This window comes from Kistimonas scapharcae, from assembly GCF_039540975.1.
GTDB lineage: Bacteria > Pseudomonadota > Gammaproteobacteria > Pseudomonadales > Endozoicomonadaceae > Kistimonas > Kistimonas scapharcae.
In genome coordinates this window covers 1-57,671 of the sequence record NZ_BAABFL010000478.1, presented here as the reverse complement: position 1 = coordinate 57,671, position 57,671 = coordinate 1, and the positions used below count along the sequence as shown (strand labels likewise).

Below are 57,671 nucleotides of genomic sequence, written 5' to 3'. Positions count from 1 at the left end.
AGCGTCTTGCCGGTGTCCCGTTTTGACAGCTCTTTGGCAAGTTTAACCCGTTGTGCTTCACCGCCAGAAAGTGTTGTCGCATTCTGGCCCAATCGGATATACGACAACCCGACATCCATGAGTGTTTGCAGTTTACGCTTGAGTGCAGGAATGGCGTCAAAGAACACCAGAGCATCCTCGACGGTCATATCCAGCACTTCATCAATGCTCTTACCTTTGTATTGGATATCCAGGGTTTCACGGTTATAACGTTTGCCTTTACAGACGTCGCAGGGAACGTAAATATCCGGCAGGAAGTGCATTTCAACCTTGATGACACCATCACCCTGGCACGCTTCGCAGCGCCCGCCTTTAACATTAAAGCTGAATCGACCAGGCTTGTAGCCCCGGGAGCGCGCTTCCTGGGTGCCGGCAAAAAGCTCCCGGATAGGCGTGAATATACCCGTATAGGTGGCCGGGTTAGAGCGGGGAGTCCGACCTATGGGACTCTGGTCAATATCAATGCACTTATCGAAGTGATCTAAACCAGTGATTTTTCGATAAGGCGACGGAGAGAGTGTTGTTGCTCCATTAAGCTGATGGGCGCAAATGGGGTACAGCGTGCTGTTAATCAATGTCGATTTACCCGAACCGGATACACCGGTAATACACGTCATCAGACCAACAGGGATCTCCAGATTGACATTTTTCAAGTTGTTGCCCGTGCAACCTGACAGGCTTAACAGTTTCTTTTTATCCACAGGCTGTCGTTTGGCTGGAATGGCAATTTCCAGTACGCCTGAAAGATACTGGCCAGTCAGAGACTGAGGGGATGCAATGACCTCGTCTGGTGTCCCCTGTGCAACAACGCCACCGCCATGAACACCTGCACCGGGACCAATATCGATGACATGATCGGCTGAGCGAATTGCATCCTCATCGTGCTCCACAACAATAACGGTATTGCCCAGATCACGCAGACGAGTCAGGGTTTTCAACAGTCTGTCGTTGTCACGTTGGTGAAGACCAATAGAGGGTTCGTCCAGGATATACATGACGCCTACCAGACCGGCACCAATCTGGCTGGCCAGTCGGATACGCTGGGCTTCACCACCGGACAGGGTTTCTGCACTGCGATCGAGGGTCAGGTAATTGAGGCCAACATTCACCAGAAAGCTCAGGCGATCCGAAATCTCTTTGAGAATTTTGGCCGCAATTTCACCACGACGCCCCGGTAAGCTCAATGTCTGGAAGTAGGCCAGGGACTTTTCAACAGGCAGCCTTGTAATGTCGGGCAGTGTGTTATCTTCGATAAAAACATTCCGAGCTTCTTCCCTGAGGCGGGTGCCTTTACACTTCGGACAAGCCTGTGTGGCCAGGAATTTGGATAGCTCATCGCGAACGGATTGCGAATCTGTATCCCGGTAACGTCGTTCAAAATTAGGGATGATACCCTCGAACCGATGTCGTTTACGGTATATGTCGCCCCGATCATTGATGTAGCTGAAATCGATCTCTTCATGCCCTGATCCATGCAGAATGATGTCTTGATGTGCCGCAGAAAGCTCATCGAATGGCGTATCAATATCGAAACCACAATGGGTCGCCAGCGATTTCAGCATGTGGAAATAGTAGACGCTGCGTCGGTCCCACCCGCGGATTGCACCTTCCGCCAGGGTCAGTTCCGGATGCTGAATGATTCTGTCCGGATCAAAAAACTGCCGAACCCCCAGACCGTCACAACTTGGGCAGGCTCCGGCTGGGTTGTTGAAAGAAAACAATCGAGGCTCAAGTTCATTGAGACTGTAACCGCACTCTGGGCAGGCATATTTGGCAGAGAAAACAATGTCGTCCTGGTCACTATCCATGAAGCTGACGGCAACCAGCCCATCAGTCAGACCCAGCGCGGTTTCAAAGGACTCTGCAATACGCAGCTGCAGGTCTGCACGAACCTTGAAACGGTCTACGACAACTTCAATCGTGTGCTTGCGCTTTTTGTCCAGGGCCGGTGGCGTATCCAGATCAGCCACGATGCCGTCTATGCGGGCGCGAATAAAACCCTGACTTTTCAGTTCACTGAAAATGTGCAGGTGTTCGCCTTTCCGCTCCCGCACAACAGGCGCAAGGATCATGAGTTTCTCACCCTCTGGCAAGGCCAGTACCTGATCAACCATCTGGCTGACGGTTTGTGCTTCCAGTGGATGATGGTGTTTGGGGCAACGAGGAATACCTGTGCGGGCAAACAGAAGGCGAAGATAGTCGTAAACTTCCGTAATCGTACCAACCGTTGAACGCGGGTTATGGCTGGTTGATTTCTGCTCAATGGAGATTGCGGGTGACAAGCCTTCGATATGATCCACATCCGGCTTTTCCATCATAGAAAGAAACTGTCGTGCGTAGGTCGACAGGGATTCCACATAGCGACGCTGCCCTTCCGCATAGAGGGTGTCAAACGCCAGTGAGGATTTCCCGGAACCGGACAACCCGGTGATAACAATCAGTTTATCGCGGGGAATATCCAGATTGATATTCTTGAGGTTGTGGGTTCTTGCACCACGGACAGTTATCTGGTCCACAAGCCAACTCCTTACAGAGAACCCGCTATTATAAAGAAGCGCTACAGTCTGGTCATGCAGGTTTTAATGTGGACGGCTTGCGTACACTGCTCCTATAGTGTTGAGAATGGCAAATAAACACGGACGATAACATGCGCCCAGGAGGCGTTGATCCTTCCAGTCAGCGATCCAATCGCTCACATCAGACGCAACCGACGAATTCGCGGTGGGCTCGTTGGCGCCAAGGGCTGAGTCGTTTAATTAGCGTTCGAAATCCGATTACATATTTAAGAGAACGGTTTCGTACAGGCAATGCGCAGCGAAGGTTGTCTGAGCGTACGGTTAGATCGGAACCCCTGAATCACTTTTTGGCAACAAGACGAGTCAGTCCAGGTAAGTGGAAGAGTTCTGTGAGCCTGGGGGCATTAAATGAAATCAGGATTCGTAATCTGTTAGTTGCGATAGAACTGATTAATGAAAACCGGTTTATGTCGCCTCCGCTCTTAGCTCTGCGCGATACTCTGGAAATTGAACTGCAACGTCTGCTAACGGCTAGTGAACAAGATTTGGCACATGAACCCGTGACGGATAAAAGCTTGATTCGTGAAGTGAAAGCGCATCCACAGCGTTTGAGAAAGCGCCTTGTTAAAGCGGGGTATCCCCCACAAGACTTGAAAGCCTTAATGAAAAGCAAAATCATCAGGGGCTTAAATCAAAAAAAGTGGCAAGCGGTAAAAGGAACCATTGAAAATCGATCGCTTGGCATACTGGAGAGTCAGCAGACGCCTGCTGCTGAAATGCGTTCTTCCGTATCGAATGAAAGGGATTTTTTTCCGGTCAGTTATCAAGGGGGAGGTATTTCCTCATTAACCATAACGTCTGCAGACCATGCCGTGAATCTATGGACATCCAGTTTGCGAAGTCGTGATACCGGGCATGTGCTCTATCAGGGCGTTCGGCACGGCATTCACTCCGCCTATGGAATGGAAGGCGATGAACGAAAAATCGCCAATCTACAACGTGCGAAGGAATCATTATTAGCTGCGCTGAGTCTCCGTCCGGATCTATTGCAGCAGGCTTTTGCGCATCCTGAAAAGTCAGTACACCTCGATTTGGTGTCTTCATCGTTAGTGACGCCTGACTTGGTACGATCTGGACTGGATAATGAAAAGAGAATGCTGGCTGATCAGATAGAAGCATTCAGCCAACTGACGGGGAAGCAGCCAATCAAGCTGGATATTATGGGGCCGGATGGAAGCCCTCTGGCGATTAGACTGACAACACGGATGTTGTGTTTCAACTTTGGTGTTAATTATTTCGCTATTGGTCCTTCGGTGCCTGATGTGTTGGTGGGGTGGGACGTATCCGATGCTCTGAACAGAAAAAGCCTTGAGAGTTTGATTGGTGATCCTGAAGAGAAAACGGATATCCCCGGCGGATGGGTTATGGAGTATATCAATAGTCAGGCGGCCAAACTTGAGGCGCTGGAAAGCAGGCTTGCAATGGCAACTCCTCAGGAGTTTGAGACCATATCAGATCGCATTGTTGCGCTACGAAGAGAATTTAGGCTCGTCAGGCAGCTTGAGCGGCAGATCAGAACGATTTTTCAGAAAGGACTGCACCATAAAGACGGTGGGGAAGCCTATAAAATGCCTTCCCGTATCCTGCTGCTCACCCATCTTTTGAAGGGCATTCCGTTGTCGAACTGCAAGAGTGGTAAAGACCGTACGGGAATGCTGGACGCAGAGGTGAAGTTTCTGGCGGCACGCTGTGAGCTGCGTGGTGAAGTCCCTGAACCGGGTGCTCCTCTGACACCAGAAGAACAGGAATTATGGCATTCCATACTGCTTAATAGCGGGAATCTGGAGATTCAGGAATATAATACCGGTTTGCAGGGATATAAGACGGAAGATATCAAATCCATCGATAAACGCATTGGTAATGAGTCTGTTCGGCGTGAGGTGCGAGGCGCTTCGGGGGCTGCTGCCTCGTAAGACTGTACTTGCTATAAGGTGTCTTCCAACTGATACAATGCAGCTGTTTCGCCGACTAAAGAATGATAAGTAGTTTGTATGAATCAACTGGAAGTAAGAGCCTCACTGTCATTATCCGCTGTGTTCGCCCTGCGTATGCTAGGGTTGTTCATGTTGCTTCCGGTATTGGCTGTTTATGCCGATACGATTGAGGGCAGCACGCCTGCATTAATCGGACTGGCGATTGGCGCCTATGGTATTACCCAGGCGCTGTTACAAATTCCTGCTGGATTGTTGTCGGATCGAATCGGTAGAAAGCCCGTTATTATCATCGGGCTTGCTATCTTCTTTCTGGGCAGCCTGTTGGCGGCCTTCTCTGATTCCATCGTTGGCATTATCGCGGGGCGTTTCCTGCAGGGTGCGGGGGCGGTTGCTGCTGCGATTACTGCACTGCTGTCTGATCTCACTCGTGAACAGAACCGGACCAAGGCCATGGCCATGGTTGGCATGAGTATTGGGCTTTCATTTTGTGTGGCGATGGTGCTGGGGCCGCTGATTACAAGACTGACAGGTATCGACGGGCTGTTCATGGTCACTGCTGTTGCTGCCCTGGCTGCGATGGGGATTGTTGCATGGGGAGTGCCGACTCCCGCCATTCAGAAGTTTAATCGTGAAACCGCGACCATTACCGGGCAGCTTAGCGCCACGTTGAAAGATCAGCAGTTGCTCCGTTTGGATGTGGGGATTTTCATCCTTCACTTTGTTCTGATGGGGCTGTTTATTACTGTCCCGCTGGATCTGCAGAATCTTGCAGGCCTGCCGCGTGAAGAGCACTGGTGGGTCTACCTGTTGACGATGGTTCTGTCGTTTGTTGCGATGGTGCCGTTTATTGTGATCGGCGAACGGAAGCAGTGCCTGAAACAGGTCATGGTCGGTGCGGTTGCTTTATTGCTTGTTGCCCAAGTTATTGCCTGGTCAGAGCGAGACAGTTTGATCGGTTTGATTGTGAGTGTTTTCCTCTTTTTTGCTGCCTTTAACTTCCTTGAAGCCACATTGCCCTCGCTGGTGAGTCGCCAGGCACCGGCGGGAAATCGCGGTACGGCAATGGGCGCCTATTCGACCTGCCAGTTTCTGGGCGCAGGTTTGGGCGGGGCACTGAGTGGGGTTGCCTATCAGTCTTATGGGCATATAGGTGTGCTGGTGGTTTGTGGTTCTGCGACAGCTGTTTGGTGGTTGTTGGTGATGACCATGCGTCAGCCTCGCTATGTCACCAGCCTGGTCATGGAATTGTTTCCAGTTGTACCCACTGAAGTCATCCGTGTCCATGAACAGATCGCTTCTGTTTCAGGGGTAAAGGAAGTGACCGTCATTGTGGAAGAGCAAACCGCTTATCTGAAGGTCGATAAGCGGCATCTGGACCAGCAACGCCTGCGGCAATTTGGCGAGTGGTGATTGATTGCACAAAGGTGTGGATCGTCGGATAAATCCCCTTTTTTGAGCCGGACCATGCACTGAGAAGTATGTCGCCCTGGAGACTGATTCGCGTCAACATGACCCGGTGATGATCATCATAGACTGCGTCAATATTAAGATTGAATCAGGATTGCTTTGGCGTGAAACGGCTTTTTTCCTCAGATTTTCCGGCAGCCGCTCAAACGTTGGCTGCCGCTTTCCTGCATTATGAGTTATTCGCTGAATATGGGCAGGCTATCCCTGACTTGAGGGAGTCGCTGGAGCAGGATTTTCTCCATTATCTTAAGGCATTACCGGAAACCGCTGAGATCTATGCGGATTCTGATGCAATCGGTGGTGTGGCAGTCTGGTTGCCACCTGCTGTATCTCCCATGTTGCCCCAGCTGACTTTTATGCATACCTATGCGCTGGAGGCGCAGTACCGTAGTCGTATGCAGGCCTTTTCCCTCTTCTGCCAGGCTGTGCGTTTCCATCATATGCCCTGGCCACATTGGTACCTCAACCTGCTTGCTGTTTATCCCGACGCGCAAGGACGCGGTATTGGCAAACAGTTGCTGAGTGAAAAACTGCGAGACCTGGATAGACGACAGCAGCCTTGCTATCTGGAGACGCAACGAGAGCGAAACGCGCATCTGTACCAGTCAATGGGATTCCGTGTGGTAGAGCAGTGTTTTGCACCAGGAGGCAAACTGCCGTTCTGGGGAATGCTCCGTACACCGGGTCTGGTAGTATAAAAACACTGCCAGCTGACAAATAATCCCTAAAAATGGTTGTTTTTGTTTGTCTTGAATGCAATCTGTTTGATTTTTATCAAAGATGAACAGTGGGCTTGCTCGTCATAATCCGCGCAATTTATTTCCTTCTATACGTGGCGGTTAACCGATCAGTTCAAAGGACTGGTTGGTTGAAACCATTGCATGCGTTCCTGTGCGGAGAAAATCATGTTTAAGCGCTGGCAGTCGATCTGGAGTCTGGTTCTGGGCAGTTGTATGGCCGTGTTGATCGCAGGCTGCAGCGACAGCGGTGAAACGGCTGCAGATGGTCAGGAAAAGGGTAAAGACCCGGTTCGTGTCGCTTATGTGCTGAATGGTGCACTGGGTGATCAGTCATTCTATGACTCCGGTCAGGCAGGTATCAATCGTCTGGTAGCGGATTACGGCATTGAGACCATCACGATTGAAAACAACTTTGACGCAGCCAAATACCCACAGTCGTTGGAATCTGCCGTCAAATGGCGTGCTGACGTGATCTATGTGATTTCCTATGGCTATGAAGAACTGGTACGTCAGTATGCGGATCGTTATCCGGATATTACCTTTGTAAACATTGATACTGTCGTGGAAAACAGCAAGGGTACGATTACCAGCATCAACTTCTCTGAGGAAGAAGGTTCCTTCATGGCGGGTGTCGCAGCGGCATTAATGACGTCTGATCCGTCCATCAAGGGCATAAACGAGGAGAAAAAAGTCGGAACAGTCAGCGGTATGAATGACGTGGTCGTTAATGCTTTCCTGCATGGTTTCCGTCAGGGTGTTGCTTACATTGATGACACGATTGAATATAAAAATATCTATGTTGGCAGCTGGTCTGACCCCGTCAAAGGCAAGCAGGCGACCAAGCAACTTTATTCACAGGGTGTTGATGTCGTGTTCCAGGTGGCGGCTTTGACCGGTACGGGTGTGCTTGAAGCCGCAGCGGAAAGTGGTCTCTATGCCATCGGTGTGGATTCCAACCAGAACGGCATCAAACCAGGTCATATCCCAACGTCGATGCTCAAAAATGTAGGCAACGCAATCTACGACACATTTGCTGCTATGGAAAACGGTACCTTTGAAAAGGGAGCGGTGATTTATTCCGGGCTGGCGCAGGATGGCGTGGGTTTGGCGATTGATGAACACAGCCGTGCGATTATGCCAGCCGCGATGTTGGAGCAGCTTGAGACTGTCAAGGCTAAAGTCGTTGCCGGCGAGATTGTGGTAGAGCCTTACAAGGGCGCCTGATTGTTTTCACCTATGGCCTCCCTCTGCGGAGGCCGCTGTTATACCCGGTCTGTCAGGAGCCCCTGATGTCTGATCCCCTTATTGAACTGAAACACCTGGTTAAGGTGTATCCGCCAGCGACACTGGCGTTGAATGACGTCTCCGTCACGATCAATGCCGGTGAAATCCATTCTGTGATAGGCGAGAACGGTGCGGGCAAATCCACGCTGATGAAAGTGTTATACGGCATAAACAGCATCAACGGAGGAGAAATGTGGTACCGCGGTCAGCAGGTCGCTTTTCGCAACCCCATGGAAGCAGTTGCTGCGGGTATTGGGATGGTGCATCAGGAATTCATGCTGGTGCCGTCCTACAGCATTTATGAAAACGTGGTGTTGGGAATGGAATCGGTCAAGCGTTCTGGCCGCTGGTCTGCCGGTATTCTGAATCGGCAGAAGGATATTGAGGCTGTTCAGGCCATCGCTGACCAGTATGCACTGAATCTGCGTGTGACCGATAAGGTGGAAGATCTGTCCGTTGCTGCCCAGCAGAAAGTAGAAATTCTGAAACTGCTTTATCGGGACGTAGACGTCTTGATCATGGATGAGCCCACCGCCGTCCTCACGCCACAGGAAATCCGTCAGCTGTTCGAGCGACTCAAGGCCCTGCGGGATTATGGTAAAACCGTCGTGTTTATCAGTCATAAGCTCGACGAGGTGCTGGCGCTTTCCGATACGATCACGGTCATGCGTAAGGGGCAGCATATTCGGACCTTCCGGAATACACCGGGACTGACCAAGGCTGATCTGGCCCGTGCCATGGTTGGGCGTGACGTGGTCTTTGCGATCGACAAGGCACCGGCAGCACCCGGTAATACCGTCTTTGAAATGGAACTGGTGGAAGCGCGGGATTCGCAGGAAAAATTACGCCTCCATGAGATCAGCCTGCAGGTGCGTGCCGGTGAAATAGTCGGGTTGGCCGGTGTAGAAGGTAATGGTCAGTTTGAGCTGGTTCAGGTAATGACAGGGCAGGCGGTTGTCGCTGCTGGCCGTATTTACCTGTCAGGTCAGGATATTACTGATTGTGATATTCGCTCTCGCCGTCGACTGATGTCGTACGTGCCGCAGGATCGCAAAATATCCGGCAGCTCACTGAAATCCAGCCTTATTGATAATGCGGTAATGACCCATCACTACAGCAATCCTTCACTTGGGAATGGCAAGAAGGGATTACTGTCACGGAGCCGGTGTCGTGAATTTACCCAACAACTGATGCAACACTTCGGTGTCGTGGCTGCAGGGCCGGAGACGGCGATTGGTGATCTTTCAGGCGGTAACCAGCAGAAGATCATCGTCGGGCGGGAATTTGAATTAGATAACCGCTTCATCATTCTTGATCAGCCAACACGCGGACTGGATGTGGGTTCCATTGAATACATTCAGCAGCGCATAGTGGAAAAGCGGGATGCGGGTGCAGGTTGTTTCCTGATTTCTGCCGATCTGGATGAGTTGTTCAGCCTGAGTGACCGGATACTGGTTATTTATGAGGGAAGTATTGTGGCGGATCTCAACCCGGCTGACGTCACGCGGGAGCAGGTTGGGGAGTACATGTTGGGCTCCAGGGAGAAAGCCGCATGAAAAAAGACCTGTTAATCGCCCTGGCTGGTGTGCTCTGTGCCTTTTTGGCAGGTATGGCCATTCTGGCTGCACAGGGCTATGACGCACCGCGTGGCTTCATGGCGCTGATTGAATACAGCCTGATGTCGGAAATGTCGTTGGGTGGCACCCTGCAACGTGCGGCGCCGCTGATACTGACGGGATTGTCGGCCACTGCTGCCTTTGGCAGCAACGCTGTCAACCTGGGGCAGTTGGGGCAGGTGCTGATGGGCGCCATGGCGGTGACCACGGTTGGATTGGTCGTGGATCTGCCGGCGCCATTGATGCTGCCGTTGTTGTTAGCCACAGCTGCTATCGCTGGTGGACTGTGGTGTGGTATCGCAGCCTGGCTGCGCAATCGATTTAACATGAATGAGTTCATCTCAACCCTGATGCTCAACTTCCTGGCGGAGTACTTTACCCTGTGGATGGTGCGCGGCCCCGTCAAGATGGCCAATGCCAATACCCCGATGTCGCCGCCGATTGCCGATGGTGGCCATCTACCGGCGTTGGGTAGTATCAGCAGTTCGATTCTTGTCGCACTGGTCGCTTTGGGAGGCATTTATATCCTCTGGAACCGGTCACGTGCCGGCTATGAAATGCGGATGATGGGATTGAACCCGGTCTTTACCCGGATCGGTGGTTGCCATAATCGGGAGAATTTCACCCGTGCCATGATGATTTCTGGTGCTTTGGCCGGTCTGGCAGGCGGGTTGCTGATTATGGGTGGCATTCAGCATCAGTTCCTGATCGGTATTGGTGGTACTTATGGCTGGGATGGCGTCATGCTGGCGATTATCGCCAACTGTCAGGTACTGGCGACATCTTTGTACGCGCTGTTGTTTGCTGTCCTTCAAAATGGCGCACTGGGCATGGAGCTGGAAACCCGGGTGCCGTCTGAATTCATCATGGTCTTCCAGGCCATTATCGTGTTGTTTGTTGTTGCGTCGCGGGAGGTTTCACGGCGATTGGTGAACCAGTTGATCGCCCGTCGTGTCGCCAGTGATGCGCTGGCCACCACCCGGCAGCCGGCTGAGGAGAGGGTTCATGGATCTGTTTCTTGAGTTGTTCCGCGCAACCCTGCCTGCTGCGGTGCCGATTCTGCTGGCGGCACTGGGTGGTTTGTATACCCATCACGCCAATGTTTTCAATATCGCCATGGAAGGGATGATGTTGATAGGTGCTTTTTGTGCCGTAGCGGGCAGTTACGTGACCGGGTCCTGGATGGGCGGTTTGTTGTTCGGTATGGCAGGCGGTTTGCTGGCGGCGTCCGTGACAGCCTTTTTTGCCGTGAAAATGAAAACGGATGAATTTGTCACTGGTATCGCCATGAACTTGTTGGCAGCAGGCGGCACAACCTATCTTCTACGACAGCTGTTTCATGTAAAAGGTGCGTTTGTGTCTCCGCGCATCGAGGGTTTGCCCGTCTGGAATATCCCGCTGGTGCAGGATATCCCGGTTATTGGCGATATCGTGAGCGGTCACCCCTTTCTGTTATATATGACATTTGTCGTTGTTTTCCTGGTGCATTTCCACCTGTTCCATACCCGCTTCGGTCTAAGACTGCGGGCGGCAGGTGAAGAAAGCCGGGCTGTGGATGCCGTGGGTATCAGTTCCGACCGGCTCAAGATCCAGTCGCTGCTGTTGTCCGGAGCTCTCTGTGGTCTGGCAGGTGTGTTCCTGTCACTGGGCTATGTTCGCCTTTTTGCTGAAGATATGTCGAACGGACGGGGCTGGATATCCCTGGCCGTGATCATCCTGACCCGTGGACGTCCCATCGGTATCCTGGTCATGTCCCTGCTGTTCGGTTTTACGGATGGTCTTGGATTCGCGTTGCAGGATTCCATCATTCCTTCTGAATTTACCCAGATGGTGCCGTATATCGTGACCTTGCTGGCGCTGTACTGGTATTCCCGGGAAAAACAGAAACGAAACGGAAAACAAGTAAATACCAGCCAGCAGGCCGGTATGGATAAAGAGGCAGTTGCAGTATGAAAGCCTGGGAACAAGACCGGGATATTCGTCTGAATGCGGTACCCAAGCCGTTTGAGGAAAAACCTTCCGACTGGTCGTTTGTGGACGGCATTCTGAAGGCTCGCCGCAACATGATGGCCAAGTTCTGGAAAAGTGAAGTACCCGGTTCCAATGCGCCGGAAATCCCCTTCATGGAAATGATTCAGGCCTGGCACAACAGGGGCTACGATGTCAGTGAAGCGGAACAATGGCTCTCCGTCGGCCGTGATGCCCGTGAACAGAATGATCACGGAACCATGGAAGTGCTGGGGGCGAGAATCCAGCAGGCCCTTGCTAATGCCCCTAAAGATGAAAGCAGTGTGTACTGGCAATATCAGGCACCGGAAACGTTTGAGGCGATCCGCGCGGCTTGCCCGGCAGTGGATAAGCTGGATGGTGATACGGCTGGCCATTGCCTGAGTGAGAAAGTTTATGGCGGCTGGCTGGGTCAGATTGCCGGTGGTGCTTATGGCACAGCGCTGGAAGGTTTTTCGGGCGAACAGCTGAATGCGTTTTATGGGGATCGGTTGAACGGCTATGTCCGGGAACCGGAAACCATGAATGATGATGTGACCTATGAACTGTGTGTCCTTGAAGCGGCACGGAAGAATGCGAATTTTTCCAGCCAGGATATCGCGGAAGAGTGGCTGCGTTATATTCCCTATGGCTGGTCTGCTGAGCACTTTGCGCTGGAGAACCTGCGCCGTGGCATTATGCCGCCGCAGTCAGGAACCTGTTTGAATTTTTACTCGGAATGGATTGGTGCCCAGATGCGCACCATGGTTCACGGCATGCTTGCGCCCGGCAAACCCTGGCGGGCTGCTGAGCTGGCGTATCGCGACAGTGTGATCTCCCATGAGAAAAACGGTGTATATGGCGGAATCCATGCAGCGGTTCTGACCTCACTGGCGTTTATCATGGATGATGCCCGTGCCGTTGTGCGGGCTTCCCGCGGTTATATTCCCGATAACACGTTATTTGCGCATCTGTTTGACCGGACCGTCGAATTGTCTGAGCAATATGGCGATCATCGGGAAGTCTGGCAGTCCATGAAGCAGAATGAACTGCGAACTTACAACTGGATTCATACGTTCCCGAATATGGTAGCGGTTGTGCTTTCGCTGTGGTTCTGCGACAACAACTTTACCCGCGCCATGCGGATCCTGGGGGATTGCGGTGAAGATGTGGATTGCAATGCCGGTGAAGTGGGAACCGTGCTGGGTGTGATGAACCCAGCCTGTGTGACACCAGAGTGGGCAGAACCGTTGGCCGACCAGCTGGAAACCTACGTGCCGGGTTATGAGAAAGTCCGGATTTCTGAGTTGGCGCGTCAGACGGTTGCACTGATTTCTTGATGTTTAATTATCCGCTAAGAGAGCCATGTGTCTGAGGGGCATGGCTTTTTTTATCATCTGATGGTCAGGGGTACTGCTCTTCGCATTGGCAAACAGAGTGTGCGCCATACACGGTGGTCCACCAGTGCCCTGTCCAGTTCCCATCCTCTGCATTACAGCGTGAAGGGCATTTAGCCTCTGCATCCGAATCACTCCAGATCGGCGCGGTATTTTCTGTGACAAAGACATCCAGAGGCGTGCACTGACACACAGAATGTTTGCCATAGACGATAGTCCACCACTGCCCATTCCACTTGCCATGCTCTGCGCCACAGCGGCCGGGGCACTCGGACAGGGCGTGTGTATCGCTCCAGATCGGATCCTTGTTTTTGGTGACAAAGGTTTCTGAACCGCCGCCCCCAGACGATGGCGTTGGTGTTGGCACCGGTGTTGGGGCTGGATACGGTGTAGGAACAGGAGCCTGCACGGGTTTTTGCGATGGTGTCGGTTTGGGAGCTGGAACCGGTGGAGGTGCTGGAGTGGGTGCTGGAACTGGCGCAGGCACGGGTGCTGGCGCTGGGGTCGGTGTTGGAACTGGCACCGGCACCGGCACCGGCACCGGAGCCGGCGCTGGTGGTGCAGTGGCAATGACGATATCTCCCGCCGTCGCTATGGGGGGCAGGTTTGACTGGGTTACAGGCAGGTTGGACACATCCGTAATACAATTATTAGCGCCGCAATCATTCCAGCGAATGGCGCCATCAATAAGATTACCGTGCAAAGTAAAGACCTGCTGCTCGGATTTATCCGGAAAAACGTCCTTTCTGATATAAACGTTGATTCTGAATTCTGTCGGTCCTGTTCGGATGGCTTCCAGGCGCTCCACGACCTTCATATTTTTACTGCTGTAGACGCGGTTCAGATTGGAGGGCAACGTCCGACGGGTGGAAACATGGGCTTCTACGGCCTGTCTGACCTCATAGGCCAGCTGGCTGGCCTCCATGACTTTCGCTCGGGTCGTGTATTTCTGGTAGGTAGTGACAGCAAACGCCGAGACCACGCCCATCACGAAGAGCACGATCATGGCTTCGACAAGACTGATCCCCTGGATTGAATGCTGTCCTTTATTCACGCTGGTACTGGCTTCTGATGGTGTTTATGGCCTATGCCATGAGAAACTGCCCCTAATATGTTGAGTTTAGGCGTATTTAACGTGCGGGAGCGCTTGAGGGATGTCGGGAAATGTAAAATGTTCAATAAAATCAAAAGGTTATAGGGTTTGTCCGTTGTTTTTCTGGTAACTCATTGTTTTTAAAAATATTTATTTTTTCATAGGACGGGGCGGTGAACCCGTATCGGGAGAATGGGTCAGATAAGTAGGGCTAAACGGGTAATACTATGATTTCCCAATTGGAAAATGCGCTGAGTTTGGGATAATAAACAGTTACCCTATGACTCTGGGCGGACGATGGCATGGGTTCACGGGCTGTGGCAGGTCAGGTACGAGGTGTCGGCGTTTTGACGATCCGGGGTAGACTGAAGTGAATGGTCTGGCCCAGAGAACTGGTTATTGATTCTTGAATGGTGGGAGAGTTACATGGCTCGTGGTGTTAACAAGGTTATCCTGATAGGCAATCTCGGTGGCGATCCGGAAGTCCGCTACACGCCCAATGGCAGTGCGGTCTGCAACCTGAGTCTGGCGACCAGTGAATCCTGGAAGGATCGCCAGACCGGCCAGCCGGTCGAGCGGACCGAGTGGCACCGGATCGTGGTATTTGGCAAGCTGGCGGAGATTGCAGGACAGTTCCTGCGCAAAGGCTCCAAAGTGTATATCGAAGGCAAGCTGCAGACCCGCAAGTGGCAGGATCAGCAGGGACAGGACCGTTACACGACTGAGATCGTGGTGGATATCAATGGTCAGCTACAGATGCTGGACGGCCGTCAGGACGGCATGGGCGGTGGTGACTACCAGCAGCAGAGTGCGCCTCGTCAGCAGCAGTCTTACCAGCAGCCTCAACAGCAGCAGGGCGGGTTTAGTGGCCAGCCTCAGCAGCAGGCGCCGCAACAGGCTCCCCAGGCGCAGCCACAGTCAGCACCGGCCGGCGGCTTTGATGATTTTGATGATGATATTCCGTTCTAAAAAATCTGGGTTTTAAATAACCACATAAGAAAAGGGCTTCGGCCCTTTTTTGTTTGGTATCAAGCAGGTTTATTCGGTTTCCCGTTACGGGTTATTGCTGACAGTCGATTGGCTGGGGATTGATATAAGTCAACAGTCTGCGTTCAAGGTTTTTTTAAACTTTAAACTCTCTTTTGTCTTCTGAATTCCCCATATTTTTATGAACAGCATCGAACCCTCTTACTTTGAGGCGCGTTCGCCTCTCGCTATGGCCGAGCTGGCGCAAAACGTCGCGATTGGTAAGGCTGAGAAAGCGTTATACAAGACCTTCGTTTTGGCGATCATGGCCGGTGTCTTTATCTCCCTGGCCGGTATGTTTTACACCATCGTCTCCACCGGTTCCCATGGCCCGAATGCATTGCCTTACGGTATCTCAAAGCTGATTGGCGGCATCTCATTCAGCATGGGTTTGATGCTGGTGGTCATGTGTGGCGCTGAGCTGTTTACCAGCAGCACCATGATCTCCATTCCCTGTGCATCTGGCCGCGTGCCGTTTTCTGCCATGGTCCGCAACTGGTGCGTGGTTTACCTGGGTAACTTCGTCGGCTCCATCGTTATGGTGTCGATGATTATTTATACCGGCCAGTGGCTGGGCGCCCATGGCCAGGTCGGTGCGTCTGCCATGTACATTGCCGATGCCAAGATGGGACACAGTTTTGGTCAGGCACTGGTGCTGGGCATTATGTGTAACATCATGGTCTGCCTGAGTGTCTGGATGAGCTACAGCGCCCGTAGCGCCAGTGGCAAGATGCTGGCCATGATCTTGCCCGTTGCCGCGTTTATTGCCGCAGGTTTCGAGCACTCCATCGCCAACATGTATCTGCTGCCGATGGGTTGGATGGTGCACAACCTGGGCGATGCCGCTTTCTGGCAGGGTATTGGCATGACACCAGCGGATTTCCCGCATATCACACTGCACAATATGATCTTCAACAACATCATTCCTGCCACCATCGGCAACATTATTGGCGGCGGTATCCTGGTCGGTTTGAGCAACTGGTTTGTATTCCTCAGAAAACACTGAGCCTGATACGTTGCGTTGATGCTGTTTGAAAACCGGCCATAGTGGCCGGTTTGCTTATTCATCTTTCCGGCTTATACACAGGTTCTCTTTTCATCACTGGATGTGATTTGTCTACTGGCGCGGCTGCCCGTTACACTGGTTTTTCACGAAAAAGAAAAATAAAACAGGAGTACGGGTATGCATGGCCTGATGATGGACCAGCCATTATTGATCAGCATGATCATGAAGTATGCCGAACAGGCGTTTCCGGAGTCGGAAGTGGTGTCGGTTACCCATGACCATCCTGAGCACCGCTATACCTATCGTGATGCGTTTCGCAGGGCCCGCAAGTTGGCCAATGCCCTTGATCGTCTGGGCATGCAACAAGGGGACCGGATAGCCACACTGGCGTGGAACGACTTCCGCCATTTTGAGCTCTATTACGGTGTCTCCTGTTCTGGGGCCGTTTTACATACCATTAATCCCCGGCTCTTTACGGATCAACTGGCTTATATCATCAATCATGCAGAAGACCGTTGGGTCTTTACCGATCCGCTGTTTATTCCACTGCTGGAAGGGTTACAGACAGAGCTTCCCAGTGTGGAAGGTTTTGTCATTCTGACCGATCAGGCGCAGATGCCAGACACTTCACTGAAAAATGCCATCAGTTATGAAGCCCTGATCAGTGATGAGACCGATGAGTACGAATGGCCGGTACTGGATGAACAGACGGCCAGTTCACTCTGCTATACATCGGGCACGACAGGTCACCCCAAAGGTGTGCTCTACAGTCATCGTTCTACCGTGATTCACGCCATCACCGCGGTGATGCCCTCGGTGGTGGGATTGTCTGATCGTGATGTGGTGATGCCCGTAGTGCCGATGTTTCATGTCAATGCCTGGGGCTTGCCGTATACGGCGCCTCTGGCAGGCGCAAGGCTGGTATTGCCCGGGCCTAAGATGGGCGACGGTGCGTCATTGCATCAGTTAATTTCACAGGAACAGGTTTCCCTTGCCCTTGGGGTTCCGACTGTCTGGCTGGCGTTACTGAATTTCCTCAAAGAGAGTGGCAAGGGTCTGGAAAGCCTGAGCCGGGTCATCGTCGGTGGCGCAGCCTGCCCGCAAAGCATTATGGATAGATTGCGTGAATACGGTGTGGATACCCATCATGCCTGGGGAATGACGGAGATGAGTCCCATTGGTACCCTGAATAATCTCAAAGCCAGTCTGTCCGATATTGCGCAGGACACCAAAGACGCATTACGTCTGTCACAGGGGCGTGCCATCTTTGGGGTAGCGATGAAAATCGTCAACGATACCGGTGAGCGTTTGCCGCATGATGGCGTTGCCGTCGGGGATCTCTATGTCCGCGGTCCGGGTGTTTGCAGTGCTTATTATCAGCGGGAAAGCGAAGTCAGCAATACCCACGATAAAGAGGGCTGGTTTGCCACCGGAGATGTGGCTGCCATAGATGATGAAGGTTATTTGCACATTACCGACCGGAGTAAGGATGTCATCAAATCAGGTGGTGAATGGATCAGCTCCATCGAACTGGAAAACCTGGCCATGAGTCACCCCGCGGTGGCTGAAGCCGCGGTTATCGCCGTGCCCCATGAAAAGTGGAATGAACGCCCCTTGTTGGTCGTGGTGAAACAAGCAGGTGAAACTCTCGACAAGACAAGTCTGCTGTCGTGGTATGAAGGCAAGGTGGCGCAATGGTGGATACCGGATGATGTCATCTTCGTTCATGAATTACCCCATACCGCCACGGGTAAAGTGAAAAAGCTGGCATTGAGAGAGCAGTTCGTCACAACCCGATAAACGGATAACTGTACAGGGCGAGGCTGGTCACCCGGCAACGGCCTGTGCAGTCTCCTGTTTGGCGCGAGTGACCGGCATCGACTAGGCTGACTGAATTTCATCAGTCAGCACTGACAAGGCGTATGGATTCCTTAATCTATGTGGTCGTCGATCCGGAATAAGATCATTCTGTTTACCATTGTCCCGATTACCCTGCTCTATGGATTGATTAGCGGCCTTCACATCTACCACACCTTCATTCTTTCCCGCCAGGATGTGGAAGAGATCCTGATCGATGAAACCCGACGCTACGCAGAATTGATTGATACACAGTTGCGTCAGATTCAGTTGCAGGGCGTATCCCTGAATCGCTATTTACGGTATGCCACCTTACCCGGCGCCAAATATGGGGTGTTGCCGATTGTTAAGGAGATACTGGCAGAAAACCCATTGATATACGGGATCGTGATGGATGATCCGGATAGTCATGATGAACCGTTGCTTTACCAGCTGGTCGATAATCAGCTCGTGACCAACCGGATAAGCGATACATGGCAGTTTCCGGATACGCACCCTTATAGCAGCTGGAGTCAGCCGATAGACATCTTGTTTTCTACCCAAAAGGTCATATTCCACCATCAACCGCTGGAACAGGGAGAAGGAATAGGCCTGCTGGTGAGGGTGTCTGATCTGATCAATTTATTAAAAGAGGATAATCCCAGAAAGCTGAAATTTGTCCTTGTTGACCGGCAGGCAAATTTCATTCATTCCGATATTCGTTCTACGATCGTTGATCGAACATTTCTGGATTCAGCACGAAGGCTCGGCGCGTCAGCGCTTGAGACACTGATTAGCGGCCCTTTGCGCGATGGCCAGGAGGCGCACACGACGGACAGATATAAGAGCTGGCGAGTCTGGTATTTCTCCAGTCCTGTACCGGCATCTGACTGGGCGCTGGTGGTCAAGATACGGGAAACGGCTGCACTTGCTGAGCATATACGTTATGCAATTGTGAGTGCCGTCTTGATGATTCTGTCATTGATTGTCATCAGTTGCTGTATCTGCAAGGTGTCCGGCACGATCACCCGGCCTTTGACGCGTCTTCGCCAGGCCGTTCGGCGTTTGGGTGATGGTGTCTGGCAGATGGATACCGACAGTTATGCGGATGATGAAACGGGTCACCTGGCCAGAACCCTATCGACGATGGCCAGACGACTGGAAGACCGGGAAGAGAGCCTTCGTCAACTGAGGGCCAGCAACATCAGCCGTATTGCCGAGCGGTTACGGGGCAAGTATATCTATTTTGTCTTTGATGACACGGGACGTATGACGTATGTCAGCTCATCCATATCAGAGATCCTGGGATATACGCCGCCGGAGTTTCTGTCGCGTCAGGCGGAACTGTTTCAGGCGTATGCGCTGGATGCTGAAGGTAAGTGCGTCATGAATGATGTCCTGCTGGGCCGCGCGATGGACCGTTTCATGCAGCTGGATATGCCACATAAGGATGGCACCTTACGCACGATGGAGGTCATCGGTGTGCCGGTGATTGAGCCGGGCAACCGTATCTCCGGTATGGAAGGCATGGCTCATGACATTACTGATATTGTCAGTGATTCCCGGCGCTTTCGCAGTTTGCTGGAGTCAGCGCCGGATGCGATGGTGATTGCCACGAATGCCGGTGATATCACGATGGCCAATGCCCGGGCTGAAGAGTTGTTTGGGTATGATCGCAAGACGTTGCTGGGACATTCTCTGGCGATATTGGGAACCTCAGAAGAGGACGAGAATATTGCGGAGCTGGTTCATCGGATTGTCAGCAATGAGCCTGTTGCTGGATTTGAAACGATCCTGCAAACACGACAGGGAGAGGTATTCCCGGCAGACATCACCTGTAATCGGCTGGATATTGATGACGAACGACTGGTTTCCATTGCTGTCAGGGATAGCACCGAGCGAAAGAAAACCGAAGCCGCGTTACGCCAGGCTCGTGATGATGCGCAGGTCGCGGACCATGCCAAAAGTGTATTCCTCTCAAACATGAGTCATGAGTTGCGTACCCCTTTGAACGGCGTGCTGGGATATACCCAGATCCTTTTGAAAAAAACACCCCTGACACAGCAGCAGCGCGAGAGTTTACTGGCCATAGAAAGTAGTGGTCAGCACCTGCTGACCATGATTAACGACATTCTGGATTTGTCAAAAATGGAGGCCAATGGTATCAAGGTGCGTATGGTGCCGGTAACGCTTCATAAATTGGTTGAAAGTGTCAAGCGTATCGTCGGACAGCGTGCTGACGCGAAAGGACTGGATCTCAGAGTTGTTGTGGATGAAGGTTTACCTGATTCGATTGTGACGGACCCTACCAAGTTACGACAGATTCTCATCAATTTGTTGGGCAATGCGATCAAGTTTACGGAAAGTGGTTATGTCATGCTGACATTGGCACTTAATGAACGACAGGTTTCGTTTTCTGTCAGTGACAGTGGCATTGGTATTGCCCAGGATGACCAGCAGCATATCTTCGCACCTTTTCTGCAAATTAATGCCTGCAGTCATCCGGGAGGAACCGGATTGGGTCTGGCGATCAGCCGCTGGCTGGTCAACGCTTTAGGAGGGGAACTCAGTGTGAGTAGTCAGCCGGGATGTGGAAGCACCTTTCATTTCAGCTTGCCGCTGACAGCTTTAAGCATGGCAACGCCTGGTGTTATTACTCAGGCCATTCTCGATCAAAGTGGTGACCTGGCTGTAGGAAAGACTGCCAATTCATTGAGAGTGTTGGTTGTTGATCCTTCCAAGACCCATCAAGAGATTATTTTTACCTGTCTGGATCATACTGGCGAGATCGTATACCAGGCAGCAAACGTTAATGCCGCCCTCTCTGAAATACGTAAACAGTTGCCTGATATGGTGTTACTGGCTGACGCTGTGTCAGTCTGCAATCTGGATGTACTGAAAACGATCAGGGCTATGCCAGAGAACGAGACGGTATGGCTCATTGCCATGTCTTCAGAAACCGATGACGCTTTCTCTCGACATATTCAAGGGGATGGTTTTGATGGTTATCTGGTTAATCCGTTTACACTGGAGCAATTTATCGGTTTGGTAGAAACATGCATTATGAAAAGCTTTGAAAATATCAATGCTTTCTGTTCATCGCATGAGAACAAACTGGATATAAGCCTTTTTGATGTATTGTCCAAGGCTGCAGAGCTGGGTGATATTAATCAGATGATGCAAGTGGTCGGTGAATTACAGATTCATAAAGGTACCCGCCAGCTTGCCAGACTGATAGGTTTTTTATGTCGTACGTTCAGTTTTGATCGACTTGAAAACCTTTCTCGTCGTTTTGCTGCAGATGTTGAGGCTCCGATTGTTTTATAGCCTCAGTGCTGCCCTGGTTCCTGTGGGCGACAGGAACCAGGTAGTGATGAAGGCCTAACAAGGAGTGAAATCTGCCCGTAAACAAGCGACTCTGTGTTGGGAATCGTTGAGGATTACGGTATCGGGTTTACTTTCAGCGCAGGATGCCAAAGCAATGGGGCAGCGAGTTCGGAACACGCAGCCGGACGGCGGAGAGATGGGTGACGGTAAATCGCCTTCCAGCAGCTCAATCTGTTTGCCTTTCTCCTTGTCCGGATCAGGCAGTGGCACTGCACTGAGAAGTGCCCTTGTGTAGGGATGTCTTGGATTACTGTAAAGTTCATCTTCGGTAGCTAACTCGGCTTCATTGCCAAGGTACATGACCAGTACACGATCGCTGATATGTTTTACCACGCTCAGGTCATGGGCGATGAATACCAGTGACAGCCCCATGGCTTCCTGCAGTTCTTTCAGCAGATTCACTACCTGTGCCTGTATCGACACATCCAAAGCGCTGACTGGTTCGTCGCAGATGACCAGTTTCGGTTTGAGAATCAGAGCCCGGGCGATGCCGACCCGTTGACATTGTCCACCAGAAAATTCGTGGGGATAACGGTTGATAACATTGGGCAGCAGTCCGACACGGTCCATCATCTGACGAACCTGCTGTCGTATCTCGTCCCGGGGCATGTTCGGGTAATAGTTGCGCAGGGGTTCCGCGATGATGTCGCCAATGGTCATCCTGGGGTTCAGTGATGCCAGTGGGTCCTGAAAGATCATCTGGATATCTTTTCTAACCGCTCTGAACGTTTTGTCGTCGCAGCCAACCAGGTTCTGGTTTTGCCAGAGAATTTCGCCAGACTGGGTTTTCACCAGGCCAATCAGTGCTCGCGCAAGGGTGGATTTACCACAACCGGATTCACCCACAATGCCCAGTGTTTCACCGGCGTAAAGATCAAAGCTGACACCATCAACGGCTTTCAGCATAGGCATGGGTTCCCACGGCCAGTCGCGGGACTTCGGTACAGGAAAATGAACCCGAACATTTTTAACCTGCAGAATCGGCTGTCTTGCGCTCATAAGACATCCTCCGTCGTATTATGGGTCCAGTAGCAGGCTTTTTGACGTTCGCCGTGGGTAACCAGTGCAGGTGTTGTTTGTCTGCATTCCGTCATGACATGAGGGCAGCGATCCTGGAATGGACACCCTTCGGGTAGTCTGAGCAGGTTAGGAGGGTTGCCGGGGATGGTAGGTAGTGTGGTATCGCTGCTGTCAATGCGGGGAATGGATTCCAATAGACCAATCGTGTACGGGTGCTCGGGGGTATAGAAAATATCCCGGGTGGAGCCATACTCCATGGTACGGCCGGCATACATGACCAGTACTTTGTCACAGATACCTGCGACCACGCCCAGGTCATGGGTGATCATGATGATGGCCGTATTGAAGTCTTGCTTCAGCTCGTTGAGCAGCGCCATGATCTGTGCCTGTACCGTGACGTCCAATGCGGTTGTCGGCTCATCGGCAATCAGGAGTTTGGGTTGGCACAGCAATGCCATGGCAATCATGACCCGCTGTCGCATACCCCCCGAAAACTCATGGGGGTACATCGCCATCCGTTTGCGGGCTTCAGGCATTTTGACCGCGTCCAGCATTCTGACGGATTCAGCAAACGCAGCGTCTTTGCTCATGCCTTTGTGCAGCATCAGGACTTCCATCAGCTGCTTGCCGACCTTCATGTAAGGGTTCAGGGAGGTCATGGGATCCTGGAAAATCATGGCAATTTTCTCGCCCCGGATTTTGTTGAGTACTTTCTCCGGCAGATTCAGGATTTCCTCGCCTTCAAATTTGGCGGAGCCCATTGTCCGACCGTTTTTGGCCAGCAGTCCCATGATGGCAAAAGCCGTCTGGCTCTTGCCTGAACCTGACTCACCGACAATCCCCAGGGTTTCACCCGCTTTGAGAGAAAAGTTCAGATTGTTAACCGCAGTCACTTCCCCGTCCGGGGTTGAAAAGTGGACTCGCAGATCTGTGACATCCAGCAAACTCATCGGGTACTCCATCAACGGTCTTTGGGATCCAGGGCGTCGCGCAGACCGTCACCCACGAAATTGAAACAGAACAGGGTTATCACCAGGAAGGCGACAGGAAACGCCAGCTGCCAGGCGGCAACTTCCATGGCCTGGGCACCTTCGTTGACCAAGGCTCCCCAGCTGGTCATGGGTTCCTGAACGCCGAGTCCCAGGAAACTGAGGAAGGATTCAAACAGAATCATGCCCGGTACCAGCAAAGATGCATACACCACCACAATACCCAGAACATTGGGCACGATATGCTGCAGGATCATACGATGGGTGGGGGTTCCACAGACTCTCGCGGCTTCAATAAATTCCTTGTTTTTCAGACTCAGGGTCTGGCCGCGAACGATCCGTGCCATATCCAGCCAGGATACCGCACCGATGGCGATGAAAATCAGCAGGATGGAACGACCGAAGAACGTCACCATCAGGATGACCAGGAACATGAACGGGAAAGACTGAAGAATTTCCAGGATTCGCATCATGATGCTGTCCGTCCTGCCGCCACTGAAACCGGCGATGGCGCCATACAGCGTACCAATCAGCACCGCAACCAGCGCGCCCATGATACCGACCATGAAGGAGATTCTGCCGCCCATCAGGGTGCGGACGAACAGGTCACGCCCCAGACTGTCAGTACCGAACCAATGACTGTTATCCAGAGCAGGGGGAACTGACATATTGGCCCAGTCAATTTCGTCGTAACTGTATGGACTGAGCATGGGGCCGAAGATCACCAGCAGGCCGATCAGGGCAAGAATCACCAGACTGGCAATGGCAGCCCGGTTTCGCAGGAATCGAGCCCGGGCATCCGCCCAGAGACTGCGGCCTTCGATTTCGATCGAAGGAGAGAGTTTGTCCGCCAATGCTTCCATGGCGCCGGTATTGAGTATGGGATCGGACTTGTTATTCATTAACGACATCAGCAATCACTCATAGCGTATCTTGGGATCAATCACGGCGTAGAGAATATCGACAATCGCTGTGAACAGGATGGTCAGTGCGCCGATGATGATGGTTAGTCCGAGTACCAGGGAGTAATCCCTGTTGAGTGCACCGTTGACAAAGTGCTGGCCGACACCGGGGAGACCAAACACCGTCTCAATAACCACGGAACCTGTGATAATCCCGACAAACGCCGGCCCCATATACGACACCACTGGCAGCAGCGACGGACGCAGGGCGTGTCGCAGGATGATGTGATGAAAGGGCAGCCCCTTGGCTTTGGCGGTCCGGATGAAGTTACTGTTCAGTACTTCGATCAGGCTACTGCGCTGAATCCGGGCGATGGCGGCAATATAGAGAATCGCCATGGCCGTTACCGGCAGCACCATGTATTGCCAGCTGCCATCATGCCAGCCGCCGGCAGGTAACCAGTGGAGTGTGACCGCAAACACCAGCACCAGCAGTGGCGCTATCACGAATGAGGGCAGCACAACGCCCGTCATTGCCAGCGACATGACCAGGTAATCCAGCCAGCTGTTTTGTTTGAGTGCCGCGAGTGTTCCGGCGCCAACACCGACCAGTACCGTCACGATAAAGGCTGCAACCCCGATTTTCAGGGATACCGGGAAACTCTGTGCGACCAGCTCGTTGACCGTGTAATCCTTGTATTTAAAGGAAGGGCCGAGATCGCCGTGGGCAAGATCCCGCAGGTAGTAGAAATATTGCTGGTAGAGGGGTTTGTCGAGGTGGTACTTGGCCTCGATATTTTTAAGGATCTCCGGCGGCAGGGCGCGCTCCCCGGTGAACGGGCTACCGGGCGCCATTTGCATCAGGAAGAATGAAATGGTGATCAGTACCAGTAACGTCGGTATGGCAATCGCCAGACGCTTGATGATGAATTTCAGCATACAGTGACCTTGTCAGGCAGCACATGCCCCGTATCCATGACAGACCGATTGGGGAGTCAGGCCCCTTCCCGGCCAGGGAAGGGGGAGCTGTGCAGAGTGTGTCAGGGGTCAGTGGGCCATGATGTAAAGATCTTTGGCCAGTACATTGTCTTCCGGGTTATTCATGGGGTAGCCACCAACGTAGCTTTTCACCAGGCGGCCCGTGACATACTGGTAAACCGGCGCTACCGGCATTTCCTCGGCAATCAGCTGTTCGGCCAGCTGGTAGAGTTCAGCACGCTGGCTCTCGTCAGCAACCGTCATGGCCTTGTTCAGCAGGTTGTCATACTCGGTGTTGCTCCAGCGGGCATAGTTGTTGCCGTTTTCTGTCATCAGCAGGCTGAGCATGGTTGAGGCTTCATTGTAGTCACCGATCCAGCCGGCGCGGGAAACATCAAACCTGCCTTCGCGACGGGTATCGAGGAAGGTTTTCCATTCCTGGTTTTCCAGGGTGACTTTGACGCCAAGAGCCTTTTTCCACATCTGGGCGATGGCAATGGCAACTTTCTTGTGGGCATCGCTGGTGTTGTAGAGCATTGTCACTTCCAGCGGATTGGATTTGTCGTAGCCGGCTTCGCTCAGCAGCTTTCGGGCTGCCTCGACACGCTGGTCATAGCTGAGGTTTTCCCAGTTCAGATCAGGTTTGACGAAACTGTTGACGTTATCCGGCGTGAAGCTGTAAGTGGGCTTTTCACCCTGACCGACGACAAAGTTGGCGATGGCTTCACGGTTGATGGTGTAGGAAAGGGCTTTTCTGACCCGGGCATCACTGAACGGCGCACGACGGTTGTTGAACTCGTAGTAGTAAGTACCGATCTGTGGGCTAACGCGGATTTCATCCGGAATTTCCTTCTGGAGCTTCTTGAAGTGTTCCAGTGGAATCGGGGTGCTGCCATTGGTCATTTCGACTTCGCCGGCACGATAGCGGCTAAGTTCGGCGTTCTCGGATTCAATAGGCAGGTAGGAAACCTTGTCGATAACGGTCTTGGCGTTGTTCCAGTACTGGGTATTACGCTCCAGCACAATACGTTCATTGACGATCCAGGATTTCAGGGTGTAAGCGCCGTTAGACACCATATGGCCGGGCTTGGTCCAGGTTTCACCGTATTTCTCGATGGTCTTGTGCGGTGCCGGGAAGGTGGTCTGGTGTGCCAGCAGTTTGACGAAGAACGGAATTGGCTTATTCAGAGTGACCTGGAAGGTATGGTCGTCCAGTGCGGCAACACCCAATGAATCAGGCGCTTTCTTGCCATCGATAATGGCGTCCGCGTTCACAATACCGGGAATCTGCATGTACCAAGCGTAAGGTGACGCCAGCTTGGGATCCACGGCACGCTGGAAACCATAGACAAAATCATGGGCAGTGACGGGTTCACCATTAGACCAGCGGGCGTCTTTACGGAGCTTGAAGGTAAAGACCTTGTTATCCGGTGATGCTTCCCAGGACTCGGCAACCGCCGGGATGATATTGCCATTGGCATCCTGAGACACGAGCCCCTCAAAAAGATCCTTGGCAATACGGGAGCCCGGAGAGCCTTCAATCTTCTGCGGATCCAGCGATGCCGGTTCCGCACCATTCCCCCGAACCAGTTCCTGCACCTTGGCCAGCTTGACACCGGCAGGCACTTCAGCGGCCTGGGCAGCGGTCAGCGGCAGAGCCGCCAGCGTCGCCGAAGTGGCCAGAATCAGGCTTGTTAGTAGCGTCTTTTTCATTCTGTATCGCCTTAACCCGTTATCGTTGTTAATGTTTTTACGTTCTTCTCTGCCTGAATTTGACGAAAAGGGGCCGGTGAGATCAGTGTTCACTGATCCGGTTCTTGGGGTGGGAGTACTGCAGGAGCGCCATGATTCTGGCACTACAGCGATTCAGGTGTGGATCACTGCCGATGGGCAACTGTCCCCCCAGTCAAGACTATCAATACCGGCATCCTTTTGCGCTGCAGGCAGCGGCCGCCTGCCTTTGTTCGACAGACTTAAGGTTGCACCCGGTTGGAAAATCCTTATCTAAAGGGGCTTTTTTATTGTTATTTAAGGGCTTGGCAGCAATATATCGGTTTGTCGGGAAGGCTGGCAAGTCCAGAAATAGATATTTGTGGTTTCAGTTGTCTCAAAACAGGCATAAACCGCAGGATTTTTGACAAAGCGCATGAATCAGACAGGGTAAGAACGCGCTATCACTGCAGGCTGTAGACAGGTGCTTCCATGCCGATAACCAGAGAAGGCTATTAATCCGTAGAAAAAGGCTTTCTGGAAACCGAGTATGAAGCGCAAGGATGACTGGAACACCTACCGCAAAGGGCTGGGACGTACATTGCTGGCCTGGTTTATCGGTTTGTCCTTGTTACCGCTGACGATCGTGGGGCTGATCGAATACAACAATGCCAGCAACAGTATCATCCGTAACAAGCATGATGAACTCGCCCATGTGAACCTGCTCCTGTCCCGGCAAATCAATAATTACCATGACAGCGTCATTACCAACCTGTTCTTTCGGGCGGGACAGGCAACGGACTTCCTTCTGGATCTGAAAAGCAGCTGGGAAATCTCCGATCTTCCCCTGAGGGAGTACCTTGCCGGTATCCAGTACCAGGAAGTCGTGGACTGGCATGCCCGTGAATTTGTGGATTTCCTCTATTTCTTCAAATACTCCGATATTCTGTTGATTGATGAGAAAGGCAACGTTCTCTATACCATTCATAAATACCGGGATCTGGGTGAAAACCTGTTTGATGGTGTCCTGTCCGATACCCGGTTGAGCACTAGCGTCAAACAGGTGCTGGAATCCGGTGAGCCGCATTATTCCGATCTGGAACCTTATGAGCCGTTAGGCGGCGAAGTCGTCAGCTTTTTTGTCATGCCACTGATCAATGAAGAGCGGGAAGTCGCCGGTACGATTGCGGTGCAAACGCGGTCTCAAGATGATCTCAAACTGCTACTCCACCAGGGAGTGGATACCGGTGACCATGTATCATCGTACATTGTAGGCGTGGATGGGAAGGTTCGCTTCTGGGCGGAAGAGGAAGGTCTGTTCTATGGGCAGCGAATTAATACAGCCGCTGTGGTGGACTGGCTGAATCATATTGACCCTGTTAGTGGCGAATATACGGAATCGCTCGAGCATCTTACCGAGTACAGGAGCCGCCGGGATGAGCATGGAGAGAAACACAATCATGCGGTCATGAATGATGATGAGCACGACCATGAGAGTGATGATGACATTCTGGAAGATATGAATGATGGCACACCCATAGCCCATATCAAGACATACAGTAACTACCGAGGCGATATGGTGCTCGGGGTTTACCGGCATATGGAGATCATGGGAACCCCCATGGTTCTGTTGACCGAAGTGAACCTGGATGATGCGTTAATGCCTGTCACCCGGTTCAGGAACCAGTTTTTTACAGTGTTGGTGATTACCAGCCTTGTTGTGCTCCTGATTTCCATGATATCGACGCGCCGGATTGCGCAGCCGCTGGTCAGGATCAATGGCTGGGTAAACCGTGTTGCCTCGGGGGAGTACGTTAAAGGGGAAGTGATTGATCAGCAGAATGAAATTGGGCAGTTGAGTCGAAGTTTCAGCATTATGACCGAGCAGCTGCGACGGGTCAGCGCTGAAAATGAAGCCAGGAACTGGCTGCAGAGTGGAATCACCGGCTTGAACGAGGCGTTACGGGGTGAACTGTCAATTACCGAGCTCTGCCAGAATACCTTGAGTTTCATGTGCCGTTACCTGCGCTTTCAGGTGGGCGCCATGTACGTGCTGACGGAACGAAACCGACTGGTGATGATGGGCAGTTATGCTTACACCATGTCCAGTGCACATCCAGTGTCCTTTGTCATCGGGGAGGGATTGCCGGGGCAGGCGGCCGAAGACCGGCAGACAATGTATGTCAATGTGCCGGATGACTATTTCCCTATTGCCTCAGGTTTGGGCTCCAGCCAACCTGACCGCGTATTGGTTATCCCGATAGTGTTCGATGACAATGTGAAAGGCGTATTGGAGTTTGGGCTGCTGGGCAATATTGATGATCGTGCCCAGCAGTTTATTGATGCGTCGCTGGAAAGCATTGCCATTGTTTTGAACCGTGTACAGGCGCGGGAGCGGGTTCAGGAGCTGCTGGAGCAAACCACACGCCAGACTGAGGCGCTGACCAAGCAACAGGATGATTTACGCACGGCGAACCAGGAACTGGAACATCAGACCCGGATCCTCAGGGAGTCTGAAGAAGAGTTGAAAAGTCAGAGTGAGGAGCTGCAGCGGGCCAATACGGAGCTGGAGGAAAAGACGGAATCCCTGTTCCGGCAAAAAGCCGAGATTGAAATCAAGAATGCGGAAATTGAAGAGTCACGTCTCAGTCTGGAAACCAAGGCGAAAGAGCTGGAGGAAGCAAGCCGCTATAAGTCAGAGTTTCTCGCCAACATGTCCCATGAGCTGAGAACGCCCCTCAATAGCATGCTGATTCTGGCCAGGATGCTGGCGGACAACGATGAGGGCAACCTGTCTGAGGATGAGGTGGAATCGGCGCAGGTTATTGATAAGGTGGGCCATGATCTGCTCAACCTGATTAATGATATTCTCGATCTCTCCAAGGTTGAAGCCGGTAAGCTGATCCTGAATCTGGAAGATGTGTTGCTGGAATCGGTTGAGCGTCAGATGCGGGATCAGTTCAGTGCTGTCGCTGAAAACAAGGGACTTGATTATATCGTGACCTGTGACCCCGGCCTGCCGGACTATATCCATTCGGATGGCCAGCGTTTAATGCAGGTCCTTAAGAATCTGTTGTCCAACGCAATCAAGTTCACGGAAGAAGGTAGTGTCACGTTGCGGATTTTTAAACCAGGGGATGACGTTCAGTTTACCAGTGAAAACCTCCAGAACAGTCAATATGTGATTGGCTTTGCTGTGAAAGATACCGGTATCGGTATCCCGCCAGAGAAACAGGCCGCGATATTTGAAGCGTTCCAGCAGGCGGATGGGTCTACGAGCCGGAAATATGGCGGAACCGGACTGGGTCTTTCTATCTCCCGTGAAATGTCCGTATTGCTGGGCGGTGAGATGCAAATCACCAGTGAGGCCGGCAAGGGGGCGACCTTCACGCTATATCTGGCGGATATGCCTAGACAGGCAGCGGACGATGAGACTTCCGACGTTGATAGGGATGAGGACATGATAGCGTTGCCTGAGTCGAATGACTCGCCAGCCATCGCAACGGTTTCAACAGAGAAAACAGCCAGTGCCCAACCGGTTGAAATGAAGCCAGACGGTTCTGACCGGCCTTTGCTGATTGTGGAAGACGACAAGACATTTGCGGCTGTACTGAAAAAAGTCGCCGAGAGCTCAGGCTATGAATGCATGACCGCGCATTCAGGCAAAGATGCGCTTGAGATTGCCCAGAAAGTGCATCCCCAGGCGGTCATTCTGGATCTTGGTTTGCCTGATATGGAGGGTGAACACGTTCTTGAGCTGCTGAAACAGCAAACCGGGAATCACAACATGCCCGTTCATATCATTTCAGGGCGTGAACTGGATAGTTCTCTATTACGCAAAGGCGCGACGGCACTATTAAAGAAACCCGTTTCTGAAGAGCAGCTGCATAACCTCTTTGGCAAGCTGGAGAAGAAGCGCGCGCATGAAATACAAAAAGTCCTGATCATAGATGCTGATGAAGAGAGTCGTGAAAAAACCATTGCCATGCTGGAAAGTCGGGATATTGAAACTGATGTGGTGGTCAATGGCCATGACTTGAGAGAAGCACTGAAAAAAACACAGTACCACTGCCTTGTCATTGATATTGATCTTCCGGATGAAGATGGCACGGCATTGCTGCATGAATTGCATGATCAGCTGGGGGAAAGCATGCCCCAGGTCATTATCAATACATCGCGGGAAATTGATCGTGAAGAACACCGGGAGCTGGCAGAGTTCGCCGGTACCATGGTTATGAAAGGCGAGCATTCTGAAGATCGCCTGGTCGATGAGGTCAATCTCTTCCTGCACAGTATTCAGCCCGGGAAACCCAAAAAACCGGTGGCGAAGCCGGCAGCGGTTGATGACAGTGCCCTGAAAGGCCGCAAGATACTGCTGGTGGATGATGATCTGCGTAATACTTTCGCCCTGTCCAAGGCCCTGCAGAAATACCATCTGGAAATAGTGCTGGCTGACAATGGTGAGCTGGCGCTACAGCAACTGGAAAAAGAACCGGATGTAGAACTGGTATTGATGGATATCATGATGCCGGTGATGGATGGGTATGAAGCCACCCGCCGGATCAGGGCTCATCCCCGCTTCAAGAACCTGCCGGTGATTGCACTGACGGCGAAGGCGATGTCCGATGACCGGGCGAAGTGTATTGAAGCCGGCGCCAATGACTATATGACCAAGCCGATTGATATGGAAAAGATGGTGGCCATGTTGAAGCTCTGGTTGCAGCAAAAAACGGACGGCGCCGAGTAGTCGCCTGGATCTGTATTGATCGGACATCGTATTTTGAAGGGAATCTGTCTCTGTGGATGAGAGGAAGGACGAGGCTGAAACGCTGTCAAATCTGTTAATGCCAACAGACCGTGATGCTTTGCTGGAAAATCTGGATGACGTTGATTCCCAGAATGAAGCCAGAGCTTTGGATGCGTTGGAAATCAGGCTGTTGCTGGATGCCGTAAAACAGCATTATGGGTATGATTTTCATGATTATGCACCCGCATCGCTAAAGCGTCGTATCCGGGAATTCCGGGATGACATCGGCTGTGAGCACATTGCTGAGCTGATTCCCCGTGTGCTGCATGATGCCTCTGTATTTGCACTGCTATTGAGGCATATGTCGGTTACCGTGACGGAGATGTTTCGGGATCCGGCTTTCTTTTTGAAGCTTCGGGAAGAAGTGATCCCCTGGTTGAAAACCTGGCCTTTTATCAAGATATGGCATGCGGGATGCGCAACCGGTGAGGAAGTCTACTCAATGGCCATTCTGTTGGATGAGGCGGGCATCCTTGACCGGGCGCAAATCTACGCCACGGATCTCAATGAAGAATCATTACAGATTGCCCGCAGGGGGATTTATCACACGGAAAACCTTCCTCTTTATGAAGAGAATTATATGAAATCAGGTGGTGGAGAGGTGTTAAGCAATTATTACCATCAGCGTTACAGCTCCCTGAAATTTCACCGTCGTCTCTCTGCCAATATGACGTTTGCCAACCATAACCTGGTGACCGATGGCGTGTTTGGCGAGATGCACCTGATCATTTGCCGTAATGTATTGATTTATTTCAACCGGAACCTGAAAAACCGGGTGTTCAAACTGTTTAATGACAGCCTCTGCCCTAAAGGCATGTTATGTCTGGGGACGCGGGAAAGTATTCGCTTTTCTGACATTGATACCATGTATGAAACGGTGGATATCTACCAGAAAATCTATCGGAAAAAAGCGGTGGCAGAATGAGGAAACATGCCTTTTCTGCCGTCGTCATTGGTGCTTCAGCGGGAGGAATTGAAGCCCTGAAGGTGTTGTTCAGCGGATTGCAGCCGGCGTTTCCCGTGCCGGTTTTTGTGGTCAAGCATATTGATGCCGAAGCGGATGACGGTATTGTCCATTATTTGAATAAAAGCAGTTCTCTGCCCGTCACGTTTGCAGAGGACCAGGAGCCTGTTGAAAACGGGCATATCTATCTGGCACCACCGGGTTATCACATGCTGATTGAAGAAGATTGCAGTATCAGCCTGTGTGTCGACAGAAAAGTGACGTATTCACGGCCATCCGTGGATGTTTTATTTGAGTCGGCGGCTGAGGCTTATGGTTCTCACCTGATCGGCGTGGTACTGACTGGCGCCAATCGGGATGGCAGTGCAGGCGCCCGGCAAATCAAGCAGCGGGGCGGACTTGTGTTGGTCCAGGATCCGGCGACGGCGGAACATGAGGTAATGCCCAAGGCCACTCTTGCCGATACAGACGTTGATGGGGTGATGGCGTTGCCAGCGTTGGCGACCCGCCTGAATGAACTGACAGGACTGTAACCGTCTTATGGACGACATGGAAGAAAACACGCAGGAAGCGAAGTTACCGAAGATTCTGGTGGTGGATGATAAACCGGAAAACCTGCTGGCTATGGGAAAACTCCTTAAGCCTGTGGGTGCGGAGATATTTAAGGCGTTGTCTGGCGAAGAGGCGCTGGGCCTGGTGCTCAGGCACGAGTTTGCCCTGATCCTGCTGGATGTCCAGATGCCGGTCATGGACGGTTTCGAAACCGCTCGTTTCCTGCGTGACAATAAATCGACGGAAACCATCCCAATTATTTTTGTGACAGCCATCAGCAAGGAAGACAAGCATGTCACAGAAGGTTATGAGTCCGGGGCGGTGGATTATCTGTATAAGCCGGTGAATAAAGACATTCTTCTGAGCAAGGTCCGTGTCTTTCTTCAACTCGATAAACAGCGGCGGGAACTGGAAGATCTGGCAACAGAGCTCCGTGCACTGAGTGAACAAAACCACCTGCTGCTGGATTGTGCGGCGGAAGGGATTCTTGGTATTGACCCAGAAGGCAGCATCACCTTTGCCAACCCTGCAGCGTGCCAGTTGTTACAGCAGGATGAGCAAATGCTACTGGGCACATCCATCATTCCCTTTTTTGTGGAACCGGGGATTGAAGACATTATTCAACAGTGGATGGCGGGTGATGGCGAGCCAGACAGTATTTTCTCCAAAACATCGGCGCTGAAACAGGGGGAAAGTGGCAGTCTTCCTGTGGAGTTCAGTGCTTCTCCCACACAGACAGAAAATGGCACCGTCATGGGGGGCGTGCTGGTTTTTCAGGACATTACTGAGCGCAAGAAGCTTGAAGAACATCTTCTGAAAATGGCGAAATATGATGGTTTGACCGGACTGGCCAACCGGACATTGTTTATGGAATTCCTGATGGCCTCCATTACGCGTAGTGAAATCAGCCAACATATCACGGCAGTCTTTTATCTGGATCTGGATCACTTCAAGCCCATTAACGACAGTCTGGGTCATGATGTGGGTGATGAATTGTTGAAAAGTGTGGCGGAGCGGTTACAGCAGAGTGTTCGCCGTGGTGACCTTGTCGCGCGTCTCGGAGGGGATGAGTTCGCCGTTGTACTTGATGATGTCGCCAGACCTGACGATGTGAAGCTGGTGGCGGAAAAAATAGTGGAAGCCGTTTGTCGTCCGCATCCTATTGGAGGGCGTGAGCTGCATGTCAGTACCAGTGTCGGCATTGCTGTTTGGCCCGAATGCGGTAGAGAGCCAGATGAGCTGGTTAAGGCTGCGGATACGGCCATGTATGTCACCAAAAAGAATGGCCGCAGGGGATACCAGTATTTCACGGATACGATGCGGGAAGAGAACCGCCGCAAGGCTTTTATGGAACAGGCTCTCAAGACGGATTTGCAGCGCGGGAATTTTGAGCTGTTTTATCAGCCGATGGTAGCGCTGGAATCCGGGCGCGTGATTGGCTTTGAGACTGAAGTACGCTGGGATTACGATGGCCGATTACGCCTGCAGGATGAGTTTTTGCCGTTGGTGGAAGAGCTACGGCAAATGACGTCGCTCGGGGAGTGGGTGTTGAATAATGCCAGCCGTGAAATGGCACAGTGGCGCCATGCCGATCCAGGTCGAAAACACACGCTGTTGGCGATGAATTTATCCTTAAGCCAGTGTAAGGATGTCAATATTCAGGCCATGATTGAAGCTTTGCTGGAGCAGCAGAATATTGATCCCCAGGTCATGGAGATAGAAATCTCAGAGCGCTTCCTGAACGAAATCCCTGGCAAAGTGGTTAATGACTTGAAAGCACTGAGAAAGGTCGGTGTCCATGTAGCACTGGATAATTTCGGCAGTGGGACATCTGCACTGAACTATTTGCGCCGACTCACTGTTGATGTGGTCAAGATTGATCCTGGTTTTATTCATGAAATCGGGCGTGACAGCGCGACTGAAGGAATTATTCGTGCCATGACCTTTCTGGCCAAGGATATGGGTATTAAGACGGTGGCTGAAGGCATTGACAGTGAAGCCCAGTTGGCGTTTGTCAGGGATCTCGGTTATGACCGTGGGCAGGGCCTGTTGCTGGGCGCAGCCAATCCTGTCACACGACTGGAAGATACGGTTGTGATGCCGGGTAAAAACAGCAGCGGATGATGAGGCGAGAGTTGACAGCCGAATGATATCCCGCATTCTTATGGAATACCCTGTTTCATAAGCCACGGAGTTCTCCATGCCCCGGCCTGTATTTGAAGCTGAGCTGCTCAGTAAGACACAGCTATCAGACGATACGCTGCAACTGACCTTTCAGCTTGCTGATGACAGCTTTTCGTTTCAGGCCGGACAGTTTGTTTCCATTCAGTTTGAGCTTGATGGTGAAAACCTCAAGCGCAGCTACAGCATTGCCAGTGCGCCTGGTGTCTTTCAATCGACGCGTCAGATTGATATTGCCATTGCGTTGTTGCCGGATGGTCGTGCCAGTCGCCGTTTTCAGGAAGCAGTGCCGGGAGAGCACTTTGGTATCAGTGGTCCTTTCGGACTTCTGGTCTTGCCGGACAGCCTGCCAGAACGTCTGGTTCTGATTGGCACTGGCACAGGCATGGCGCCTTATCGCGCCATGCTGCCACAGCTGGAAAGGCTCGCTGCCAGCGGGATAGCACTCCATATCCTGATGGGCACCAGGCACAGGAAGGATGTGATTTATCGTGAAGAATTCACCTCGCTGGCGTCACAATTTGAACAGGTGACGTTTGAGCTTTGCTTCAGCCGGGAAGCGAATCCGGATGCAGGGATGCAAGAATATCCTGGTTATGTTCAGACACGCTTCGCCCATCTGGACTTATCCCCTGAACGGGATCTTACGTTTCTCTGTGGTAATCCCTCCATGATTGATGATGCCGTGGCCTGGCTTAGTGACGCAGGGTTTGGGTCTCGTCAGATCAAGCGGGAGAAGTACACGTTTTCACGCTAGCCAGTAGTCGGATTAACTGTCAGGCAGGCAGATTGATCAATTTCGATAATAATAACCCTACCGTAAGCAGGGAGTTTGATGATGGCGCACTCGTTCAGAAACAAGACTGTTGTGATTACGGGCGCCTGTGCCGGCATCGGCCGGGCATTGAGTCAGCGTTTTGGTATGGCCGGCGCGCGCATCGCCTTGATCGATCTTAACCGTGAACAGATTGCGACGTGTGTGGATCATTTGGAAAGTCGGGGTATTCAGGCACGTGGATACGTGTGTGATGTTAGTGATCAGAAGGGCGTCCATGAAACGATGAATCGAATCGTGGAAGACTTTCAGCACATTGATGTATTAGTCAATAATGCCGGTATCACCCACCGAAGCCTGTTTGAAGACACCGACGCTGAGGTTCATCATCGTCTGATGGCTGTCAATTATTTCGGAGCACTTTATTGTACCCGGGAGTCGTTGCCAGCGCTCCTCCAAAGCCATGGTCTGGTGATTACCATGAGCAGTATGTCTGGCTTTGCGCCATTGCGGTTTCGGAGTGCCTACAGTGCAAGCAAGCATGCACTGCATGGTTTGTTTAACTGCTTAAGGGTTGAGCTGATTGATCGTGGTGTGGATGTCATGATGGTCTGCCCTGGGTTTACGGCAACGGATATTTATAAGAACGCCTTGCAGGGGGATGGTGGTATTGTCAAAAAGCCTTTCACTCTGAGTGGTAAAACGGCCTCTCCTGCGGATGTCGCAGAAGAGATTTTTGTAGGCGCAATCAAACGCAAACGTTTGTTGCTCCTGTCCAATGTGGATTGGCGGGCTCGATTATTTGCCCGCTTTTTTCCAGTCTTTTTTGAGCGTTACCTTGCCCATCGAATTGGTGGTATGTAGTCCCAAGCGTTAACCAAGATAGATCGTGCGTGCTGCAGGAAATATCAGGGCAATCATTACAGTGCTGATGATCAGCAGGGTTGTTACCAGAATTACAGGGTGTTGGGGAGGCTCGGTGTCGGAGAACCGGCCACAGGTAATGAGCCAGATTGAAAAGCCCAGCGTGCCCAGTGCCACGCCTCCCAGGACATCGGTTGTCCAGTGCACACTGAGGTACAGCCGTGAAAAACCAACCAGCATGGCAATGATGATACCGATGCTCCAGATCCAGGGGCGTTTAACCTCGGGAATAGCCAGAGCGATGTAGCGGGCGAACCAGAGTGACAGAAATGTCGTTAATGTCGTATGGCCACTGGGAAAAGAGAAGCGAACCAGTTCTGCAGGATTATCGGGACGGTTCATATCCAGTCCCCATTTCATCAACCACAATACGCTCTCGACCCCCGTAATGAGAATGCATAACGCAAGTGCCAGCTTCCATTGCCGGTTGATGATAAGCCAGATAGCGGCGAGCCCAAGCCAGACCAGTTGAACTTCATGATTCCCGATGAGCGTAATGGCCACCATGATCTGGTTCATCAGACCGGTATGGTTGAACACCAGCCATTGGGTAATGGCGGCATTGGCAAATTTCAGTTCGCCAATGACGACCAGGCAGGTAATCAGAATCAGGCTGATGCCACTGGCCACCATCAAATAGCGTCCACTGATAAACAGTCTGTCGGAAGCTATTGACAGATTATCCGGTGACTGAATCTTGTCATGGATATAGCCACTCATGAAGGCAAAAAACAGACTGCTGCCGAAAAGCATGGCGAGGATAATCAACACATCCTCGGAAACCGGCGGCGACACCTGCATGGATGCGCCGACCAGGTAGCCCGGCAGAATATAGACAGGTGCCCAGGCCATGGCAGAGATAATATTGACGACGTAAAAGCGGGTTGCGGGCATATCCAGCATCCCGGCCACGAGCGGGATAATGGGCCTGACCGGCCCGATGAAACGGCCAAAAGCAATACTTTTTCCACCATGTCGATGGAAAAACTGCTCGCCATCCTCCAGCCACTGGGGATGTCGGGTAAATGGCCACCAGTTGGCGATATGGCGATGGAACACCCTGCCCAGGATGAAACTGATGCCATCCCCAAGCACTGCACCAATGAAGGCGGCAATGAGGGTTGTCCAGACATCCAGCACACCGCTCCCGGCAATGGTTGCTGCGCCGAACAGCATCACCACACCGGGCAGAATAATGCCGGCAATGGCCAGGGATTCAACCAGGGCGATCAGCATAATGCTGATGGCAAGCCACTCGTGGTGGCTGCGAAGCCACTCCAGCATGGGCTGGATGTCGGTTAGATCCATACGGTACCTGCCGGAACCACGTAAACAGGCAAACGCTGTGTCATGGGTCTCTTTCCACTGCTTAATCGGAACTTGCGTGCTTAATCACGCCTCGTTATGCTCGCCCTTAAAATAATGATAAAAGCGTATATAAAGAAGACTATGATGTCTCCGTCTGCAAATTTCTCCCCTGACGCGGATACTTCCCGTATCAGTATTAGCGCACTTTATACCGGTCACGTCTGGTTTCGTCACGGTTTGTCGTTACCAGAACTCTACTCGTTTAAAGGAAAATTGAGCTATGGGGCGCTGGCGCCGGTGAATGCCTTGATTCGCGCTGTCGCCGGGGCAGATATTGAAACATTTCTGTTGGAGCGACATCTCATCATTGATGAACTGCTTTCCCGTGCCATTGAGCAGCAAGGTGTTTGCCAGGTCATTGAGATCGCGGCAGGCATGTCGCCGAGGGGCGCCTGTTTCATGCGGAAATATGCTCACTCCCTGCGCTATATTGAAGCCGACTTACCGGAGATGGCCGCCAGAAAACGCCGCTATCTTTCGCAGCATGGGCTGTTGTCTGACCAGCATCAGGTGGCTGAATGCAATATTCTGGCGCAGGAAGGTGCAGACAGCCTCTCGGTATTGTTTTCCAGTCTGGATTCCAGCAAGCCGGTACTGGTCATTACCGAAGGTTTGGTGAACTATTTTGAATTACCGGTGATTACTGATTTCTGGAAACGGCTGGCAGATAATCTGGTGACGTTTCCCAAGGGCATTTACCTGACTGAAATTTATCCGGACCTTCAGGAACATCCTCTCTATCGCTGGGTGCAGTTTGCCCAAAAGGTCGTGGGTTTATTAACCCGAGGGGGGTACCCATTGCATTATCGTGATGACCAGGAAATAGAAGTCGGGTTTGCCGGGTGTGGATTTGCCGAGATCAAGGTGCATAACCCGGCCAGCTATTACGACAGTCTGCCCTTGAAAAAGCTTGAGATTCCCAGCGCCGTGAGGATTGTGGAAGCCGCTGTCTGATGACGACGGCTTCCTGACTGAAGGTTATCCGGCAATATCGGCGACAAACTCTTCCTCAAACAGCGCTAATGGCTGCTGGTCCATAAAATAGCTGTCATCGTTGAGATACTGCCTGAACCGCTCTGCGGTTTGCAGGTCAATATGAATAAAGTGGCCCCGCAATTGCTCATCATCCTGCTCAAGGATGTGAACGGATAGTGATACGCCGATACTGTCAATCTGCAATTCGAGATTGCGTTCGTCCAAGTTCAGTGTGCGGTTTTCTTTCAGTGACAGCCGGGTGCCAAAGAAGTTGATATCGTCAATGCGGGCTGCGATTTTTTCACCACTCTCTGTTTTCAGGATACAGGCGCCGTTACGAATGGGGACCAGCCGGGGGCTGATCCGTCGCTCCATGGTGATCATGGCGACCCGATTCATGACCTGAAAATCCTTGCAGCTACTGAGTGGTCGACCGGTCAGGAAATGGTAAAACAAGCGGCAGGTACCTTCCCTGCGGGCAAAGATACTCATGTGATCAGCATTGTGTATCAATGCGAACGTTGATCGAGGGCAGCGCAGGGCAAAGGCTGCGTTTTCACAGGGCAGTGTAAAATGATCGTATTCACCGGTAGCGACCAGTGTGGGGCATTGCGGGTATTTATCGAAGCCCTTGAAATCAATCAGACGCTGTGTGTTCTGAAGAAAGCGTTCGCGCTCGGCTTCATCCAGACGGGAAACCTGGCGAAACAGCAGTTTCTGGTGAGTCCTTCCTAATCCGGTTTGTTCCACATGGTAGTGGTTGATCATAGTGGTGACGCAACCTGCGGCGAATTCCTTGATACGCCCTTCCCGGCAGAGATGCAGGGATTCTTCCAGCGTGCGCATCAGGGCAGGACGGCCCATGGGCGTGGTGCCACTGAGCAACAGTTTCTCGATGCGTTCCGGGAACTCGGTGGCAAACAGGCTGGCAAGCAGAGAACCGTAGGAAATACCGATCAGGTTGATACGTTCGACACTGCAGACATCCAGGAATCCTTTCAGTAGACAGGCCATATCCTCCAGCGACAGGTCAGGCACCAGTTGCGGATTGGAGCCCTGGGAGGGCAGATCCAGCAGAATAACCGGGAAATCCTGTAGAAATACTTCGACTTCATGTCGAAAACTGCGAAAGTTCTGAAACGCTCCGGAAAGGAAAACAACCGGTGTACGATGATCGTTAGCGGGATTGGAAAAGGCCTGGTATTGCAACAGCCATTGCCCGAACTCGATGGAGACAGGCTCTGCGTCCAACATGCGAGGACTGAAGGAGCGGGTATATTCCATGATATTGTCCCTGACGGACCACTTTTTGGCAGTGGTTTCTTATTGTTGTGTTGTACCGAATATCCATTGGTACGATAGTGTTGGATAGTATACATTTTCTGTTGATGTGTATACCCTCGCTGCTCCTCCGTGTTGTCTGTCAGATAGCGTATGCTTTCATTATCACGATTTACCACTCAACCGGATAACGTTCCTGTGATAACCGGTACCATCCCACCACCAAACGATACAAGAGATAGAGTTGGTTCAGAAACAGGATCAGGTAACCGATCAGCAGCAGGGTCAGGCCCAGGCCGATAATCGCCAATAGCAGGTTGATCCAGAAGGTTCTGATCTGCCACGTATAGTGGGCATAGAGCAGGGCGTCATCCGTCCGGGCACGGTAGACGTAGGCCATGATAACAGCGACCAGCATAGGAAAGGCCGTCGGAATGCTCAGGGCAATCAGGGCATAGGAGACGTGGGCGGGGGTACGGCTTTCAATCATGGTCGTCATTCCGGTACAGGCACGGACGCTATTGTCGGTGAGAGCGTGCGGGATTGCCAGTGGCATCTTTGGCCGTCTGTTTCTATGTTAATTGATTTGCCATGGCTGTATGGCGACAGTCCCCGTTTCTGGAAGTGAATCATGTCCGGCCTGTCCTGTCCCCGCGTTGCGCTGATCTGTGGTGGTCCTTCGTCAGAGGCGGCGGTGTCGCGACTGTCTGTTGGGCGGGTACAGGCGGCGCTCAGGCATCATTATCCTGATCTGCATGTGCTGGAATTGACCCCTGCCATCGCGGTGGAACTGCACCGTCTGGCACCAGATGTGGCGTTTCCGGTACTGCATGGCCCGCCGGGCGAGGATGGCACGATCCAGGGATTGCTGGAAATTATGCAGATTCCCTATGTCGGCTCAGGTGTCACCGCCAGCGCTTTGGCTATGGATAAACTGCTCACCAAACAGTTACTGAAATCCCATGGCATTCCCCTTGCCAGTGATCTTGTGGTCAAGCGGGAGGACGGGATCGACAAAGCCGTTCAAACCACGCTGGCACAACTGGGGAGCTCGGTTGTGATCAAACCCCGTTCGCAGGGGTCGTCCCTTGGTACATCGCTGGTCAGGCAGGCGGATGCACTGGATGTCGCATTCAGGGAGGCGTTTTCAGTAGAAACCGATGTGTTGGTGGAGTCCATGATACCTGGGAAAGAGGTCACGGTGTCAGTTCTGGAGCATCCGGCCGTCATGGCACTGCCAGTCATTGAGATCTGTTTGCCTGAGGACGCCCGCCTAACGGGTTATGGTTATGATGAAAAATACACACCGGGGCGGAGTGAGCACATTATTCCTGCCCGGCTGACAGATCATCAGTATCAACTCTGTGAAGCCTATGCGGTTAAGGCCTTCGAGGTTCTCGGGTGCCGGGACTTCGCCCGTGCGGATTTTATGGTGCCGGATGACCAGGATCCTGTTTTTCTGGAGCTCAACACCATTCCCGGGCTGACACCTACCAGTTTGCTACCGGATGCTGCCGAAGCGGCAGGGCTGGCGTTTGATGATGTCTTGGTGGCATTAGTGGAGCGGGCATTGGCCCGCGGGCCCGCCATACGTCAAAACAGTTGATCGGTAATTGTACGTATCGGTTGCCCTGTTGCAGGCAATGTTTTTACAATGCCTGTTCCATACCCGATGCAGACCACCATGACACCGGAACGTTTCCAGAAGCTGCGGACCGCGCTTGATCGTCGTCAGCCGGATCTGGCGTTGTTGACTGACCAGGTGCACAAAGCCCATAACCTGGCTGCCATTCTGCGTACCTGCGATGCCGTGGGTATTGATACGGTTCATCTTTCCCAATCACCCCTACGGGCCCGTCAGTTGCGGCGTCGTTCCATGGGAAGCAATCGCTGGGTCAATGTCGCCACGCACAACAGCATTGATGCGGGTATTCGGCATTTTCAGGAACGCCGTTTTAAAGTCTATGCCGCGCATTTTTCCGAGCGGGCAAAGCCGTATCATGAACTGGATTTTACAGTGCCCTGCGTATTGTTGATGGGGGCTGAAAAATATGGTGTGAGCGAAACCGGTGCGCAATTGGCTGACGAGCATGTCATCATTCCCATGCAGGGCATGGTGGAGTCGTACAATGTCTCCGTGGCTGCGGCGATCATTCTTGCGGAGGCTATGCGTCAGCGCGAACGTCAAGGTTTGTACCGTCATAGTCGCCTGGAACCAGAGTGTTATCGCAGGACACTCTTCCGTTGGTGTTATCCGGAACTGGCCCGCTACTGCGATGAACGACAGGCGACTTATCCTGCCATTGATGACAACGGTCTTCTGGTAGATCCTTCCGACTGGTATGAAAAAATCCGTCAGTCGTCGAAAAAACATCGGAAATCATAATAATCGACCAGGCCTCAGGCATGACCTGTACAGGCAGGCGAAGTGCAAGGAGTTTATGAATGAGCAGTGTACTGACAGAACTTCTGGACCTGTTGAAACTGGAACGTATTGAAGAAGGCATATTTCGAGGCCAGAGCCAGGATCTCGGTTTCGGCAATGTCTTTGGTGGACAGGTTATCGGGCAGGCGTTGTCTGCTGCCAAGCAGACCGTCAGTGAGGATCGCGGACTGCACTCCTTTCACTGCTATTTCCTGCGTCCAGGCAATGCCCGCCAGCCGATTGTCTATGAAGTGGACAATGCACGGGATGGTAAGAGTTTTACTACCCGTCGAGTGGTTGCGATCCAGAATGGCAAATCCATCTTTAACCTGGCGGCGTCTTTCCAGATAGAAGAGGAAGGTTTTGGGCATCAGAAACCGGTGATGCCAGAAGTCGATGGGCCTGAAGGCGTGACCTCCGAGTTGGAGATGGTCAGAAGGTTTGAGCAGTTTATTCCGGAATCCATCCGCGACAAGATGACTTGCGATAAGCCGATTGATATACGTCCCGTGAATCCCAACAATCCACTGCAGCCGGAAAAGCGCGATCCGGTGCGTTACATCTGGCTGAAGGCAGCGGGCACGTTGCCGGATGATCTGCGGATACACAAATACCTGTTGGCTTATGCATCAGACTTCAATTTCTTGCCGACATCGCTGGAGCCTCATGGAGTGTCCTTCTGGCAGAAGAACATGCAGGTTGCCAGCCTGGATCATTCCATGTGGTTTCACCGGGATTTCCGGATGGATGACTGGTTGCTGTATGCAATGGAAAGTCCTTCCGCGTCAGGGGGGCGAGGTTTTGTTCGGGGACAGTTATTTGATCGGCAGGGACGATTGGTGGCGTCGTCTACACAGGAAGGTCTGATTCGTAAGTGGGCCTGAACAAACATTTCTGATAGTTGTGATGGCGGTGTCTGATGTATTCAGACATCGCTAACAGAAATAAGAACTTTGCCAATGCGATCGTGTCTATCGGGGTGTGCATTCGTCAAAACTGACGTTATGATGCCCTGAATAGACGGTTTCCGTCGGCCATCCTGCTAGAAACCGCAGCATTACGGTCGTGTACGGCAATAACCGTCATCGGACAACTTTGAGACAATATCGATAATAATTGCCTGAAGGAATCTCGAGTTTGCTGCGCTTATCAACCATTCTTTCATTGTTACTGCTGCTATCTGCCCGCGCCTTTGCGGCTGATCATGCGGTGATCCTGCAATATCACCATGTCAGTGATAATACTCCGCGTAGCACCAGTGTGACGCCTGCGCAGTTTGAGGAGCATTTGTCCTATCTGAGGGATAATGGCTTCACCGTGATGGCATTACCGGAGATCATCAAGCGGATTCGTACGCATCAAGCACTGCCTGACCGTACGGTGGCGATTACCTTTGATGATGCATACATCTCCATTTACCGTGAAGCTTTTCCCTTAATGAAGAAGCACAGTTATCCATTCACTATTTTTGTGAATACGGATGCGGTTGAGCGTGGGTATGGTGACGCTCTGAGTTGGCAGCAACTGAATGAAATGGTGGAAAGCGGTGCTTCCATTGCTAACCATGGTGTCAGTCATGGCCATTTGGTTGAACGTGCCAAAGGTGAAGATGAGCAGGTCTGGTTAAACAAAATCCACAAGGACATTGAGACTGCGGAGAAAATTATCAACGAAAAGACTGGTCAGGATCTGAAGATGTTTGCCTGGCCTTACGGTGAGACGGTGCCTCCCTTGCGTCAGCTGATTGGACAGATGGGTTTTGTGGGATTTGGCCAACAGTCAGGCCCGGTTGGGGCATTATCGGATTTCACCAAGCTACCCAGATTTCCAATGGGAGGGGCTTATGCGGCGATGGATTCCTTTATCACCAAAGTTAATACACTGCCGTTGCCGGTCAGTGGGAAAACGCCAGACAGCAGCCTTATTGATGAAAACAACACAACTCCGGTTTTACAACTGACGCTGGCTGGTGGGGATTATCAGAAAAAACTGCTGGCCTGTTATGGTCTGGGAGAAAGTCTCAAGATCAATTGGCTGGATGCAGAAAAAATGACGTTTCAGATTCAGTCAGAAAAGGCGATTCTGCCAGGACGTTCCCGCTTTAACTGTACGGCACCCGACCAGAGTGGCCGCCGCTATTATTGGTATTCCCATGACTGGTTGCGTTTGACCTCAGAGGGTAAGGCGCTCGATTAACCGCTCGGCTGCTTTTCACGATTACTGCCACCGTTCTGGTGGCAGTTTTTTGATGCGCGTCATGCATCGGTCAAATAGACAAAATCAACAGTTTTAAGGTTCTCCTGTCAGTATTCATAATTCCTCTTTTGTTACCTGCATTCGACCGGGAGAGGGTATGTCAGACGTCAGTTTTGCCGATTTCAAAAAACTCGATATTCGGGTTGGCAAGGTGTTATCTGTTGAGCGGGTACCTGATACGGAAAAACTTTACAAGGTACAGATTGATATCGGAGAGGAAAAAAACCGGCAGACAGTGACCAGCCTGGTCGACTATTACACCTCAGATGAACTGTTGGGTCGTGAAGTCGTTGTGCTGACTAACCTGAAACCGGCCAAAATGCGTGGCGAACTGTCTGAATGCATGCTGTTATGTGCGGAAACTGAGGATGGTAGTCAATGTCGCCTGTTGATGCCTGAACAATCCATGGCGGCGGGTTGTCCTGTGACCTGAGTCGGCTTGATGCGGCTGGGAAATATCCGGTGATGGCTTGATCAACGGTGGTTTCCAGCTAGTTTTTATATATAACCATCAGGAAGGTGCGTTCAGGATGAACGAAGATACCGTCAAGCAACTGGCGTTGATCATTGCCGCTAACTGTCTCGAAAATGGCATTGTGGATGAGCTTCACGGTAAGGGTATGATTACCGATGAGCAGAAGCAGGCCTTCAACAAGCAGGTGGGGGACAGGATTTACACCTTCCTGCTGTACCTCTTGAACAAACCGTCCCAACAGTATTCCGCGCTGCTTGAAGCGCTGGCGCAAAAATATCCAGAGGACTGGTCGCTCCCAGAGCTGGACACCCATTTTACCGAGATTGCCGGTAAAGCTGTGCAAATGCCGCATAATGGCCCTCAATAGAGAGGGCGCATTCCTTTTCTTGCCTGTGTCGCCCCAAACCTGATAATTCAGAAGGTCAGTATTTGCCGTTTCGGAACTGAACCAGCCCATGAAACTCGACAACCTCTTTGCGCCACGCCGTGATCAAACGGATGATGAATATTTCGAACCCCTGCTGGAGCGAAAGGGTGTGAAGCTTGAACGTATCTTGTCCCGTGGGCACATCACGCCAGAAGGTGAGTGGTATGACCAGGCATATGATGAATGGGTTATGGTGGTTAAGGGCGCCGCGCAGCTGCGTATTGATGGTCGGGATACGTTGGTAAACATGGACGCCGGCGACTATATTCTCCTGCCAGCCCATTGCCGCCATCGGGTGGAATGGACATCACCCGAAGAGGAAACCGTATGGCTGGCACTTCATCTGGATGCAGTGCCAGACAAGCAGTAAATGTGTATGAGGAAGGCAGTTATTCACAGGCATCAAACGGTCTATCGATCCGGCGTGATGGCGGTGTTACTGCTATTGATCACATTTTTCCTTACAGGTCAGGGAATGACAGAGGAATTGTCAGTGCCGGAGGCGCTGGTCTCACTACAGGAACATCTGGATATGCCCGTCAGCCGGGACTGGCAGGGGGCTGCTCAGGTGTTTTCACGCTGGGCACGTAAGCCGGGGCAGGAACGCTGGGAACTGGCTGAACTGGACTTGTCTCCCGATAAGGAAACCCACGTACAGGAAGACCTGCGACAACTGGGTTTTGTTCAGGCGCTCAAACCCGTCAAAGAACAATATGACTATGGCGTTATCCTGGGGGCAACAAGTCCGGGCATGTTAGAGCGTATTCACTATCTGGCGGAATTATGGCGTGAAGGGGTACGGTTCAACCGCCTGGTCTTTCTGACGGGGCAGCGACCGCTGGATCCTTCCGCCGATCATTTTCAGTCATTGATGAAGTCTCTCCAGCAGAAAACCGATGTTGCCCACTTTTCCGGTGATGCAGCCCCCATGCACGAAACAGAGGCGGCGCGGTTGTTGTACCTGTATGCGGATCTGCCCCAGTCCATGCGCAAACTGCCAGTGGATTTTATTGATACCGCAAGAACCTGGCAGCATCAGCACTGGCTTCGTCCGAACACCCGGGATACGGTCAGGAGCTGGCTGCAGAATCGTCCAGCCGCAGGTTCGGTATTAATGGTGTCCACACAACCCCATGCCGCTTATCAACATGCGGTGGTGCGCGATGAACTGTCCGACGGGTTTTATCTGGAAACGGTCGCGCCGGGTATCACGAAAGATCAGTCACTGGCCGTGATGCTGGATGCGGTGGCCAGCTGGCTGAAGCAACTGGATCCTGCCCAGGGACTAAATCCTGCCCTTTCCCCCTGAGTCATCTACTTTTAAAAGCCAGGAAGCAACCAGGCGTGCCTGTTGCTTGCGTGAGCTAATAAACGACAAAAGGTGTGTAAGATGCGCGAAATCAATCTGGCTATTAACGGTTTCGGCAGAATCGGACGCAATGTGCTCAGAGCGGTCTATGAGCACGGTTATCGGCAGAAAGGCATCAGGGTGGTTGCGATCAATGATCTGGGTGATGCCCGGATCAATGCGCATCTCCTTCAGTACGATACGACCCATGGCCGGTTTGGATGTAGTGTCGGTGTAGAAGGCGATAGTCTCATGGTTGATGGCGAACCCATCCGTTGTTATTCAGAAAAAGATCCTGCCCGCCTGCCCTGGCAATCCCTGGGTGTTGAGGTGGTCCACGAGTGTACGGGTGTGTTTCGGGATCAGGCCGGTGCTGGCAAGCATTTGGAAGCCGGGGCTTCTAAAGTGATTATTTCAGCCCCTGCCAAGGATCCTGACGCGACCATCGTGTATGGCGTGAACGACAGCATACTCACATCAGCACATCGGATTATTTCCTGTGCATCCTGTACCACAAACTGCCTGGCGCCGGTCGCGGCGGTACTGCATGACGCCGTGGGGATTGATTCCGGCCTGATGACGACCATTCATGCTTATACCAATGATCAGCGTCTGACAGACGTCTACCATTCCGATCTTTATCGCGCACGGGCCGCAGCGCTGAATATGATTCCCACGAAAACCGGTGCGGCGGAAGCGGTGGGTCTGGTATTGCCTGATCTGGCAGGAAAAATCAACGGCCTGGCGGTGAGGGTTCCCACCATCAATGTATCACTGGTGGATTTCTGTTTTATTGCCAGCCGTACGACAACGGTTGAAGAAGTGAATGACGCAGTGAGAAGCGGCAGTCAGAAAAGCCCGGTGCTGGCTGTCAATGATGAATCACTGGTCTCTATGGATTTTAACCATAACCCGGCATCGTCCGTGTTTGATGCGAGTCTGACAAAGGTGCAGGGACAGCAGGTCAAGGTGATGGCCTGGTACGACAATGAATGGGCATTTTCCGTTCGTATGCTGGATAACACGCTGGCCTTGATCAACGCAGCCTGATGGGGAGTGTGGATTACTCCCCCCACCTTGGCATCAGGTTCTGAGCGATTCCCAGATGATTCAGTATCCTGGCAACAATGAAATCCACCATGTCATCCACGGTTTGAGGCTGATTATAGAAACCGGGGCTGGCAGGAAGAATCACCGCACCCATGCGGGTCAGTGACAGCATGTGTTCCAGGTGTATTGCTGAGTAGGGCGTTTCCCGGGGCACGATGATCAACTGACGTCGTTCTTTCAGGGCCACATCCGCGGCGCGTTCGATCAGATTGTTACTTGCTCCGGTGGCAATGGCCGACAATGTGCCGGTACTGGCCGGGCAAACCACCATCTGTGACGGTGCGCCGCTTCCGGAAGCGACTGCTGACATCCATTGCTCGTTGCCCAATACACGAATCTGGTCGGGTTTGGCGCGATATTGGTCCGTCAGGAACGCTTGCAGTTCCTGACGGTTAGAGGGAAGCTTCAGGTTGGTTTCTGTCGCAATCACAATCCGTGCAGCCTTGGACAGCAGGAAATACACCTGCCGATTGGCGGCAACCAGGCATTCCAGCAATCGCAGGCCATATTGCACACCGGACGCTCCAGTCAGTGCCAGTGTCACGGTTTGTGGTTGTTCGGGCATCTGTATCATGCGGATGCCTTTTGGTTCAGGGCGTTAATCAGCTTCTGGTGGAGTCCACCAAAACCCCCGTTACTCATAATGACCAGGTGATCACCTGACCTGGCTTCGCTGACAAGGGTGGAAACGATACGGTCGATATCATGATCGGCGGTAGCCGGTACAGGGCTGTGGGAGAGTTCATCTGACAATGACCATCCCAGTCCTTCAGGTTCATACCAGGTGACATGGCTGGCAGCGGCAGTGGCGGCCGCCAGATGACCTTTATGGATACCCATCTTCATGGTGTTGGAGCGGGGTTCAATGACGGCCTGAATCGTTGCGTCTGAGCCAACCCTGGCCCGCAGGCCTTCCAGCGTTGTGGCAATGGCGGTGGGGTGGTGAGCAAAGTCGTCATACACCCGGATACCGTTGATTTCTGCCACTAATTCCATACGACGCTTCACACCGCGAAATCCGGACAGAGCCTCACAGGCAAGGGCGGGTTGCACGCCGACATGTCGTGCGGCAATGATCGCAGCCAGTGCATTGTGCATGTTATGACGCCCCGTATGGCTCCAGCAGACTTCGCCCTGCGTCGTGCCGCAATGGCTGATGGCAAAATGAGAGCCATCGTCGGCAATGGGAATGGCCTGCCAGTCACTGTCCGGCCCCATGTTGCTGATGTCGCTCCAGCAGCCCATATCGATGACGGCATTGAGGTTAGCGTCATCCGCCGGTTTGATAATCAGGCCATTGCCGGGAATAGTTCGGACGAGGTGGTGAAACTGTTTCTGGATAGCGCCGAGATTCTCAAAGATATCCGCATGATCAAATTCCAGGTTATTCAGAATGGCCGTGCGCGGCCGGTAATGAACAAACTTGGAACGCTTGTCGAAAAAGGCGGTATCGTATTCGTCCGCTTCGATGACAAAGAAAGGGGTCGTTCCCATACGGGCTGAAAGACCAAAATCTGCCGGTACGCCGCCAATCAGGAATCCCGGTGACATGCCGGCATGCTCAAGGATGACAGCCAGCATGGCAGACGTAGTGGTTTTACCGTGGGTGCCTGCAACCGCCATGACCCAGCGATCCCTGAGGATATGGTCAGCCATGAACCTGGGGCCGGAGGTGTAGGGAATCCCTTCGTTCAACACAAACTCGACGGCAGGGTTGCCGCGGGACATCGCATTTCCGATCACAACGAGATCAGGGCGGGGGTTGAACTGTTCCGGACTATAGCCTTCCACCAGTGCAATGCCCTGCTCTTCCAGCTGGGTGCTCATGGGGGGGTAGACGTTCTGGTCAGAACCGGTGACATGAATGCCCAGTTCCCTGGCCAGCAGCGCCAGGCTGCCCATGAAGGTACCACAGATACCCAGAATATGTACGTGCAAGAGATCGTCCTCGGAAATGATCGCAGACCATAAAAATGGCCGAAAACATAACTGATATTAACGGGGGGAGTCTGGTGACAGCAAGAACAGAGCGGACTGGTATGGCAGGCATGCGATATATCGCACTTTCGCTGTGGTTTTTCTCTGTCACGCTGACGTCAGGGAAGCGGGATAAAAAGAGGGTAGTAACGTTGGCCTCCAATGATGTGCTAACCGGAGATGGATTGACGCCGACACAACAGAAATGGGTAATGTAAAAGTCTTTGTAATTTGAGCAGGCGTTCTACGCTGTAACTTATGGACTAAAGGAATAGGCCTTAAATGATTAAACAATACCTGCTTGCAGGGCTGATGTTTGCTCTCTTGGGATTGGGGAATGCCTACGCAGAGGAAGCCATCCCTGTCAGTGAAAGCATTGATGAACCCCTCTACAAGCCGTTTATTGAACGCTATATATTGGATGAGCTGAAACTGTTGCGTCAGCAGTTGCAGGCCATGCGGGCAGAGATGGCGGAAAAAGTGGCAGAAGCTCGTCTGGACGCATCAGACCGCGCTATGCGTTATACCACGGATACCACTAACAATATCTTCTTCATCATAACGGGGGCTGCATCCATTCTGGTGTTGCTTGGGTGGCGCTCCCTGCGCGAAGTGCAGGAAAACGTTGAGGCAACGGTTGAGCGAAAGGTCTCCAAACTGACCGGTGAATATGAGCAACAGCTGCATGATGTGGAACGCAAACTCAAGGTGCGTTCGGAGCAGATTCTTGCCGCACAGGAAAAGATTTCGGAAACGAACCAGATTCACTCGCTCTGGATGCGGGCGGGGCTGGAATCCAGCCTGCATGAGCAGATCAACATTTATGACCAGATTCTGGAAATTAACCCCGAAGAGGTGGAAGCACTGACCTACAAGGCGGATGTTTTGATGGACCTGGGAGAGACCCGCTGGGCGTTGTCGCTCTCAAATCAAGCCATTGAGCACGATGCGGATTATCCGTTGGCATACTGGCAGCGTGCCTGTGCTGAGGCCGAACTGGGGCAGCAGGAGGCGGCAGTACGTGATATCACTCTTGCCATTGAGAAGTCACCAGCGTTGAAAGACGAACTCGAAAAGGAAAGTGCTTTCCGTAACCTTCAGGATCACCCCTTATTTACGGCTTTGGTCAACGATGAAGTCGGGTGAAAAACGCCATCAAGCGCTTATAATCAGGCGTTATAGAATATTTTTCTAAACAACACATCTTGTGATGTTGATAAAAATATATTCCGTTCTTTAAACATCTCAATGATGGCTTTGATGTCATTTAACTCGATGGCTAGTTGTTGCTGTATATAAATATCACCAAACATGACAGCTAATGAATAAATATCTTTCTTGTTGTTTGCCAGCATCACAAACCAATCCAGGCGAGTGTGGTCATCCTGGGCTATGTGGGATGACTGAATATGCTCTCTCAGTGGATGGTGGGGAAGCCTGCCCAATAGCAATTCATAGATTGACGCTGCGGTGCTATAGCTGCATGCTGCATTTGCGTACTCTGCCAGTGCAACAAAGGCTTTCACTTGGACATTAGGCGATAATTCTTGGTGGTTTAACCATGTTTGGATGATATCCACAGGTAACCTCGTATTGATAGAAATTTGATTCCTTTCTTGCGCAGTTCTAGTTGTTAAGGCCTCTCTCGCTGTTTTCAAATCATGAATCATTCTTTCCAGGAGTGATTCATGGGTGCGAAATACCCAGGCCTGTCCTGATGGTGCCTGATTAACCGTGTGCACATTTTGGGGTGCGTTGAGAGCAGGATAAGGGCGACCGGGATTCAGTATTGCCAGATTATTTTCGATCGCCTGGATATCAATCGGTATCTGCATTATTCCCCCAAAGGGAACAACTGGCACATTTAGGTATGCTTGCCTGTAATCACTGACGTGTAGGTATGCTTGCCTGTAATCACTGACGTGTGTGACTGTGAAATTTGCGACAGGTCGATTGGCCGTCCTATTCGTTTGCGGACTGCCTGATTGCTGAACGGTTGGCGCTGACGCATCTCTATGGCTGGGACCCGGTTGGAGAGAGCCTTGGCTGTCGGAAGAATGGGCTGAGGCTGGGCTTGGCGGCGCTCCATGGTTATGAGTTTTTTGCATCGTCCTTAATCTGTGCTCTAGTCAACGAAATCCTTGGATATTCGAATTTGGTCAAGGTTCCATGGCGAAACCATAACCATAAAAGTTCGTTGGCATTGAAGGCTATCCTGTCCGTATGACTTACAATGACGAGCATAGAAGGACAAGTTGATCGCATTAAACGACGTTTGTTCACTTAATAACCATTGAAAAAAATTACAAACCGCATAGCATGGCGACTCTGGTTCAGTGAGTAACAGAGCACCATGAAGCGTATAACAACATTGTTCACCGTTTTCCTGGCCGCCACCCTGATGATTTCCGCCCCTATGGTGGAAGCCAAGAAATTCGGTGGCAGCAAGAGCTTCGGGAAGTCGTTCAATACGGCGCCGGCGCCCAGCAAGAGCCAGCCGGGCAGTGGGCTGTTTGGCAATTCCCAGAATACCCAGAAATCAACCACCACCCAGAATGCACAGAAATCTTCGCAGCAGTCGGCACAGGGCACGCAGAAGTCCTCTAATCGTGGCCTGTGGGGCGGGTTACTGGGCGGCATGCTGGCAGGTGGTTTGCTGGCCTCGCTATTCGGCGGTGGGGCTTTTAACGGATTTCAGGTCATGGATTTCCTGATCATCGGCCTGTTGGCATTTGGCCTGTTTGCGTTGTTCCGGAATATGAAGCGCCGGACGGCTTATGCCGGACATGCACCGTCCGGCCCGTTTGGTAGCCCGATGGGCGGTCCAATGGATAACCGGTATACCGCTCAGGAAGATGCTGGTTTTGATGCTGAGCGACTGGCAGGAGGTAGCAATACACCGGTATCCGCCATGGGCCAGGGGGTTGCCGATAATGATGTCCCCATGAACCTGCCACAGGGTTTCGATCTGACCGCTTTCCTGAAAGGCGCTCGTGAGCATTACCGTACCCTGCAGGAAGCCTGGAACTGCAATGACCAGGGCGTCCTGAGGGAGTACCTGGCGCCAGAGCTCTTTGAACAGCTGGTACAGGAGAGGCAATCGCTTGCGGGTGACCAGCATACCGAAGTGATGTATGTGGATGCCGACCTGGTGCGTGCAGACACCCTGTACGGCAAGGCGCAGGTCAGTATCCGTTTCAGTGGCCGTTATCGGGATACCGTCGAAGGGACGGAAGAAGACATTCACGACATCTGGCATCTGGAGCGGGACCTCAGTCAGCCCGATGCTCCGTGGTTGATTGTTGGTATCGAAGGCTGATTCTGACGGATCCAAACCATGAAAAAGCCGGATTTATCCGGCTTTTTTAGCCCCCTGAGCCAGCTAAACCATGATAACGGGTCTATAGTCGTTACCATGGAAAGCAATGACACTTGTCCTTCTGTGTGTTAGCGTTGCCAGCCTTTTCCTGGTACTTTGTTTCCATTCCCGTAAATCCCCGAGTCTGATCATGGATTGTGCACAGTGAGTGTTGTTTATTTGCACAATCTTTTGGTGTTCCCATGAATGATGCCTGTCCAAACTGTGTAGGCGACTGAACACTGTCGGGAGGGAGTGCAGGCAGAAGACCAGCCTTTCCCCATCTGATAAAGGAGTCTGGTTTGGTAGTTGAGCTGTCTACCCACAGGACACTGCTGATTGCAATTCTGGTGCTGTTTATCGGCAAGTTCATTAACCGACGCGTCCCTTTCTTCCGTAATTATGATATTCCCGAGCCGGTGACCGGCGGGTTGTTTGCATCCATCGTGCTTGGACTGCTCCATGCTGTTGAAGGGGTGGATGTTGTCTTTGATACCACATTGCGTGATTCCCTGTTGCTGGCGTTTTTCACCAGCCTGGGACTGTCTGCCAAGCTGGATACTCTGGTACAGGGTGGCAGAACACTGGTGATATTCCTGGGGTTGCTGATTCTGGCGTTGCTGTTCCAGAATACGGTCGGTGTCACGATTGCCAGCCTGTTGGGGCTGGAACCATTGATTGGTCTGATCAGCGGCTCAGTATCCCTGAGTGGCGGGCATGGAACGGCGATCGCCTGGGCGCCGGTTTTCGAGAAATACGGGATCACCAACGCCATGGAGCTGGGTACCGTTTGTGCCACATTTGGCTTGGTGCTGGGTGGATTTACCGGTGGTCCTCTGGCCGAACGATTGATTCGCATCAACCGCCTCAAGTCGAGCAGCAAAGAACATATCACCATTGGTAGCCGTTATAACGAGGAACATGAGCCGATTGATGCGGAAAATACCCTGTTGGCGTTGTTTACGCTGGTATTGGCCATGGTGGCTGGTGCGACAAGCGCCCGCTGGCTCGTCGGTATGGGTATACAAATCCCGGAGTTTGTCGGGTGCCTGTTTGCCGGGATATTGGTGACCAACTTGATTCCCAAGGTGTTCCGCAAACAACAGTGGTCGTCGACGGTGCCTTCACTGGCCGTCATCAGTGATGTTTGCCTGGGGTTGTTCCTGGCGATGTCCCTTATGAGCATGCAGCTCTGGACCCTTGCCAGTATGGCCGGACCGTTATTTATCCTGCTGATGGTTCAGACATGCCTGATGCTGACCTTTACCTGGTTTGTGGTATACCGGTTGCTGGGGCGGGACTTCGACGCAGCGGTGATGAGTTCGGGGATGGTCGGTATCGGTCTGGGGGCAACGCCGAATGCCATGGCGAACATGACGGCAGTAACACAACACTATGGGGCATCGCCCAAGGCCTTTATTGTGGTGCCGCTGGCAGGAGCGTTCTTTATCGATATTGTGAACAGCGTTGTTATTCGGTTGTTTATTGATCTGCTGGCCTGAACCGATATTTTTGCCTTAATAAAAAAGCGGCTCAAAACAGCCGCTTTTTTATTTCCTGCTTGCCATCCGTCCAATGATCTTTGTAGTGTGGATAAGTGCTGTCATTGCTGTTCGTTAAGTTGACAACAATAACCTGATACCTGCAGGTAGATGACAATGAAAACAAGAATAACGGGTTTTCTGGTGTTACAGGTGATGATGGTAGCGGGCTGGTTGTTCTTACTGCCTGAACCGGTGCCTGATGTTTCCAGCCTGTCTATTGAAAGGGCTCATACGGCTGTGGCTGAAGGTGAACCTCTTGATGTTGCATTTAACTGGACAACGGTTGCCCAGGAAGCTGGTGTCAGCACGGAAGAAGCGGAAAGGGCTTATCAGCAACTTATGTCGCGGCAGCAGGCGTATGACAATGTCATTGCTTTTTTTAATGGTGAAACGACGAATGCTGAACAAGTTATGACGGATATTAATACTATGGCAGAACGCGCTGAAATATCAGCCGGTGAATCCTTGTTCCTGAAGCTGGCATGGTTGAACCAGACTGAAAGTGATACTGACGTTCTCAAGGAGAAGGCCGCCCGTCTTATTGAAGATTCCGTTCAGGCTGGAGCACAGCAACGACAGGATCCCACAGATAATCCACAGTTTCAGGAATATAAGACACTGGAAGCAGAACTGGTCAAAGACGTGATGGCCATGGAACAGTTTCCTGGGGGGCAGAGCCGTTCACGCTATCTGGCAATGAAACTGCAGGAATTGCGTGAAAACGTGTATGCGCAGTAGTTCAGCATAAGAGGACACAGGCTGTGCCGGACGTTATCGTCCGGCATCCAAAACGTTACAATAGTTGACCTACCAGCCAGTACAGAAGGTTGAAAGGCTTTTGGTAATCACTGACTTCATCGGTTTCATGAGCACGCATCATGGGGCCAGTACCATCCATGATGTTATTCACGAAATCCTTCAAGACCAGATTCTGTTCCTGAATATCAGCGTTGCCGAATTCAATGATGGACGTGCAGTGGGATTCGTTCACGTTCCGGTATCGCGGGAAGTAGTATCCCCAGTTATGGGTCTGATCCAGCAGGGGAATCAGGTTATCAAACGTATCCTGTTGCCAGAGCGTTTTGATTTTTTCCAGCCGTGAAGCCGCATCCGGATCATTGTAGATATCCTCATAAAAACGCTCATAGGAGTATGAAGAGTAGTTGGCGTCATCCAGGAAATGTGTCATGCCCAGTCGATCCGACGGAAAGCGATTGGCAAGGCTGCTGTAGATGGACGACCAGTCATTGGTATCAAACGCTGTATAACGTTCCTGAAGCGCATTGAGTGGATTTTCATCCATCGGGCTACCGTTCGGTGTCCAGGTCGTCCAGGCATCAATGATCGTTTTCTGGAGTGGCAGTTGTGGATAAGTTGCCGAGTCGCTGCTGCTGTAGGGTGCCCGGAACACAGGTCCGGAGTCGTCAAACAGATAGCTTCTATTGGGCGCCATGTCTTCACGCAGGTGCATGTAGTTCAGCAGGGCGCCGACACTGCCCGCGCTGCAACCTGCCGTCATCATCTGGGTTGGTCGTGGTAAATTATTCTTCAACCAGGTGATGACTGAACGGGTGTTTTTGAGGCCATTGTGCAGCCAGACCAGACTCGGTTGTTCACCCTTGGGATCCTCATAGACCACAGCTTTGTCACCGACGTAAATATCACCGGTACAGTAAGGGATGTAAACCAGGTTCCAGTTCTGGGTTTTCACTCGATCCCAGGGATGCGCCCGGAAAATAAACGGTGTAACAGCCACCTGTGCGATGGAACCGGTATTGATAATGGTGGTGGGATCGAGCACTTCCATATAGTTATCGGGAATCCCGTTGGGATTCCGTGCACCACGTATGCCTGACTGTTGCATATTCTGGTTTACTTGAACACCGATTCTGGTCTACTTGAACACCCCCGTCACCTTACGTATTGGCGAGCCTGATT

General features: G+C 52.0%; 47 protein-coding genes (1 of these 47 running past the window's edge). 33 read left to right on the top strand and 14 right to left on the bottom strand.

Annotated features, from left to right (window positions below; genetic code table 11):
* Positions 1-2,555, bottom strand: the 5' portion of a protein-coding gene (gene uvrA, locus ABD892_RS25815; protein ID WP_345199225.1) for an excinuclease ABC subunit UvrA. The gene continues 286 nt to the left of window position 1, outside the view; 2,555 of the gene's 2,841 nt are visible here — the first part of the coding sequence; it begins with the start codon at positions 2,553-2,555; its stop codon lies beyond the left edge, outside the window.
* A gap of 389 nt (positions 2,556-2,944) precedes the next feature.
* Here uvrA and ABD892_RS25810 point away from each other — a divergent pair, with 389 nt between their 5' ends.
* From ABD892_RS25810 to ABD892_RS25775, 8 genes are all read left to right on the top strand, one after another.
* A complete protein-coding gene (locus ABD892_RS25810; protein ID WP_345199223.1) occupies positions 2,945-4,528 on the top strand; it encodes an inositol phosphate phosphatase SopB in 1,584 nt (527 codons plus the stop codon).
* 78 nt (positions 4,529-4,606) lie between these two features.
* On the top strand, positions 4,607-5,959 hold the full coding sequence (locus ABD892_RS25805) for an MFS transporter (protein WP_345199222.1): 1,353 nt from the start codon (positions 4,607-4,609) through the stop codon (positions 5,957-5,959).
* A gap of 161 nt (positions 5,960-6,120) precedes the next feature.
* Entirely contained in the window at positions 6,121-6,714 is a 594-nt protein-coding gene (locus tag ABD892_RS25800; protein ID WP_345199221.1) for a GNAT family N-acetyltransferase, read from the top strand.
* Positions 6,715-6,921: 207 nt separating this feature from the next.
* The gene (locus ABD892_RS25795) at positions 6,922-7,980 is read left to right on the top strand and encodes a BMP family lipoprotein (RefSeq protein WP_345199219.1); all 1,059 of its coding nucleotides are present in this window, start codon (positions 6,922-6,924) and stop codon (positions 7,978-7,980) included.
* Between the two features lie 65 nt (positions 7,981-8,045).
* Entirely contained in the window at positions 8,046-9,596 is a 1,551-nt protein-coding gene (locus ABD892_RS25790; protein WP_345199218.1) for an ABC transporter ATP-binding protein, read from the top strand.
* The gene (locus ABD892_RS25785; protein WP_345199217.1) at positions 9,593-10,678 is read left to right on the top strand and encodes an ABC transporter permease; all 1,086 of its coding nucleotides are present in this window, start codon (positions 9,593-9,595) and stop codon (positions 10,676-10,678) included. Before ABD892_RS25790 ends, ABD892_RS25785 begins: the two co-directional genes overlap by 4 nt.
* Entirely contained in the window at positions 10,662-11,609 is a 948-nt protein-coding gene (locus ABD892_RS25780; RefSeq protein ID WP_345199216.1) for an ABC transporter permease, read from the top strand. Before ABD892_RS25785 ends, ABD892_RS25780 begins: the two co-directional genes overlap by 17 nt.
* A complete protein-coding gene (locus ABD892_RS25775) occupies positions 11,606-12,982 on the top strand; it encodes an ADP-ribosylglycohydrolase family protein (RefSeq protein WP_345199215.1) in 1,377 nt (458 codons plus the stop codon). The genes ABD892_RS25780 and ABD892_RS25775 overlap by 4 nt, the downstream gene beginning before the upstream one ends.
* A 64-nt stretch (positions 12,983-13,046) precedes the next feature.
* Here the strand turns inward: ABD892_RS25775 and ABD892_RS25770 are convergent, their stop codons facing one another.
* Positions 13,047-14,093, bottom strand: coding sequence for a mannan-binding protein (locus ABD892_RS25770; protein ID WP_345199214.1), 1,047 nt, complete (start codon positions 14,091-14,093; stop codon positions 13,047-13,049).
* Between the two features lie 465 nt (positions 14,094-14,558).
* Between ABD892_RS25770 and ssb the strand changes: the two genes are divergently transcribed.
* From ssb to ABD892_RS25750, 4 genes are all read left to right on the top strand, one after another.
* Positions 14,559-15,101 (top strand): single-stranded DNA-binding protein, encoded by a 543-nt coding sequence (gene ssb / locus ABD892_RS25765; protein ID WP_345199213.1) that lies wholly within the window; start codon positions 14,559-14,561, stop codon positions 15,099-15,101.
* 199 nt (positions 15,102-15,300) lie between these two features.
* Complete coding sequence (gene focA / locus ABD892_RS25760; protein ID WP_345199211.1) at positions 15,301-16,164, top strand: formate transporter FocA; 864 nt, start codon at positions 15,301-15,303, stop codon at positions 16,162-16,164.
* A 177-nt stretch (positions 16,165-16,341) separates the two neighbouring features.
* Positions 16,342-17,964 carry a long-chain-fatty-acid--CoA ligase gene (locus tag ABD892_RS25755; RefSeq protein WP_345199210.1) on the top strand — a complete coding sequence of 541 codons (1,623 nt, stop codon included), beginning with the start codon at positions 16,342-16,344 and terminating at the stop codon, positions 17,962-17,964.
* Between the two features lie 138 nt (positions 17,965-18,102).
* Positions 18,103-21,327, top strand: coding sequence for a PAS domain S-box protein (locus ABD892_RS25750; RefSeq protein WP_345199209.1), 3,225 nt, complete (start codon positions 18,103-18,105; stop codon positions 21,325-21,327).
* A gap of 54 nt (positions 21,328-21,381) precedes the next feature.
* Here the strand turns inward: ABD892_RS25750 and oppF are convergent, their stop codons facing one another.
* From oppF to ABD892_RS25725, 5 genes are all read right to left on the bottom strand, one after another.
* The gene (gene oppF / locus ABD892_RS25745; RefSeq protein WP_345199208.1) at positions 21,382-22,386 is read right to left on the bottom strand and encodes a murein tripeptide/oligopeptide ABC transporter ATP binding protein OppF; all 1,005 of its coding nucleotides are present in this window, start codon (positions 22,384-22,386) and stop codon (positions 21,382-21,384) included.
* Positions 22,383-23,357, bottom strand: a complete 975-nt coding sequence (gene oppD / locus ABD892_RS25740) for an oligopeptide ABC transporter ATP-binding protein OppD (RefSeq protein ID WP_345199207.1) — start codon at positions 23,355-23,357, stop codon at positions 22,383-22,385. Before oppD ends, oppF begins: the two co-directional genes overlap by 4 nt.
* A gap of 11 nt (positions 23,358-23,368) precedes the next feature.
* Positions 23,369-24,307, bottom strand: a complete 939-nt coding sequence (gene oppC / locus ABD892_RS25735) for an oligopeptide ABC transporter permease OppC (RefSeq protein WP_425559365.1) — start codon at positions 24,305-24,307, stop codon at positions 23,369-23,371.
* A gap of 6 nt (positions 24,308-24,313) precedes the next feature.
* Positions 24,314-25,237 carry an oligopeptide ABC transporter permease OppB gene (gene oppB / locus ABD892_RS25730; protein WP_345199204.1) on the bottom strand — a complete coding sequence of 308 codons (924 nt, stop codon included), beginning with the start codon at positions 25,235-25,237 and terminating at the stop codon, positions 24,314-24,316.
* Between the two features lie 108 nt (positions 25,238-25,345).
* Complete coding sequence (locus ABD892_RS25725; RefSeq protein ID WP_345199203.1) at positions 25,346-26,989, bottom strand: ABC transporter substrate-binding protein; 1,644 nt, start codon at positions 26,987-26,989, stop codon at positions 25,346-25,348.
* 547 nt (positions 26,990-27,536) lie between these two features.
* On the opposite strand from ABD892_RS25725, the gene ABD892_RS25720 reads away from it, so the two are divergent.
* The 6 genes from ABD892_RS25720 (at position 27,537) to ABD892_RS25695 (ending at position 37,129) form a co-directional block, all read left to right on the top strand.
* A complete protein-coding gene (locus ABD892_RS25720) occupies positions 27,537-31,733 on the top strand; it encodes a response regulator (RefSeq protein ID WP_345199202.1) in 4,197 nt (1,398 codons plus the stop codon).
* A gap of 52 nt (positions 31,734-31,785) precedes the next feature.
* Positions 31,786-32,718 (top strand): CheR family methyltransferase, encoded by a 933-nt coding sequence (locus tag ABD892_RS25715; protein ID WP_345199201.1) that lies wholly within the window; start codon positions 31,786-31,788, stop codon positions 32,716-32,718.
* Positions 32,715-33,290, top strand: coding sequence for a chemotaxis protein CheB (locus ABD892_RS25710; RefSeq protein WP_345199200.1), 576 nt, complete (start codon positions 32,715-32,717; stop codon positions 33,288-33,290). The genes ABD892_RS25715 and ABD892_RS25710 overlap by 4 nt, the downstream gene beginning before the upstream one ends.
* 7 nt (positions 33,291-33,297) lie before the next feature.
* Positions 33,298-35,433 (top strand): two-component system response regulator, encoded by a 2,136-nt coding sequence (locus tag ABD892_RS25705; protein WP_345199199.1) that lies wholly within the window; start codon positions 33,298-33,300, stop codon positions 35,431-35,433.
* Between the two features lie 76 nt (positions 35,434-35,509).
* Positions 35,510-36,247, top strand: coding sequence for a ferredoxin--NADP reductase (locus tag ABD892_RS25700; protein ID WP_345199198.1), 738 nt, complete (start codon positions 35,510-35,512; stop codon positions 36,245-36,247).
* A gap of 81 nt (positions 36,248-36,328) precedes the next feature.
* Positions 36,329-37,129 carry an SDR family oxidoreductase gene (locus ABD892_RS25695; protein ID WP_345199197.1) on the top strand — a complete coding sequence of 267 codons (801 nt, stop codon included), beginning with the start codon at positions 36,329-36,331 and terminating at the stop codon, positions 37,127-37,129.
* Between the two features lie 9 nt (positions 37,130-37,138).
* On the opposite strand, the gene ABD892_RS25690 is transcribed toward ABD892_RS25695, so the two are convergent.
* Positions 37,139-38,497, bottom strand: a complete 1,359-nt coding sequence (locus ABD892_RS25690; RefSeq protein ID WP_345199195.1) for a bifunctional DedA family/phosphatase PAP2 family protein — start codon at positions 38,495-38,497, stop codon at positions 37,139-37,141.
* A 144-nt stretch (positions 38,498-38,641) separates the two neighbouring features.
* Between ABD892_RS25690 and ABD892_RS25685 the strand changes: the two genes are divergently transcribed.
* Positions 38,642-39,511, top strand: coding sequence for a class I SAM-dependent methyltransferase (locus tag ABD892_RS25685; RefSeq protein ID WP_345199194.1), 870 nt, complete (start codon positions 38,642-38,644; stop codon positions 39,509-39,511).
* Between the two features lie 24 nt (positions 39,512-39,535).
* Here the strand turns inward: ABD892_RS25685 and ABD892_RS25680 are convergent, their stop codons facing one another.
* Positions 39,536-40,816, bottom strand: a complete 1,281-nt coding sequence (locus ABD892_RS25680; protein WP_345199192.1) for an alpha/beta fold hydrolase — start codon at positions 40,814-40,816, stop codon at positions 39,536-39,538.
* Positions 40,817-40,985: 169 nt separating this feature from the next.
* Entirely contained in the window at positions 40,986-41,303 is a 318-nt protein-coding gene (locus ABD892_RS25675) for a hypothetical protein (protein WP_345199190.1), read from the bottom strand.
* Between the two features lie 141 nt (positions 41,304-41,444).
* Between ABD892_RS25675 and ABD892_RS25670 the strand changes: the two genes are divergently transcribed.
* The 9 genes from ABD892_RS25670 (at position 41,445) to gap (ending at position 48,794) form a co-directional block, all read left to right on the top strand.
* Complete coding sequence (locus tag ABD892_RS25670; RefSeq protein WP_345199189.1) at positions 41,445-42,419, top strand: D-alanine--D-alanine ligase family protein; 975 nt, start codon at positions 41,445-41,447, stop codon at positions 42,417-42,419.
* 48 nt (positions 42,420-42,467) lie between these two features.
* Positions 42,468-43,199: a tRNA (guanosine(18)-2'-O)-methyltransferase TrmH gene (gene trmH, locus ABD892_RS25665; protein WP_345199188.1), complete on the top strand. Its 732-nt coding sequence runs from the start codon at positions 42,468-42,470 to the stop codon at positions 43,197-43,199.
* Positions 43,200-43,258: 59 nt separating this feature from the next.
* On the top strand, positions 43,259-44,122 hold the full coding sequence (gene tesB, locus ABD892_RS25660) for an acyl-CoA thioesterase II (protein WP_345199187.1): 864 nt from the start codon (positions 43,259-43,261) through the stop codon (positions 44,120-44,122).
* A gap of 253 nt (positions 44,123-44,375) precedes the next feature.
* Positions 44,376-45,434, top strand: coding sequence for a polysaccharide deacetylase family protein (locus ABD892_RS25655; RefSeq protein ID WP_345199186.1), 1,059 nt, complete (start codon positions 44,376-44,378; stop codon positions 45,432-45,434).
* 157 nt (positions 45,435-45,591) lie between these two features.
* The gene (locus ABD892_RS25650) at positions 45,592-45,927 is read left to right on the top strand and encodes a tRNA-binding protein (protein WP_345199185.1); all 336 of its coding nucleotides are present in this window, start codon (positions 45,592-45,594) and stop codon (positions 45,925-45,927) included.
* A gap of 97 nt (positions 45,928-46,024) precedes the next feature.
* A complete protein-coding gene (locus ABD892_RS25645) occupies positions 46,025-46,336 on the top strand; it encodes a hypothetical protein (protein WP_345199184.1) in 312 nt (103 codons plus the stop codon).
* A gap of 88 nt (positions 46,337-46,424) precedes the next feature.
* Entirely contained in the window at positions 46,425-46,766 is a 342-nt protein-coding gene (locus ABD892_RS25640) for a cupin domain-containing protein (RefSeq protein WP_345199183.1), read from the top strand.
* A 6-nt stretch (positions 46,767-46,772) separates the two neighbouring features.
* Positions 46,773-47,705, top strand: a complete 933-nt coding sequence (locus ABD892_RS25635) for a hypothetical protein (RefSeq protein ID WP_345199182.1) — start codon at positions 46,773-46,775, stop codon at positions 47,703-47,705.
* An 81-nt stretch (positions 47,706-47,786) separates the two neighbouring features.
* Complete coding sequence (gene gap / locus ABD892_RS25630) at positions 47,787-48,794, top strand: type I glyceraldehyde-3-phosphate dehydrogenase (protein WP_345199181.1); 1,008 nt, start codon at positions 47,787-47,789, stop codon at positions 48,792-48,794.
* Between the two features lie 13 nt (positions 48,795-48,807).
* Here gap and ABD892_RS25625 read toward each other — a convergent pair whose 3' ends face one another.
* Positions 48,808-49,428, bottom strand: a complete 621-nt coding sequence (locus ABD892_RS25625) for a flavin prenyltransferase UbiX (RefSeq protein ID WP_425559363.1) — start codon at positions 49,426-49,428, stop codon at positions 48,808-48,810.
* Entirely contained in the window at positions 49,425-50,792 is a 1,368-nt protein-coding gene (gene mpl, locus ABD892_RS25620) for a UDP-N-acetylmuramate:L-alanyl-gamma-D-glutamyl-meso-diaminopimelate ligase (protein WP_345199180.1), read from the bottom strand. The genes ABD892_RS25625 and mpl overlap by 4 nt, the downstream gene beginning before the upstream one ends.
* A 74-nt stretch (positions 50,793-50,866) precedes the next feature.
* Between mpl and ABD892_RS25615 the strand changes: the two genes are divergently transcribed.
* Together ABD892_RS25615 and ABD892_RS25610 are read left to right on the top strand one after the other, a co-directional pair.
* Positions 50,867-51,049, top strand: a complete 183-nt coding sequence (locus tag ABD892_RS25615) for a hypothetical protein (RefSeq protein ID WP_345199178.1) — start codon at positions 50,867-50,869, stop codon at positions 51,047-51,049.
* Positions 51,050-51,113: 64 nt separating this feature from the next.
* On the top strand, positions 51,114-51,977 hold the full coding sequence (locus tag ABD892_RS25610) for a TPR end-of-group domain-containing protein (protein WP_345199177.1): 864 nt from the start codon (positions 51,114-51,116) through the stop codon (positions 51,975-51,977).
* A 23-nt stretch (positions 51,978-52,000) separates the two neighbouring features.
* On the opposite strand, the gene ABD892_RS25605 is transcribed toward ABD892_RS25610, so the two are convergent.
* Positions 52,001-52,666: a hypothetical protein gene (locus tag ABD892_RS25605; protein WP_345199175.1), complete on the bottom strand. Its 666-nt coding sequence runs from the start codon at positions 52,664-52,666 to the stop codon at positions 52,001-52,003.
* 518 nt (positions 52,667-53,184) lie between these two features.
* Here ABD892_RS25605 and ABD892_RS25600 point away from each other — a divergent pair.
* From ABD892_RS25600 to ABD892_RS25590, 3 genes are all read left to right on the top strand, one after another.
* Positions 53,185-54,150 (top strand): Tim44 domain-containing protein, encoded by a 966-nt coding sequence (locus tag ABD892_RS25600; RefSeq protein WP_345199174.1) that lies wholly within the window; start codon positions 53,185-53,187, stop codon positions 54,148-54,150.
* A gap of 341 nt (positions 54,151-54,491) precedes the next feature.
* Positions 54,492-55,691 carry a sodium/glutamate symporter gene (gene gltS, locus ABD892_RS25595; protein WP_345199173.1) on the top strand — a complete coding sequence of 400 codons (1,200 nt, stop codon included), beginning with the start codon at positions 54,492-54,494 and terminating at the stop codon, positions 55,689-55,691.
* 156 nt (positions 55,692-55,847) lie between these two features.
* Entirely contained in the window at positions 55,848-56,471 is a 624-nt protein-coding gene (locus ABD892_RS25590; RefSeq protein ID WP_345199172.1) for a hypothetical protein, read from the top strand.
* 55 nt (positions 56,472-56,526) lie between these two features.
* Here ABD892_RS25590 and ABD892_RS25585 read toward each other — a convergent pair whose 3' ends face one another.
* Positions 56,527-57,597, bottom strand: coding sequence for a pectin acetylesterase-family hydrolase (locus ABD892_RS25585; protein ID WP_345199170.1), 1,071 nt, complete (start codon positions 57,595-57,597; stop codon positions 56,527-56,529).
* Between the last annotated feature and the right edge of the window lie 74 nt (positions 57,598-57,671).

Excerpts from the sequence above, each read along its gene's own strand:
- ABD892_RS25705 (WP_345199199.1), top strand. The coding sequence starts at position 33,298 with ATGGACGACATGGAAGAAAACACGCAGGAAGCGAAGTTACCGAAGATT.
- ABD892_RS25605 (WP_345199175.1), bottom strand. The coding sequence starts at position 52,666 with ATGCAGATACCGATTGATATCCAGGCGATCGAAAATAATCTGGCAATA.
- trmH (WP_345199188.1), top strand. The coding sequence starts at position 42,468 with ATGCCTGTTCCATACCCGATGCAGACCACCATGACACCGGAACGTTTC.
- gap (WP_345199181.1), top strand. The coding sequence starts at position 47,787 with ATGCGCGAAATCAATCTGGCTATTAACGGTTTCGGCAGAATCGGACGC.
- ABD892_RS25755 (WP_345199210.1), top strand. The coding sequence starts at position 16,342 with ATGCATGGCCTGATGATGGACCAGCCATTATTGATCAGCATGATCATG.
- ABD892_RS25725 (WP_345199203.1), bottom strand. The coding sequence starts at position 26,989 with ATGAAAAAGACGCTACTAACAAGCCTGATTCTGGCCACTTCGGCGACG.
- oppD (WP_345199207.1), bottom strand. The coding sequence starts at position 23,357 with ATGAGTTTGCTGGATGTCACAGATCTGCGAGTCCACTTTTCAACCCCG.
- ABD892_RS25750 (WP_345199209.1), top strand. The coding sequence starts at position 18,103 with ATGTGGTCGTCGATCCGGAATAAGATCATTCTGTTTACCATTGTCCCG.
- ABD892_RS25685 (WP_345199194.1), top strand. The coding sequence starts at position 38,642 with ATGTCTCCGTCTGCAAATTTCTCCCCTGACGCGGATACTTCCCGTATC.
- ABD892_RS25795 (WP_345199219.1), top strand. The coding sequence starts at position 6,922 with ATGTTTAAGCGCTGGCAGTCGATCTGGAGTCTGGTTCTGGGCAGTTGT.
- ABD892_RS25675 (WP_345199190.1), bottom strand. The coding sequence starts at position 41,303 with ATGATTGAAAGCCGTACCCCCGCCCACGTCTCCTATGCCCTGATTGCC.
- ABD892_RS25680 (WP_345199192.1), bottom strand. The coding sequence starts at position 40,816 with ATGGAATATACCCGCTCCTTCAGTCCTCGCATGTTGGACGCAGAGCCT.
- ABD892_RS25790 (WP_345199218.1), top strand. The coding sequence starts at position 8,046 with ATGTCTGATCCCCTTATTGAACTGAAACACCTGGTTAAGGTGTATCCG.
- oppC (WP_425559365.1), bottom strand. The coding sequence starts at position 24,307 with ATGTCGTTAATGAATAACAAGTCCGATCCCATACTCAATACCGGCGCC.
- ABD892_RS25785 (WP_345199217.1), top strand. The coding sequence starts at position 9,593 with ATGAAAAAAGACCTGTTAATCGCCCTGGCTGGTGTGCTCTGTGCCTTT.
- ABD892_RS25775 (WP_345199215.1), top strand. The coding sequence starts at position 11,606 with ATGAAAGCCTGGGAACAAGACCGGGATATTCGTCTGAATGCGGTACCC.
- ABD892_RS25700 (WP_345199198.1), top strand. The coding sequence starts at position 35,510 with ATGCCCCGGCCTGTATTTGAAGCTGAGCTGCTCAGTAAGACACAGCTA.
- ABD892_RS25720 (WP_345199202.1), top strand. The coding sequence starts at position 27,537 with ATGAAGCGCAAGGATGACTGGAACACCTACCGCAAAGGGCTGGGACGT.
- ABD892_RS25645 (WP_345199184.1), top strand. The coding sequence starts at position 46,025 with ATGAACGAAGATACCGTCAAGCAACTGGCGTTGATCATTGCCGCTAAC.
- focA (WP_345199211.1), top strand. The coding sequence starts at position 15,301 with ATGAACAGCATCGAACCCTCTTACTTTGAGGCGCGTTCGCCTCTCGCT.
- ABD892_RS25590 (WP_345199172.1), top strand. The coding sequence starts at position 55,848 with ATGAAAACAAGAATAACGGGTTTTCTGGTGTTACAGGTGATGATGGTA.
- ABD892_RS25690 (WP_345199195.1), bottom strand. The coding sequence starts at position 38,497 with ATGGATCTAACCGACATCCAGCCCATGCTGGAGTGGCTTCGCAGCCAC.
- ABD892_RS25600 (WP_345199174.1), top strand. The coding sequence starts at position 53,185 with ATGAAGCGTATAACAACATTGTTCACCGTTTTCCTGGCCGCCACCCTG.
- ABD892_RS25635 (WP_345199182.1), top strand. The coding sequence starts at position 46,773 with ATGAGGAAGGCAGTTATTCACAGGCATCAAACGGTCTATCGATCCGGC.
- ABD892_RS25585 (WP_345199170.1), bottom strand. The coding sequence starts at position 57,597 with ATGCAACAGTCAGGCATACGTGGTGCACGGAATCCCAACGGGATTCCC.
- ABD892_RS25670 (WP_345199189.1), top strand. The coding sequence starts at position 41,445 with ATGTCCGGCCTGTCCTGTCCCCGCGTTGCGCTGATCTGTGGTGGTCCT.
- ABD892_RS25640 (WP_345199183.1), top strand. The coding sequence starts at position 46,425 with ATGAAACTCGACAACCTCTTTGCGCCACGCCGTGATCAAACGGATGAT.
- ABD892_RS25710 (WP_345199200.1), top strand. The coding sequence starts at position 32,715 with ATGAGGAAACATGCCTTTTCTGCCGTCGTCATTGGTGCTTCAGCGGGA.
- ABD892_RS25610 (WP_345199177.1), top strand. The coding sequence starts at position 51,114 with ATGATTAAACAATACCTGCTTGCAGGGCTGATGTTTGCTCTCTTGGGA.
- tesB (WP_345199187.1), top strand. The coding sequence starts at position 43,259 with ATGAGCAGTGTACTGACAGAACTTCTGGACCTGTTGAAACTGGAACGT.
- ABD892_RS25650 (WP_345199185.1), top strand. The coding sequence starts at position 45,592 with ATGTCAGACGTCAGTTTTGCCGATTTCAAAAAACTCGATATTCGGGTT.
- ABD892_RS25780 (WP_345199216.1), top strand. The coding sequence starts at position 10,662 with ATGGATCTGTTTCTTGAGTTGTTCCGCGCAACCCTGCCTGCTGCGGTG.
- ABD892_RS25805 (WP_345199222.1), top strand. The coding sequence starts at position 4,607 with ATGAATCAACTGGAAGTAAGAGCCTCACTGTCATTATCCGCTGTGTTC.
- ssb (WP_345199213.1), top strand. The coding sequence starts at position 14,559 with ATGGCTCGTGGTGTTAACAAGGTTATCCTGATAGGCAATCTCGGTGGC.
- oppB (WP_345199204.1), bottom strand. The coding sequence starts at position 25,237 with ATGCTGAAATTCATCATCAAGCGTCTGGCGATTGCCATACCGACGTTA.
- oppF (WP_345199208.1), bottom strand. The coding sequence starts at position 22,386 with ATGAGCGCAAGACAGCCGATTCTGCAGGTTAAAAATGTTCGGGTTCAT.
- ABD892_RS25695 (WP_345199197.1), top strand. The coding sequence starts at position 36,329 with ATGGCGCACTCGTTCAGAAACAAGACTGTTGTGATTACGGGCGCCTGT.
- ABD892_RS25625 (WP_425559363.1), bottom strand. The coding sequence starts at position 49,428 with ATGATACAGATGCCCGAACAACCACAAACCGTGACACTGGCACTGACT.